This window comes from Lysinibacillus sp. NPDC093210, assembly GCF_044753985.1.
GTDB lineage: Bacteria > Bacillota > Bacilli > Bacillales_A > Planococcaceae > Lysinibacillus.
In genome coordinates this window covers 596,062-653,732 of the sequence record NZ_JBIVOE010000002.1, presented here as the reverse complement: position 1 = coordinate 653,732, position 57,671 = coordinate 596,062, and the positions used below count along the sequence as shown (strand labels likewise).

Here is a 57,671-nt window from a genome sequence, read left to right as displayed (position 1 = left end):
CCCTTCAAAAGATATGACAATGATTGGTGTAACAGGGACGAATGGTAAAACATCTGTAACAGGTATTATTCAAAATATCATGCATGGTATGGGCGAGAAATCTGCATTATCAGGAACAATTGGTTTTAATTTAAATGGTATTTTATATGAATCTGCAAATACCACAAGTGATGCATTATCGACGCAACAAATGATTTTCCGTGCAAAAATGGAAGGCTGTCGTTTAATGACAATGGAGGTTTCTTCTCATGGATTAGCTCTTGGTCGTTTAGCTGGTGTTGATTATGATGTTGCAATTTTTACGAATCTTACTCATGATCATCTTGATTTCCATGGTACGATGGAGGAATATGGGAATGCGAAAGGCTTATTATTCTCTCAACTTGGACAAGACTTAGAAAAAAATAAACTAGTTGTGCTCAATGCAGATGATGCTTGGTCAGAACGCTATGCAGCAATGACACCATTCCCAGTATGGACTTATGGATTAAACAATGAGACAGCTGATTTCCGTGCCATTAACTGTGAGTATCATGATTACATGACTTCATTTGATGTAGTTATGTCTGAAGGCATATTTCCAGTAAAAATGCATTTACTTGGTGAGTTCAATATTTATAATGTTCTTGCTGCAATGGTTGCATTTTATGGCAGAGGCTATTCAATGGAAGCAATTATTGAACAGATAGAGCAATTACCACCAGTAAAAGGACGTATGGAAAAAGTATGCTCAGATTTGCCAGTGCAAATTTTTGTGGATTACGCGCATACACCAGATGCTATTGAAAAGGCGATTGCTGCAGCTACGCCATATAAAAAAGGTAAGCTTATTTTCTTAGTTGGCACAGGTGGTAATCGTGATAAATCTAAGCGCCCTGCAATGGCTGAAAAGGCATCTGCAGCAGATTATGTAATTTTAACGACAGATGACCCACGTTATGAGGATTACGATAGTATTACAGGCGATCTTGCTAAAGGTATGATGCATAAAAATTATGCATGTATTGGAGACCGCGCAGAAGCAGTCCGTCATGCAATAGAAGTAGCTGAACCAGGAGATATGATTATTTTTGCTGGTAAAGGACATGAAGATTATCAAATTATTGAAAATACGAAATATCCACATAGTGATGCAGAAATTGCTATAGAGGCAGGACAACTAAAATTTGTCTAAATTAATTTGTGTAACAACCTTTTAAATGATTACGGGGAACAGCTTGTGCAGGAAGATATTTTTTCTGACAAGCCCATCCTTGCAAGTCAGCGTAGTGAAGGCTTCTACACTCGCACAAAATTTAACGTAGTGTATATGATTTAATGAATAAAATATTTTTTATTGACAGTCTGAACCCTTTTAGTAGTGACTAAAGGGTTTTCTTTTTGGTGAATTCATGTAAAAAGGTTGTACGAAGGGCTAGACTTCTTTTATTATTAGTAGGTATGAAAAAAGGAGAATGAAGAGATGACTTCAAATTTAGAAAAAGATATATTAGCACGCCGTACGTTCGCTATTATCAGCCACCCAGATGCTGGGAAAACGACGATTACGGAAAAGCTTTTACTTTTTGGCGGAGCGATTCGTGACGCAGGTACAGTAAAAGGTAAGAAATCAGGGAAATTTGCAACATCTGACTGGATGGAAATTGAAAAACAACGTGGTATTTCGGTAACATCTTCTGTTATGCAGTTTGATTATAGTGGTTCGCGCGTAAATATTTTAGATACACCAGGACACCAAGATTTCTCTGAGGATACGTATCGTACATTAATGGCAGTAGATAGTGCTGTCATGGTTGTAGATGCTGCTAAAGGGATTGAGGCACAAACATTAAAACTATTTAAAGTTTGTAAAATGCGCGGTATTCCAATTTTTACATTTATCAATAAATTAGACCGTCAAGGGAAAGAGCCACTTGAGCTAATTGAAGAGCTTGAAGAAGTGCTTGGTATTCAAGCATACCCAATGAATTGGCCAATCGGTATGGGGAAAGAATTCCTTGGTATTTATGACCGTTATAACAAACGTATTGAGCAATTCCGTACTGAAGAAGGAGAACGTTTCCTACCAATCGATGACAATGGTGAGTTAGCAGTTGACAATCCGATGAAAGTCACTTCATATTACTCACAAGCGATGGATGACATTATGCTACTTAATGAGGCAGGTAATGCCTATTCAGAAGAAAAAATCCGCCGCGGTGAATTAACACCTGTGTTCTTCGGTTCGGCTTTAACAAACTTTGGGGTACAAACATTCCTTGAAACTTATTTAAAATTTGCTCCAACACCTCAACCTCGTATTACAGAAGATGAGCAGTTCATTGACCCTGTTGAGCATCCAGAGTTTTCGGGCTTTATTTTCAAAATTCAAGCTAATATGAACCCAGCACACCGTGACCGTATTGCCTTTGTACGTATCGTATCTGGTAAATTCGAGCGCGGTATGAATATGACGCTATCTCGTACAGGTAAATCTTTTAAAGTGACACAGTCTACACAGTTTCTAGCTGACGACCGTGAAACGGTTGATGTAGCAGTGGCTGGAGATATTATTGGATTATATGATACAGGAACATATCAAATTGGTGACACTGTCGTAGGTGGCAAGAAAACGTTCCAATTTGAAAAATTACCGCAGTTCACACCTGAGCTATTTGTTCGCGTGACAGCGAAAAACGTAATGAAATCGAAGCAATTCCATAAAGGGATTTTACAATTAGTGCAAGAGGGTGCCATTCAATACTACAAAACGCTTCATACAGAAGAAGTTATTTTAGGTGCAGTTGGTCAATTACAATTTGAAGTATTTGAGCACCGCATGAAAAATGAATACAATGTTGAAGTAAGAATGGAACCAATTGGTTCAAAAATGGCACGTTGGATTGAAAATGAAGACGATGTAAAAGAATCGATGTCTTCAAGTCGTTCAATGCTTGTAAAAGACCGCTTTGACAATCTTGTTTTCCTATTTGAAAATGAATTTGCTATGCGTTGGTTCTCAGATAAAAACGAAAATATTAAATTATATAGCCTTCTATAAAAAGAAACACGAATCGACATTTCATCGATTCGTGTTTTTTTACAAGGAAAATAAGAGATTGATGTAGAATATATACAATATAAGGAAATGACTATAGTTTATCTTGGGAAATAATGAATATTTCAATGAAGCGGAAGGCGGCGACTCCTTCGGGAAAAGCAAGCGAACCGAGACCCTGGACTAAGCGTAGCGAGGGAAGCGGCTCGGTGCTTGCCCGCGGAAAGTGTCCGCCTGTAGCGTAATGATGCGAATAATTTTATTTTTTAGGATGAAATTGTTTCAATATAATGTATTAATTTATAAAAAATCCTCCTTTTCGGCTATCATAGGAAAGAAGAGAAAGAAAAGGAGTATATACAATGAACATTAGCAACTTTTCGATAAAAAGGCCTGTTTTTACACTTGTTTCGATGCTACTAATAATTATTTTAGGTGGCGTATCATTGTTAAAAATACCAATCACTTTAATTCCCGAATTAAATCCACCCATTGGTGTCGTTGTTACCTCCTACCCGGGTGCGAGCTCAACGGAAGTAAATGAAAAGGTAACGAAACCTTTAGAGGCGACATTGGCCACCTTGCCAGGCATAAAAAAACTTCAATCCACCTCTCAGGAAGGTTCAAATTTAATTGTGCTAGAGTTTAATTGGACAACGGATATTGACGAGGTTCAACTCGATATTTTACAGCGAATCGATATGACACCACTACCGAATGATGCACAAAAGCCAAGTTTTTTAAAATTTGACCCGTCACAGTTTCCAATCATTCAGCTCTCTTTACGTGCAGAAAATGATCAGGTGGACGTGCGTATATTGGCGGAATCATTGGAAAAAGAGCTTCGTCGTACTGAAGGAGTTGCAAGTGTAAATGTATCCGGCAAGCTGGTAGAAGAAGTACAAGTAACATTGGATGAATCAAAATTAATTGCAAAAGGCTTAACCCAAGCTGATATTATCCAAATCATTCAAACGAATAATGTGTCATTGCCTGGAGAACCTGTATTAACTGCTGATGGCAAAATGTTGACGACACGTATTGTTAGTACATTAACAAAACCAGAAGATATTGCGGATTTAATTGTCTCCGTCAATCCGATAGATGGTGAAACACTAACGGTAGGAGATGTAGCGACCGTCGAGCGTGCGGAGCAAAAATCTTTAACAGAAACGCGTGCTAATGACCATCCAGCTGTATTAATGTCCGTTTTGCAAGAGTCTGGGGCAAATACTGCTGAAGTCTCAAAAGCGTTCCAACAATCCTTACAAGACTTACTAGCACAGGAACAATATAAAGGTGTAGTAGCAGACATATTAGTAGATCAAGGTAATTATGTGAATTTAGCGATAAGTAACATAGGTTCTTCATTACTATTAGGTGGCTTATTTGCAATGCTTGTGCTATTTGTCTTTTTACGAGGTGTGAAAAGCCCAATTATCATCGGTATTGCTATCCCTTATTCTGTCATCGTCACATTTGTCTTAATGTATTTTGCTCATTTCACTCTCAATATTATGACATTAGGTGCGCTGGCATTAGGCATTGGGATGCTCGTTGATAATGCAATCGTAGTAATTGAAAATGTGGAACGACATTTAGGGCTTGGTAAGAAACCAATAGAAGCAGCAATGCAAGGCACCAAGGAAGTGGCGCTAGCAATAACAGCATCTACATTGACAACAATTGCTGTGTTCATTCCAGTAATGTTTATAGAAGGTTTAATCGGGCAAATCTTTACGGAATTTGCACTTACGATTTCCTTCAGTTTAATTGCCTCCCTATTAGTAGCATTAACAGTTGTACCAATGTTGGCAAGTCGTCTGTTAAAAATAAAAGACCAAAATATAAATGAAATTCGAAAAGCATCGTCCTTTTATAAGCACTATAATGCCTCCGTTGTTTGGGTATTAAAGCATCGTTTATTGGTCATTTTGTCGGCTGTTATCCTCTTTAGCTTATCAGTGTTTGGTTTATCGAGAATGGGTACGGAATTTTTACCTGCAACAGATGAAGGTTTTGCGTCTATTAGTGTAGATCTTGACAGAGGGGCTACAGTAACAAAAACGGAACAAGTTGTCGCAGCAATAGAGGAGCGTTTAAAAGAAGAGCAAGATGTTGACGTCTATGTTAGCCTAATTGGCGGTACGCAGCAGTCGCAATCACGTGGACAAACAAGTGCAAATCGAGCGGAAGTCTATGTGAAGCTAGTACCACTTGCAGATCGTAAACGCTCAATTTTTGAATTTGTAGAAGAGGTAGAAAAGGATTTAAACAATGAGCTAGGCGAGCAAGCTGAAATTACATTTAATGTTTCTACATCGTCAGGTTCATCTCCAAATACATTGACATTCCGATTAACCGATTCAAATGAACAACGTTTACAAGAGTCAGTTGAAAAAGTACAGCAAGAGCTAAAGCGCATTAACGTTGTCACGAATGTAATGACAGATTTAGATAATACAGTTCAAGAAATTCAAATTGAGGTAGATCGAGAAAAAGCAAAGGATTACGGCTTTTTACCGGCACAAATAGCCCAAACGGTTAATCAAATGACAAAGGGACAGCTGACGACACAAATGATTGCTGATGATGGAGCTGTATTATCGGTGTATACAGGCTTTGGACAGGCATTTAATGAAAGTGTGGAGTCTTTAAAGGCAATGGAGATTCGTTCTCCTGCAGGACTATTTGTTAAGCTTGATGAAATCGCTGACGTATCAATACAAGAAGGGCCAGTATCCATTAGACGTTCTGATCAGGCTGCTGCAGTTGCATTTTTCATTGATTATACAGCGAAGGAGTCACTAGGTGGTATTTCAAAGGAGGTCGATAAGGCTCTTGAAAAAGCTAATTTACCTTCTGAAACGCAAGTTGTTTTTAGTGGGGATCGAGAGCTTTATGATAGTGCAATTGATGACATGCTTTTAGCCGTTGCTTTAGCTGTAGTGCTTGTCTATATTGTAATGGCAGCGCAGTTTGAGTCATTTAAATATCCTTTCGTTATTATGTTTACGGTACCACTTATGATTATTGGTGTTACGATTGCAATGTTTGCTACAAAAACACTACTTGGTGTGACATCTGTTATTGGTATTTTGGTACTCGTTGGCATTGTTGTGAATAACGGTATTGTACTTGTCGATTATATTAATCAGCAAAAGGTGCATGGCATGAAGTCATATGATGCGATTTTACTTGCTACACAAGATCGACTACGTCCAATCTTAATGACAGCATTAACAACAATATTAGGTTTGCTACCACTTGCACTTGGTATTGGTGAAGGTACCGAGATGAACCAGCCTATGGGCATTGTTGTAATTGGTGGGCTTATTACTTCGACTTTGCTGACATTATATATAGTGCCAGCTGTTTATAGCTTAATGGATAAAGAAACTAGAAAATTGCCTTAAGTACAAGGGGGAAATGAGATATGGGTGTTCATTTTTTTACGGGTTTTCCAGGATTCATTTCAAGTCAATTAATACGAGAGCTATTTAAAAAAAATAAAACGCAAAAGGTTATCGCAATTGTGCTAGCAGGGGAAATACCAAAAGCAAATGTTGAAAAAGGCAAAATAGAATTGGACTACCCTCACTGTACGATACAGATTGTCGAAGGGGACATTACACTACCTAATTTAGGGATGACAAATCAAGTAGTACAGGAATTACTGCCTCAAATTGAAGTGTTTTGGCATTTAGCAGCTATTTATGATTTAGCGGTTCCTAGAGATATCGCTTGGAAGGTCAACGTACATGGAACAGCGATGGTAAATGATTTTGTACGTACACTTCCAAATTTAAAGCGGTATATGTATTTTAGTACAGCATATGTTGCTGGGCTACGTGAAGGAGTTTTACGTGAAAATGATTTAATCCGACCTCCTGCTTTTAAAAACTATTATGAGGAAACAAAATATGAGGCAGAGCATCGTGTAGAAGATTTAAAGTCGGAGATTCCTATTACGATTATTAGACCAGGAATTGTGCGTGGACATTCAGAGACTGGTGAAACGATTAAATTTGATGGACCATATTTCTTTTTAAATATGGTGAATAAATTAAAACGTTTACCGGTTATACCTTATATAGGGCTGTCGAGCTCAGCTATTAATGTTGTGCCGGTTGATTATATTATAAATGCCGCAACTTATATAGTGGATGAGAAGAGTGCAGAAGGCAAAACGCTACATTTAACAGATCCGAACCCACATCCTGTACAAGAGGTATATCGCACAATGGTAAAATTATTAACGGATCATTATCCTAAAGGACGTTTTCCTTTGTCGTTAGCAAAAAAATCGTTAAAAGTACCTTTCATTCGAAAATTTCTAGGTGTTGAGCAAGAATCTTTAGATTATTTAACTTGGAATGCTGTCTTTGATACAGCAGAAGCGGTTGCTATTTTACAAAAAGGAAATATTACATGTCCTGATTTTATACAAACAATGCCGAAAATGGTGGATTTTTATCTAGCACATAAAGACGATAAAAACTATCATATTCAAATTAAATAATGATGGATTTCTTTGTCAGCTTTAAATGATAGTGCTATAATAAACGAACAAAAGAAATATCCTTAGACATTTTGTTAAAGGGGAGTAGCTAGCAGATGCGAGCGATGCATCTGATTTCACATTCGTCAAGACATGGTATTTACCATCGGGTGTGATAGCAAATGTTGTTACTTTGAAAAAGGTGCAATGCCGATACCTGTAATGAGAGAAGTGACAAATACAAATTTGCTTAGCAAGACCTTTGCCTTCTTTCAGGCAGGGGTCTTTTCTTTTGCATTTGACTAGTAAATGATCGCAATTTTGGGTATACAGAGTTTAAAGGAGGAACAGAGGATGGAAGCAATATTATTACAATATGGCTGGGTACTGATTGTACTAGTTGTATTAGAAGGATTACTAGCAGCAGACAACGCAGTTGTAATGGCTGTTATGGTTAAACACTTACCGCCTGATCTACAAAAAAAGGCACTATTTTACGGATTATTTGGAGCATTAATATTCCGATTCTCTGCGCTCTTTGTTATTACAGTATTAGTTAATTACTGGCAAATTCAGGCGGTTGGAGCAGCCTACCTATTGTTTATGTCAGCCAAAAATATTTATGACTTGAGAAAAGGTAAAGATGAGGAAGACGAAAATGATGAGACTGCTGTGAAAAAGGGATCTGGCTTTTGGATGACTGTCTTAAAAGTAGAGGTTGCTGATATAGCATTTGCGATTGATTCAATGCTTGCTGCCGTTGCTATTGCTGTGACGCTTCCACACTTAGGTAATTTTGATATTGGTGGCATTAATGGTGGACAATTTATTATTATGCTATTAGGTGGCTTTATTGGTGTTATAATGATGCGTTTTGCCGCGCAATGGTTTGTGAAAGTTTTAAACGACTATCCTTCACTTGAAACTGCTGCATTTTTAATTGTTGGCTGGGTTGGGGTAAAACTTGTTGTTTTAACATTAGCTCATGAAAAAGTGGGTATATTACCTAAAGAATTCCCTCATTCAACAGGATGGGAATTAACATTCTGGATTGTGTTAATTGGTATTGCATTTGTCGGTTATTTAGTAGGGGTACGTAATAAAAAACAAACAAAATAACTGCTTGTAACTTTTATAAATGCATAAAGAAACTATTTTTAAATCCGCGTTGCTTTCTGCGGGCAAGGCACGAGCGTATCGCTCGCAACACTAACTGAGTCATGTGCGCTTGCTTTTTCCTGCGAAAGTGTATGCGGATTTTTGCTTTATATCGATTAAATAGCTCGAGGTGGATAGTTTTATCCTGTTTAAAACAGCCTCTTTCTTTTTTTATAGATTTTTTCTATACTAATATCTATCTTGGCATCATGAGTGGAAGGAGTTGATGAGGTGCCTTGGAAAAAATCATCTAATAAATTAATCACACCGTTTCAGGCACTAGTGTCTTATTATTTCATAGCAATAGCAATTTCCTTCCTATTGTTACGACTTCCCGGCGTTCATCAAGCGGGTGTGAAAGTGTCTTTATTAGATAGCTTATTTACTGCGGTAAGTGCTGTAAGTGTAACTGGCTTAACAACGTTTAATATTTCAGAGACCTACACAACATTTGGACTCGTCATGGTACTTGTTATTTTACAGCTCGGCGCGATTGGTATTATGTCACTGGGTACTTTTGTTTGGTTGCTTGTAGGGAAAAAAATTGGGATGCGTGAACGTCAGCTAATTATGATCGATCATAATCAGTATAATTTATCTGGCGTTGTCCAATTAATTCGAGAAATATTGAAAATCTTAATCGGCATAGAATTAGCAGGAGCAATTATTTTAACTGCGCATTTTACGAATTATTTCGATACATTTGAACAAGCTCTTATTCACGGTGTCTTTGCTTCTATATCAGCTACTACTAACGGGGGCTTTGATATTACTGGGATGAGTTTATTGCCATTTCATAATGATTATTTTGTTCAATTAATAACAATGGTGTTGATTGTGCTAGGAGCAATTGGCTTCCCGGTGCTAGTCGAGGTAAAAACATTTTTACTTAATCGGCATGCTAATTTTCGTTTTAGCTTATTTACAAAAATAACGACAACTACTTATGCAATTTTATTTGTTGTAGGGGCGCTCGTTATTTTACTGCTTGAGTCTTTCCATTCATTTAAAGGGATGCCTTGGCATGAAGCAATCTTTTCCGCAATGTTCCATTCCATATCTACACGTTCAGCGGGACTTACAACATATGATGTAACATCCTTCAGTGAGGCGACAGATATTTTTATGAGCTTTTTAATGTTCATTGGTTCTTCTCCAAGCTCAGTTGGGGGCGGGATACGGACGACGACCTTCGCTATTGCGATATTATTTTTAATTACGTTTGCAAGGGGTAGAGAAGATATTCAAATCTTCGGACGTGAAATCCATTTAATTGATGTCTTCCGTGCGTTTGTCGTTATTTTAGTCGCTTGTTTTATGGTGCTAATGGCTACAATCATTTTACTTATTACAGAGCCACATGCGACACTAATACAAATTATTTTTGAAATTACATCTGCGTTCGGAACATGTGGAATGTCTTTAGGGATTACCTCAGATTTATCAGTTGTAGGTAAAATCATCATTATCATATTAATGTTCATAGGACGAGTTGGTTTAATTTCCTTCCTGTATTCACTTGGTGGAGGTGGAAGAGGTAAAAAATCCAAATTCCATTATCCGAAAGAACGAGTTATTATTGGATAAACATTTAGAAGCATTGATATAGAGGGTTTTAAGGGGGCAAATTATTAATTTGCCCCCTTTGAACTTGTAGTCAAAAATTTTAATTGCATAGGCATGGTGAGTCCTTTCTTGATATTCCATGTACATCTAGATTTCCGTTACTGGCCGTACGGGAGCTTAAGTCTAGATTGGAGCGGAAAGCGCCGCCTGTAGTGGAAGTCAACAGCAATGATCTAATCTATAATCTATCCGACAGTCTGGGGCAAATCATTAAAATTTTTCTAAACCACTGGATAAAAATTCAGTAGCAACATTACTAAAAAAAAGTTTAGTTGGGTTAGTGTGCGGGTACATCTTATTAAGAGTGGAGAAAGAGAAATGACCACCTTGTACTAGAACTGAGGGTCATCTAATACAGCTTTTTGAAAAGGATAAAAGCAGCGGTGAACCCAGTTACGAAAAAGAAACAAAAGGAGAACTTACTATGACACTTACAAGCACAGCTAAACAAGAATTAAAGGACTTATTAAAAGAGACACACAAACGAGGTATTATGAAAATAGATCATAGTGATCGAGTAAGCAGTATGACAGATAGTGAAGCATTAGGTTTGCTGATTTCGGTAGTAAAACGTACTTTGTAATATTAAACAGAGCAAAATAACTCCATGGCACTTTGGTTTCTTCTTTTATAGTATTCAAATTGCTATGTTCTAAAATGAGAAGATTGAGTACTTTCACTGCAATAAAAGTGATTCTATTTTATGACTTTCTTCTATTATATTGTATTTAATATTTAATATATAAGGAGATGCTGGAAATTTTTTACGTAGAAGACCATTGAAGTATGTTAATTTGCTTAATGAAAAATATAAAGAATAAGAAACTATAATTCGATTTATTAGCTAAGAATTGATAGGCTATTTTAGGATGTCTAACTGTTTTTTGTGCAATTTAAAAGAATAAATAGAGGTTTAGAAATCGTTCAGAATAAGCATTTATTAGTCAGGCAGCAAATTTGTTGAATATATATCTAAAAATTTAGAAAATTTAATAAAATATTTCCTGATTAAAATTGCTGCATTATAGGTAATAAGTACTTATTACCAATAACTATATTTTAAGTGATTTGTACTAATTATTTTAATGTGATTGTGAATCCATTACTAGCATCAAAAGTTAGTGGCAGTCGGTAGAAATTGTAATTAATTCGTAATGCGAAGAATAGTGGATTAGTTGAAAAATCGAATTATTTTAGTTTCAAAAATAAAAAAACGCTATTCATTGAATAATTTCAAGTGAATAGCGTTTTTTTATTAAACTGAATGGATTGTTGCAAAATACGGTTCTTGACCGTGTCGGAAGTAGGTTAAAAGATAGCCGTTTTTTTGTACAATTTTGCCATTTGAGAAATTTTGATAATCCAAGTTATGTGGGATGATAAGTGTATGCTTGAACAATTCTTTTTCAGTCAAATTCAAGTTGGCAAATTCTTCACCTGCAATGTTAGGATTTTCACGTAGAGCTGTATAAAGTGCTTTTTGTTGAACTTCAGTAGGGCGATCTTTCCACCATAATTTACGTGGTTGGAATTGTTGTGCCTTTAAATAATCAAGCTGCATTAAGCTTTGGATAATTGGTAAATTAGCACTTTCCACAGTTTCTAAAAACTCAAGTAAACGGCGGAACAAATCTTCTAGCTGATGACCAATACGTGACCAGCCCTTTGTCTCCCAGTAAGTTCCGAAGTTTTGGAAGAAATCAAATGGTGTATCAAATACTTCTGTTACTAAATATTCGATTGTATGGTCCATACGGTGTGCATTCCAATATTTTTCAAGTACATCTTCTGCATGTTTAATACGGACAATATCATCGAACGTTAAGACATTATTCGAAAAGATTTCATAAGGAGATAAATCCACATAGGTATAGCCAAACTTTTCAGCCTCCAAACGAAGGCCTGTACCACGCAATAGCTTTAAGAAGCCCAGCTGTAATTCCTCAGGACGCATAGCAAAAACATCATTGAATGTTTGTCGGAAGCTACTATAATCCTCTTCTGGCAGTCCAGCAATTAAATCTAAATGTTGATCTATTTTTCCACCATTTTTGACCATTGTTACTGTACGCGTTAATTTTTCAAAGTTTTGACGACGTTGTACAAGCGTATTTGTTAGATCGTTTGTAGACTGAACACCAATTTCAAAACGGAAAAGTCCTTTTGGGGCATTATCATTTAAAAATTGAATGACTTCGGGACGCATTATATCAGCAGTAATTTCAAACTGGAAGACTACGCCTGGCTTATGCTCATCTATTAAAAATTGGAACATTTCCATCGCATAGCTACGGCTAATATTAAATGTACGATCGACAAATTTAATAGTGCGCGCACCATTATTCATTAGATAACGAATATCTTCTTTTATACTTTCTCTATTGAAATAGCGTACGCCTACTTCAATAGAAGATAAGCAAAATTGACAGCTAAAAGGACAGCCTCGGCTTGTCTCAATATATTGAATTCGTTTGCTTAGATGTGGAAGGTCTTCTTCAAAACGGAATGGACTCGGTAATTCACGTAAGTCAATTTTAGGTGCTTGCGCGTGAATTCGAACTTTACCGTCCTCTAAGTAACAAATGCCTGGAACATCTTCTAAAGGTATTTCGCCATGCAAATGGCGTAGTAACTGCTTAAATGAAGTTTCCCCTTCGCCCATGACAATGAAATCAACTTCTTCAATTCGACGTAACCAATGATGGACATCGTATGATACTTCAGGTCCTCCCAGCAAAATTTTAACATTTGGACAAACCGTTTTTAACATTTTAATAACGTGTATTGTTTCTTCAATATTCCAAATATAGCAACTGAATCCTACGATATCGGGGTTTTTTTGAAATAAATCTGATACAATATTAAATGCAGGGTCTTTAATTGTGTATTCTGCAATTACTGGATTGTATTCAGGTAAAGCAGCACATTTTAAATAACGCAATGCTAAATTTGTGTGGATATACTTTGCGTTTAAAGTAGTTAAAATAGTATTCATGCATTAATCTTCCTTTCAACTTCTAATTGTAACAGTCAAGTAGCTGACAAACAATATAATCCTTTAGACCTATTTATTTTGTGAACGGTTCGTGAAATAATTTTAAATACTTAAATTTACTAAATTTTGTAATAATAGAATCGTACAGTCATAAAGTATAGTAAAGGCTCAAAATTCGAATGAGAGGTTTTTTACTCTTTTGAAAGGTTCGGTGAGAAAGTTGAAGCAAAATGATATAAATCAATGTTTTGGAAATCTTATGAAAAGTACTTCGTCACCAACACTTATTCTTAATAAATCAGGGAAAATTTTGAATTGTAATGAGGCAGCTATTAAACTTTTTAATCTTAATTCATCATTTAAAGGTTTTATAACAATGGACGAGCCATCCAATATTAAGTGGGCTAAGTTCGTTAAGGAACTACAATGTGAGTTAAGATCAGAAGAAATATTTAATATTCGTAAAAATAACAATGATCTAGAAATGATGTCCTTTAAATGTTTCTATGATCCAAACACAGAAGAAATAGTCGCACAGCTATCCACTATCAATAATGACAGAGCAATTGAATTGTATGTTAGTAAGGAACAGGAACGATCGCAATCCTTCAGTGCATATGATCATTTACCCTATGCTGTTATTGTGAGTGATGCGAGTGGGATTATTCTTGGTTTAAATAAATATGCAGAAATGTATTTGAAAATAGAAAAATCGCAGCTTCTTCATAAAGCTCATCAACATATATTTGATTCATTTACAATGAAGAATGGACAAATTACAACATATTTATCCAAATTGATGGGCGAAAAACATGCCATTATTCATGTCGTAGATGAAACACAAGTAAGTAGAACGTGCTATTACGAAATCTCAAGTGTTTTCGATGAGTATAATAATATTATCGTCACTGTTATTAATGACGAAACTGAGAAAAAGCAGTTGCAGCATAAAGTGGAGCATCAGGAAGCGTTGAATGTAGTTGGACAAATGGCGGCAAGTATTGCACATGAGATTCGAAATCCATTAACTTCTTTAAAAGGCTTTACAGAACTTTTAAAGCTGAATGCGGATGAGGAATCACGCATGTATTTATCTGTTATCGATAGTGAGTTACAACGGATGGAGCAAATCTTGTCCGAATTATTAGTATTGTCCAAGCCAACAAGTATGAAGGTAGAATTAATCGAATTAGATCATATTGTAAAACAAGTGATCGAATTTATGTTACCTGATGCTTTGATGAAAAAAATTATGATTCAATATATACCATCAGCTACTGAAGTGTATATTGGTGGCAATGAAAATCGTCTAAAGCAAGTATTTATGAACCTTATTAAAAATGCGATGGAAGCTATGCATAATGGTGGCACAATTACGGTTGAGATGAATGTTATTGACTGTACGATTGTAGAGTTAATGATTAAAGATGATGGCAGTGGAATGGATAGTAAAACAATCCAAAATTTATTCCAACCTTTTTACACGACGAAATCAACAGGGACAGGACTAGGCCTTGCTTTCGTGAAAAAAGTAATCGAAGAGCATGAAGGTGTAATAGGTGTTCAAAGTGAAGTGCAGAAGGGGACATGTTTCCATATGCAGTTTCCTGTTTACACATTCAATCAATTGGACCCGTTAGATGTTTCGGCGAAGGATTCTGCTTATTTAGTAACCTAAATACAGTAAAAATTATTTCAATAGTGCGCTATTATTGAATGCTTTTGACAATGCTTTTCAAAAGTCGCTATAATGACATGTATAAAGAGCGAATTGAGAGGACTAGGCTATGACGTCAGAAGAAGATTTAAAACAAACTTTAAAATTATATATAGTATTATCGCGTGCCCATAAAGCAATAAATGAGATGACAAGCCATTTTTTCCAAGAGAATGGTGTAAATCCTACTGAATTTGCAGTTTTAGAACTCCTTTATCATAAAGGGAGACAACCATTACAGCAAATTGGTAATAAAATATTACTTGCCAGTGGGTCTATTACGTATGTAATTGATAAGCTTGAAAAAAGAGGCTATCTTTTACGGGTTTCCTGTCCATCAGACCGTCGCGTTACCTATGCAGAAATTACCGCGGAAGGTGAAGCGTTTATGGGCGAATTATTTCCAAGGCATGAACAACATTTACATGAATTGATGAGTGCATTATCTGTCGAGGAAAAAGATCAAACGATAGGCTTATTAAAAAAATTAGGGCTATCAATTAAAGATTTGTCTTATTAAAAAGAGTTGTCTCAAATGGATTTTGAGGCGATTCTTTTTTCTATGCCCAAATATAGGATTTTAAAAAGGAACTTAACGATGTTTTTGGTAAAGAATCGAATATAATAGCTATTTTTGCCTGTTAGGGAGTTTATTTAAGGAGCTCACAATGCCTCCCTGTGTTTTTTGTTGATGAATAAAAGAAAGGCCTTAGAATGGATTCTAAGGCCTTTCAAACACTGGGTATTATTTTTTGGAAATAGTGGCTGCCATAGCAAGCATTGCAGCAGTTAAATCTTGTTCATCATTATCATGAATTGTTAATTTTGTAATGAGTCCATCTTTTTCAAATACTACGCCAACTACTTTTTCAGTATCAAAGTCTACAACATAGCCCTCAATATTTTTAATATCCTTAAATGCAGAAAGTTCTTCAGCAGATAATGCTACTGGTCCTCCGACTGCATTCATGTAGTCTTGCATAGATGTTTTTACTGCATCATAGCTTGTTTCAGAAGCATTTGTTGTTTCAATACGCATAAATACTTCATCATCAGCATTTGATACTAACATGTCTTTTCCTGGTTCTTCTTGAGAAAGAGTGAATTCAGGTAGTTGTTGGAATTTATAGCCCTGATCAACACTATCAGATTCAGTTGCTGTTTCCTTTTTGTCGACACCTTTTTGAACGTATTTCACTTCTTGTTCTGGTTTAGCTTGTGTGTCTGTATTTGCATCATTTGATGTAGGCGTTTCTTGCTTGTCATCGCCTGCAGTTTCATTCTCAGATGGTTGTTGTGAGTTCGCTGGTTCATTTTGTTCAGCATCTGATTGTTCTGTCTTATCAGAGGTATTACACCCCACGACAATAACAGCTGTTAGTAATAATGCAAGCATTGAAAATAATTTTTTTTGCATGAAAAGCCCTCCTTTTCTATATTAAACGCTAATAAAAGATAAAATGTTTCCAATTTTTTTTGTTATGATGTTAAAGGTAACACTAAAAACAATAGTAGAACAAAAACAACATGGGCCACAATAACTAAAGGCATACTCTTGCGCCATTCATAAATAAAGCCCCAAATTAGGCTTGTTACAAGAGCTGCAATTATACCAAGCTTAAAGCCACTAAATGCAATCGAGATGGCACATAAAATTGCTGTTACAACAACTGCTAAAACAGGGCGCATAAAACGCTTCAATTGTTGTTGTACGTAACCACGCCAAAATAGCTCTTCGCCAATGGCGACAATGAACACAAGTAAAATATAGTGCCAAATATTTTGTGGACCGTAAACAGTTAAAAACTTTTTCACTGTTACTACTAGCCGATCATTTATATATGGAGCGAGCCAATAACCAAAACGTATAATGCCATATGTGATTGTACCGTACCCTATGCCGAAAATTAGAAATTTCCAAGTAGGTAATTGATCTTCAATTGTACCTGAAAGAATAGCAATAGCTATACATACGAGCAGAGTAAATGCATAAAGGTACCAAAATACAGCTGGATTAGCAAATGTGAAAGCAAGCATGCCATAAACGAATAATAAAGAAAGGAGAAGTATTATTGTTTGTTTCGAATTTGTTAGCATAATTCGACCTCCATACTTTAATTTTACCAAAAAAATAGTCCCTTATCATCTATTAAGACAAAAAGGGACTATTCAGAATATTAAGCTTCACTTGCATATAAGATTTTGTAACGTTTATGGTTGACGACCGTTTTCTCTTCAATTTCAAGGGAATCAAAATTCTCCATATATGTTAGATCAACGATCACCGAATTTTCATTTACTTTTTCAACAATACCTTGCAAACCATTTTTAAACTCGATAATATTTCCAACTTCAGCTATTTTCACAGACAGTCAGCTCCTTCATCGACTAATAATATACAGTTTGCATGAAAAAAAGGAAAACGTAAAGCTTTTTTTGAATAATTCATAATTTAATACACAAAATAAGGAAAGAGAAGGGAATAGAAAAAATGGAACAATATGAAAATATGCTTAAACAATTACAGGAAGGAGAAATACAAAGTATCGAAATTACTAAAGACCAATTTTATGAGTTTCGTGAAGTATTAGTGAAACACCCCTTATTTAAACATTTTAGAGGTGAAGCAAAGCAAAACGGGATTATAATATACACTTATTTGGAAATTCCTAGAAGTTAATTTTGTCGAACATTGTCGTAACTTAATGCTGTAAGAAATGAAATATAAATGTATAATAATGGTATGATTATTTGTATGTTGGAGGGTTGTATGAATGGTCAATCTACTCTTGAAACAAATGGAACAAACTCGTGAGATGATGATTCGCTCTGGTGTTGAAAACGGGTTACAGAATGCAAAAACCATTCAACTGAGTCGCAGATTAGATCAGTTAATGAATACTTATTATAGACAGACAACATTAGAAGAAGAAGATCAGGATGATTTGTTTCAGTATTCAGAGTAAAACTTTTTAGATTAGATGTTTAAAAATGCATTTACTGGGGAATAGTTAATATGAACACAGCAACATTCTCATTTCCCCCTTTAGAGCAGTGATTCCCATCACCTGCTCTCTTTTTTTTTGCTTATTCGGTATATATGCCATACATAATAAAGTTAGTACAAGTTTTAAGAAGAATTTGAATTATTGAACTGATTCATCTACACTAAAAACACATCATAAGCTAAGCAAAAATTCCTTAAACCTCAACTCATCTAAAATGAGAGAAAGGAATAATTGATTAGTTTTACTAAGAGAGTTAATTTCATTCAATTGTGCGGAAGGCAGCTACTCCAGGGAAAAGAAGCTTAGCGAAGGAAGCAGATCGGTACTTGACAGAAAAGCGTCCGTCTATAGCGTATTGATGGAAACAAAATTAATTCAAGTAAAGGAGTTATTACATATGAGAAAAGAGCGTATTGCATTTATCGGTGCAGGTGTTATGGGTGCTAGCATTATCAAACACTTATTGCAAAATGGCCATGAGGTGACAGTTTATACTCGCACAAAAGAAAAAGCAGAGCCGTTAATGGCATTAGGGGCTAGTTGGGCTAGTTCGCCAGCTGAAGCTTTTAAAGATAAGGATATAGCGTTAACGATGGTTGGTTATCCAACTGATGTTGAGGAAGTTTATTTTGGTGAACAGGGGCTATTTAAAACTGCCCAGGCTGGCAATATTGTTATCGATATGACTACATCTGAGCCTACTTTAGCGAAGAAGATTTATACACATGCTCAAACACTAGGAGTAGAAGCATTGGATGCCCCTGTTTCTGGTGGAGATGTAGGAGCTCAGAATGGCACATTGTCGATTATGGTTGGTGGAAACGAACATGCCTTTAATCAAGTTGCACCAGTATTACAACAATTTGGAGCAAATATAGTTTACCAAGGTGAAGCAGGTGCAGGACAGCATGCGAAAATGTGTAATCAAATCGTTATTGCATCTGGGATGATTGGTGTATGTGAGTCGCTTGCATATGGCTTAAAGGCGGGGCTAGATTTAGCTACTGTTTTAAAATCTATTTCTTCAGGTGCTGCAGGATCGTGGTCTTTAAGTAATTTAGCTCCGCGTATGATGAAGGAAGATTTTGCCCCAGGTTTTTATATTAAACATTTTGTAAAGGATATGAAAATTGCTTTAGATGAATCAAAAAAAATGGGTATTTCTTTACCAGGGCTAGCATTAGCTCATGAAATGTATGAAAAGCTAATCGCAGAAGGCTACGGTGACAATGGTACACAGGCTCTTCTAAAGTATTATCAATAGATAGCATTATTGAATCCATAGAAGCAAAAGGAGAAAAGTGTTAGATTGACTGCCATCAATCTAACACTTTTTTGCATGCCGTTGAGTGCCTGGCACTACCCTCCGACGATAAACCTAGTGAAATCGCCACAAAAGGTCTGTGAATTGCCCGTAAACTATTGAAAATTGCCCTAAGTAGCAGATGATTCGCTACTCTTTACTAAAAAGTTGAGAATCTAAGGAGAAGCTAGATGCCCCTGCAAGAGCAAAGTAGAGTGCTATAGCACCTAATGCTAAATCAAGCTCATAACCAGCCAATCCATCTGCTCCGATAAAACCAATGCTAAGCTTTGCTGTAAAGATAGCAACAATCATTGTAATAGTCAGTAAAGCACCAAAAATTCTTGTTGCTAAGCCTAAAATAAGAGCAACTCCGCCAACTAATTCAATAACTGCAACGATATATGCCATAAAGCCTGGTATACCTAGACTTTCAAAGAAGTCAGCTGTGTAGCTGATTCCGCCTTGGAATTTTTGGAAACCGTGTACCGCAAAAATAATGCCGAGAACGACACGTAAAATTGTTGAACCAATATTTTGCATAATGTAATTACTCCTTTTCTTTAACTTACATTTCGTAACTTAGTTTATTTTTAAAAACAACTTTTGTCAAGTAACTAAGTGGATTTTAAGAACTGATTTTTAAAAAGTGATATAATCTTTATTAAGAACTAGTAATAAAGGAGGGAGTAAATTGAATCAAAAAAATATTTGTCCACGATTTGAAAAGGCACTTATGCTATTGAATCATCGTTGGAATACTTTGCTTATATATCAGCTACTTGACGGCCCACAACGATTTTCAACCATTAAAAATCAGTTGAATATTAGTAGTCGTGTGCTAACAGAGCGATTAAAGGAGTTAGAGACCGAAGAAATCGTTTTACGTACCGTCATTCCTTCTACACCAGTCGTTATTGAATATGAGCTTACAGAAAAAGGATATGCAATCACACCCGTGCTAAAAGCAATTGAACAATGGTCTAATAAATGGGTAACTATTACTGAGGAATAATTAAAAGATATTCAAGCGAGGGGCTTGAATATCTTTTTTATTTATTTGGAAAATGGTTGGTAATGGATTAACCAATTTATGGCCATTTAGCAGTTGGTTTTGTTATATTGTAAATAATATTAATTTTTATTAAACAAAAGGTATTTTTTAATACAGATAGGAATTAATTTAATATTATAAGAAGGAAAAGGAGGGATTTAATGAACGAGAGGCAAGTGGGAGAAACACAGCATCGCAGTCAGCTAGCACTCTATTTATCATTGCCAATACTATCTTGGGCGTTTTACGATTTTGCTAATACGATATTTTCTTCAAATATTAATACAGTTTTTTTCCCATTTTATATGGACGAAGTGTTAGGTACGAATGAAGTAATGCAACAAGTTGCTAGTACATTTATTTCGTATGCCAATGCATTAGCAAGCTTTTTTCTAGTAGTTTTTTCACCGCTTTTTGGGGTATGGATAGATCAAACCGGCTATAAAAAACGATTCATTGTCTGGTTTGCATCGATTTCTATTATATTTACCTTTATGATGGGTGTTTTTGCAAATTTCGAGACAACAACAAGTTATTCAGGTGTACCGCTCAGTTTATTTTTAGTCGTTGCAAGCTTTGTCATTGCGAAATTTTTCTTTAATTCGAGTCTCGTATTCTATGATTCGATGATGGGTGACCTAGGGACAAAAGAAGAAATGCCCCTTATTTCAGGTTATGGTGTAGCGATTGGTTACTTAGGTACTATTTTTGGGCTTCTTGTTTATTTATATGTAGGAAACAGTGATTTTCATCGTGCATTTATACCAACAGCGATTTTGTATTTATTATTTTCATTGCCATTATTTTTTATTAATAAGGATACTCCGATACCAAAAGAACAGCGGAAAACGACTAAGTTTTTTGAAGGTTACAAGGAAATTATTAGTACATTTAAGGATATGAAGCAATATAAAGCGATTTTTACTTTTATGATTGCGTATTTCTTTTTAAATGATGCAATTGCCACAACAATTGCAATGATGGCTGTTTACGCAACTACTATTGTAGGATTTTCTTCAGGTCAATTTATCATTCTATATTTAGTTTCCACCGTATCGACAATTATTGGCTCACTCGCATTCGGCTATATTACAAAAGCAATTGGTGCTAAGCGGGCTATTACCATTGTAGCGCTGTTAATGATTATCGCATTAACCTTTGCTGTTTTTGCGACAGAACAATGGATGTTTTGGATTGCTGGCAGTATGTTTGGTATTTCACTAGGCTCTATGTGGGTTACATCAAGAACATATATTATTGAGCTATCACCAGATGATAAGCGAGGGCAGTTCTTCGGACTATTTGCTTTTTCTGGTAAGGTCTCATCGATAATCGGACCAGCTGTATATGGAACGGTTACATTATGGATGAAAGATTACGGTACATTAGCAAGTCGTGTAGCATTATCAACATTAATTTTGATGACGGTTATTGGTCTATTGGTTCATCTAAAAGTTAATGATAAAAATGGAAATACCAGATAGGAGAATTGTATCGCCTATGATACAATTGAATTATTATTTGATGTTGAAATAGAAAGGAGCGGGGTTGCTTTGGAACATAAAGGCATATTATTAGAAAGTGGCACAAATGAGCTAGAAATCGTTGAATTTGAAGTAGCTAACAATAAATTCGGTATTAATGTTATTAAAGTCAAAGAAATTATTCAACCGATTCCAGTAACGTTTATTCCACACGCGCACCCGCATGTTGAGGGAATTATTCAATTAAGAGGCGAGGTACTACCAGTAGTAGATATGCTACGAGTACTAGGGATACAAAGTGCAGAGCGTAATCCACAACAAAAATATATTGTTGCTGAGTTTAATAAACAACGAGTTGTTTTTCATGTAGATAACGTAACACAAATCCACCGTATTTCATGGAATCAAATCGAAAAACCTTCAGATATGTATCAGGGGGGTACTTCGCAAGTTATCGGTGTTATTAAGCAAAATGAGCAAATGATTTTATTACTAGATTTCGAGAAAATTATGGTTGATATTAACCCTGATTCGGGTATTAGTGTAGAGTCAGTAAAAAAACTTGGTAAACGTGAACGCTCTGAAAAACGTATTTTAATTGCTGAGGATTCACCATTATTACGTAAGTTATTATTTGATACGATGAAGGAAGCCGGTTATGAGAATGTGGAGTTCTTTGAAAATGGCCGTGATGCTTATGAATACTTAGAAGCATTGGCGAAAAGTGGCAGTAATGTAACAGAGCATATTCAATTAGTAGTTACTGATATTGAGATGCCACAAATGGATGGTCACCATCTTACACGCAAAATTAAGGAGCATCCTGATTTACAAAAGCTACCGGTCATTATTTTTTCTAGTTTAATTACAGATGATCTTCGCCATAAAGGCGATCAAGTAGGGGCAGAGGACCAAATTAGTAAACCCGAAATTGCAGAGCTTATTTTACGTGTCGATCAACTTATTTTATAAAGCTAGCGAAAAGGAACTTCACAATACTAATAATTGGTATCCTGAAATGTTAATAAAAAATGAAAGTCGGATACCTTTTAGGTTCCGACTTTTTTTGTATAAATGACGGTGCTATTAACACAAAATAATTAGACTACCGATTGTTCTATAAAGGAAGTGATTATTTGGATGATTTGAAAACAGCTATCATTGATATTGGCTCGAATACAATTCGTTTAGTGCTGTATCAGTATGATAATGAAGAGGGGCTTAGAGAGCTAGGTAATATTAAAACGGTTGCACGTTTACGTACATATTTGCAACCATCAGGTGACATGTCAGAAGAAGGTATTCAAGTACTAACAGAAACATTATTAACATTTAAAGCAATGCTTGATGATTTTGAAATTGTAGATGTGAAAGCTGCTGCAACAGCTGCAATTCGTCAAGCAACGAATCGAGAACAAATTATAGCTTTAATGAAAGAGAGAACAGGCATACAGATAGAGCTTTTGTCTGAGGAGGAAGAGGCGTATTTCGGTTATGTAGCTGTAGCGCATTCGATTGGTACCCTTTCTGCCGTGACCATCGATATAGGTGGAGGAAGTACGGAAATAACATTATTTAAAAATAAAGAACTAATTGAATCCTATAGCTTTCCTTTCGGAACGGTGTCGCTAAAGCAACGTTTCGTAAAAGGTGACATTATGAATAGTAGTGAGAAGAAAGAATTGATTGCATTTGTGAAAGAGCAGTTTAAATCACTTCCTTGGATTCAACAAGTGGGATTACCGATTATTGCGATTGGAGGCAGTGCAAGAAATATTGCGCAAGTTCATCAGCAACGGCATCAATATCCTATTGCCAGTGTGCATGGCTACGAAATATCTAAAGGGGATTTGGATCAGCTCAGTTTGTTTTTAGGTAATTTAAGCTTCCAAGAATTAAAGCACTTAGATGGTTTATCGACAGACCGTGCTGATATTATTGTACCTGCTTTAGAAGTGTTTCGAGTGCTTATGGACATTGTCGGTAGTGAAGTGTTCCAGCTAACGAAAAAAGGCTTACGAGAAGGGCTTATTATCCACCGTATTTTGCAAAAAGATGCAAATGCCTTTGATAAATATAATGTTTTTGAGGGAAACGCTAGAAGGTTAGCTAGGCAGTACGGACGCTCTGAGGCAGAAGTTGATTATTTAATGCACCTAGCAGATCAATTATACCGTGAGTGTTGCCATTTAAAATTTTTACAATTTGACGAGACCGATTTGCAATTATTGAGGAAGGCAGCAAAGATATTTAATATCGGGGAATATATTGAGTTAAGCTCCGCTAGCCAACATACCTTTTATTTAGTTGCCAATCAATCAATTGATGGCTTAAACCATAAGGAAAGACTAAAACTTGCACTTTTAGCATCATATAAAAATAAAGATTATTTTCACCGATTTGCTGCTCCTTTTATAGAATGGATGAGTCGTGAAGAACATCGTAAAATACGTGATTTTGGTGCATTATTAAAATTCGTCTATGCGTTAAATGTATCGAAAAGAAATATCGTACATGCTATTGAACTGCAACCTAAGGACAATTTTGTCCAGCTAAACATCTACGTTAAAAAAAATGCGGCTGCCGAAAAATATCAAGCTAATCGGCATAAAAAACATCTAGAACGTGCTCTAAAGACACCAATTAAAGTAAATTTTATTGAAGAAGGGTGGAACCAAGATGACAACGGAAGTAACGAACAATCGCTTACATGAAGAAGATTTTTCAGAAGCACATAGCCGTTTACTCGAAGAAATTGCAAAGCCTCAATATTATAATAATCGTGAATTAAGCTGGTTGGCATTTAATGAGCGTGTTTTAGAAGAAGCAGAGGATGTCAATAATCCTCTGCTAGAACGTTTGAAATTTTTAGCGATATTTAGCTCCAATTTAGATGAATTTTTTATGGTGCGCGTAGCAGGACTTCAGGACCAAGTACGTGCGGGTTTTCATAAAGCTGAAAATAAATCAGGCTTAACACCGAAAGAGCAATTGGCAAAAATTGCTGAGCGTACGCAAGCTTTAGTACGTCGACAAACGGAAGTATATAGACATTTAATTTATGATTTATTGCCACAGCATAATGTACATATTGCGGACATGAAAGATTTAAATAGTACGCAAAAAGCATTTATAAATGAAATGTTTGCTGAGACAATCTTCCCTGTACTAACACCTGTAGCAGTAGATGCTTATCGACCATTTCCTACATTGCTCGGGAAAACTTTAAATTTACTTGTACTATTAGAACAAGATGAAACCGATTTTGAAAGCCGTGAAAGGGTTGCAATAGTACAAGTGCCATCTGTTTTGGATCGCTATATTAAAGTACCTTGTGCTGAGGGCGAAACTGTAATCGTACTACTGGAGGATGTTATTGTTGCTCATATTGAAAAGCTTTTCTATGGATACAGTGTTAAATCTGCACAGGCTTTCCGTCTAACACGTAATGCGGATTTAACGATTCACGAAGAAGGCGCACGCGATTTACTCGTTGAAATTGAAAAAGAACTAAAAAAACGCAAATGGGGAGTTGGTAGTCGTCTAGAAGTACGTGTGGGTGAAATGAATGAAGAAGTCCTTGCTTATTTACTGGAAGAATTTGAAATCGAGGAGACCGATGTTTTTCATATTGATGGCCCATTAGATTTAACATTTATGTTCTCGTTTGTGAAAGGTATTTCTGTAGGACGAGAACATTTAGAGTATGAAAGCTTTATCCCACAACCACCTTTAGATTTACAATCGGATGAAAATATTTTTGAAAAAGCGTTACTACAGGACATTTTTTTCCATCATCCATATGAGTCATTTGCACCGATTGTAGACTTTATTTCAGAGGCTGCTGTAAATCCAAATGTATTAGCAATAAAGCAAACATTGTATCGAGTGAGTGGCAATTCCCCAATCATACAAGCATTAAAACTAGCTGCTGAAAATGGCAAGCAAGTGACTGTTTTAGTAGAGCTAAAAGCCCGTTTTGATGAAGAAAATAATGTACATTGGGCGAAGCAACTGGAACAAGCAGGTTGTCTTGTTATATACGGTATGAATAATTTAAAAACGCACTCTAAAATAACGTTAGTGGTGAGTCGCAGAAATGGGAAAATTGAACGTTTTGTACATCTCGGAACAGGAAATTATAATGATGCAACTGCCAAAATTTATACGGATATGGGCATCATAACATCTGATAAGGAATTTGGTATTGATGCAACAAACTTCTTTAATTATTTAAGTGGCTATACGGAAAAACCTACTTTTAATCATTTAGTCGTCGCACCATTTGATATTCGTGATGAATTTATCCGCTTAATGGATGAAGAAATTAGCTGTCATAAGAAATACGGTAATGGGTTTATTCGAGCTAAAATGAATTCATTAACGGATAAGGACTTAATGATGAAACTTTATGAAGCCTCTATTGCTGGTGTAAAAGTAGAGCTTATTATTCGCGGAATTTGCTGCATACGGCCAGGTATACCAGGTATTAGCGACAATATCACCGTCACAAGTATCGTTGGTCGGTTCCTTGAACATTCACGTATTTATTGGTTCCATCATAATGGTGAAAACAAAGTTTACTTATCATCCGCAGATATGATGACAAGAAATATGATAAAACGAGTTGAAATTCTTTTCCCTGTCTATTCAATTGAAGCAAAAGCCCGTATTATGGATATTATGAACAAACAACTTGAGGATACAGCGAAGGCTCGTATTCAAGATTCCAATGGAAAATATCATTATAAAGAATTTGATCGAAGCGAAGACCCTATTAATAGTCAGGAAATTTTCTTAAAGGATGCTCTAAAGCCTACGCTAGATGAAGAATAAATAACGAGCGTACTAGACGACTTACAGTAAACACGCTACCTAGAGAGGGATATAATGAAAAAATATAGAGAAAATGTAGCGCAATTCGCAAACTATCGACAGCTGGCACTGCTTAATCCGTTTGATGCAGTTATATGCTTGAAAAAAGCCGATAATGGGGAATTTGAAATTGTTCACTATAACGATAATCTCCTATTATCAATAGTGTTACGCGATGTGAAAGCAACTAAAGCAGAACGATTTTTTACTAAGCAATGTTGGCAGCAATTATTGAAAATCGTACAACAAGAATTTAACATTGCACGTAAGATTGAGCTTTATTCAGAGACTGAGCAAATGCAAAAATCGTTTGCTGTCAGTGTACAGCAATTGGAAACATCACTTATAGCTGTTATTTTACGTGAGGAACAGAATGATACGAAGCCTTATTTGCAATTCGTTGAACAACATTTGTGTCCTGTGCTAACGACTGATTTACAAGGTCGTATTATTCATCAAAACGTTGCTGCTACGTCTGTATTGTCGAGGGAACATCACAGTCTAATAGGGCTTGATATTTTTTCATTATTGGAGTGCAACTATGTAAACGAAGTACAATTATTATTTGCTAAAACGATTGAAGGCGCTACATTGGATATGCCTAAATGTTTATTTAAGCGCAATTTACTAAGTAGCGAGCCATTTTATTTGCGTATACATCCAACTTATTTTAATGGAGAAATAATAGGGGTACATTTTTTTGTAAAAGACCCGAAATCGTTTAAAAGTGATCAAAATGCCTTTTATTATTTAGCATTAAAGGATGAATTGACAGGTATTTGGAATCGTAGAGCGTTTAAAGAGCATTGGCAACAGCATTTGAGCGATAAACAAAGTGAAAATCAGCAGGCAACAATTATTTTAGTAGATATAGATCGCTTTAAAAAATTTAATGAGTCCCTTGGTGAAAGTAAGGGTGATGAACTAATGCGGATGTTTAGTCATAGACTTCGTGAATTTTGTTACTCAACATGCTCACTTTATCGTTATAATAGCGACGAATTTATTTTTCTTTTAAAGGATGCAACAATCGAAAAAATAGAGCAATTAGCTAATTCTATATTAGAATCGTTGAAACAGCCTTTTATGATTGATGAGCAGGAGTATTTTATCAGTGTTTCAATTGGTATTTCCTTAAGTCCCGCTGACGGTAAGGATATAGAAACACTTGTGAGAAAGGCCGATCAAGCTTTATTTTCAGCTAAGGAGCATGGACGTTCCCATTACCGCTATTATCGTGATGATATGACTAATGTCTTTCCAAATGAGGCATTAATGGAGGCCCATTTACGTCGTGCCATTGAGTTTAATGAGCTAAGTATACATTTACAGCCACAGATGAATTTAAATGATAATAGCATTAATAGCTTTGAAGCGTTATTGCGATGGAATAATCGTAAATTTGGTTTTGTATCTCCAGCGCAATTTATACCTATTGCCGAGGCGACAGGCTTAATTGTTGAAATTGGTGATTGGATTATTAATGAGGTTTGTCGCTATCAAAAGGAATGGAATTCGAAGGGCTATCGACCCGTCAGAATTGCTATCAATATATCTCCAAAACAATTTAGAAAAGAAAACTTCGCGCGGAAGATTAAAGCAACATTGAAAAAATATAATGTCGCCCCGCAATTAATTGAAGTAGAAATTACAGAAAGCTCAATGACCAATGTCCATGAAACATATTCAATTTTAACGGAACTGAAGCAGCTAGGGGTTTATGTTTCGGTAGATGATTTTGGCACTGGCTATTCATCACTTAGCTATTTGAAACGCTATCCAATCGATATTATAAAAATTGACCAATCATTTATTGCCGATATCGAAAAAGATGATAAAAATGAGGCGATTATTAAAGCAATTATTTCGATGTCCCACAATTTAGGGCTCGAAGTAATTGCAGAAGGCATTGAAGAGCCATCACAAGTAGCATTCTTGAAACGTCATCGTTGTCAAAAAGGGCAGGGTTATTTATACAATAAGCCTTTGCCTGTAGAAACGATTGTTGCACAATATTTTGTCGGATAATTGATATCACATTGCCGTTAATTTCCGCTACGGGCGGGTGCTTTCCGCGGGCAAACCGTAAGCCGCAACCCTCGCAAACGCGCGGTTTGTTGCGTCTTACGGTTTGTGCTTTTCCCGTAGGAGTCGCCCACCCTCCGCTCCAATCAACTAATTAAAAAATAGTGAGCATGAACTAGATGCCTTCTGTCAATACACTGAGCACCTCGAGAATATCGAGGTGCTCTTTTTATAATTTTTGCTATTTTGTAGGATGTGCCTTCATGCCATTTAGAACAACTGCTGTGAAGTGTGCCATTTCTGAAACTAAATCAAATTCTTCGTTATGAATTAACCAATCATAAACATTCGCTCGCATGCAACGCTGGATAATTTGTTGCATTTGTATTGGTTGTAAATCGTTAACAAACTCTCCATGCTGAACTCCCTCGTCAATATAAGTATTGATAATTTGGAAGATTTTACGTTTAGGGCTGATTAAGTAGTGATTTTGTTCAACTTGATTGGTCATTGCGGCAGAATATACTGTTCGCAATAAATCTTTTCCAACAACATTTGTTAAGTACAACATTTGCTCCTTATAAAGGGCAAGAATTTTATCACTTGCCGCTAAAGTTTGATCAATATTTTTTTCGACTGTACTATAAAAACTATCAAGCTCCTCGAATTTTTCCAAAATAACGTCATATTTGGATGGGAAATGTGTATAGAATGTCCCTTTTGATACGTTACATGCTTTCGTAATTTGTTCAACAGAAACATGCTCATATCCATGTTTATTAAATAATTCTAATGAAGTTTTGAGTAGTTTTTCTCGAGTTTCTAATGCCTTTTTTTGGCGAGTAGTTAACGAATTCATGCCCTTCTGCCTCCGTAATTAAAATATCCTATAATAATAACCAAGAAATTTATTCAGAAAATATAAATTTTTTTGATTGACGCGCTATATTAAGTTTGTTTATGATTTAAGTGACCGAAGTCAGTGACTGCGGTCATCGAGAGTATCTCGTTATTAATGTTACGATAAAAACGTAAAGTTTGCTAGTGTATCAGCGCTTATTAATGCAATTCACAGGAAATGGGGGACTCAAATGAAAGAGAAATTAGGTTTTATTGGCCTAGGCAATATGGGTTTACCAATGTCAATTAACTTACTTCGCGCAGGTTATGAAGTGTACGGTTTTGACACGAATGCAAAAGCAATGGAGCAATTTATTGCAGAAGGTGGTATTGGTGTAAAGACTGCACAAGAACTTGTAAAGCAAAGTGATGTCATTATGACAAGCTTACCAACACCGCAAATAGTTGAACATATCTTTACATCAGAAGAAGGGATTTTACAAAATGCTAAGCAAGGAAGCCTGCTAATAGATTTTAGTACAGTAAATCCTGAACTAAATGATGTGCTACATAAGAAGGCGCAATCATTGGGTTTACGTTATCTTGGGGCTCCGGTAAGTGGTGGAGTTATTGGTGCAATAAATGCGACTTTAACAATTATGATAGGTGGAGAAGAAAAAGATTATCAAAGTGGAGCTAGAATTTTCGGAATAGTTGGAAAAAATATCTATCATCTTGGTACATCACCTAGTATCGGTACTCGTATTAAATTACTCAACAATTTAATGATTGGTTTTTATACGCAGGCGGTAGCTGAAACGATTGTCCTTGGAGAAAATATGGGGATATCGGCTAATACACTTTATGAAGTATTAAGTAATAGCTATGGTCAAAGTCGTATTTACGAACGTAATTATTTAGAATATATGAAAAATGAAAATTATGAGCCTGGTTTTTCTACGAATCTATTACTAAAAGATTTAAGGCTAGCTAAAAATATGGCTGATGAAGCAGGTGTGCCTCTTCGGATAGGCGAACAGCTAGTGGATCTTTACAATGATATATCAGCAGATGGCTATGGTGAAAACGATATGTCTGCAGCTTATTTAAGTCTGAAGGAAAAATGCATTATTAAACAACATTAAAGGAGGAAAAAAGTTATGACAACAGCACAGGAAGTGAAAACCTTAACGCACTTTATCGGTGGAGAAATGATTGAGGGGCAAAGTGGTCGGTACGGTTCGGTTTATAATCCTACAACAGGTGACATCATCGCAAAAGTTCCGCTAGCAACAGTAGAAGAGGCACGTGAGGCAATTAAAAAAGCACAGACAGCATTTCCTAAATGGCGTGATACATCAGTATCCAAACGTGCGGAGGTCGTATTAAAATTCCGTAATTTAGTGACAGATAATATGGAAGAATTATTACAAATTATTTGTACGGAAAGTGGTAAAACGATTGAAGATGCAAGAGGTGAAATTACACGAGGGCTAGAGTCCGTTGATTTAGCAATTGGTGCTCCGCATCTAGTAAAAGGAGAGTACTCTGTAAACGTTGGTGGTCAAATTAATGCCTATTCGGCCAAGTACCCTTTAGGGGTTGTAGCAGCAATCTCTCCATTTAATTTTCCAATTATGGTGCCGTTAGCGCAAACAAGTATGGCTATTGCTGTAGGGAACGCTGTTGTATTAAAAGCATCGGAGAGAGTACCAATGACAGCGTTATATGTGAGTGAGCTTTGGAAAAAGGCTGGGTTGCCAGATGGTATTTGGACAGTAGTAAATGGCGATAAAGATGCAGTAAATGAACTTTTAGAAAACCCAATTGTGCAAGCGATTTCATTTGTAGGTTCAACACCGGTTGCTAAATACATTTATGAAACGGGTTCAAAATATGGTAAACGTGTTACTGCTTTAGGCGGAGGTAAAAATAATATGGTCGTAATGCCGGATGCAGACCTTGAGCAAGTTGCAAATGCATTTATCGGTGCAGCATATGGAGCAGCATCACAGCGTTGTATGGCAATTTCTACAATAATGCCTGTTGGTAAAGAAACAGCAGATCGTTTAGTAGGGATATTAAAAGAAAAAATTTCGGCATTAAAAGTAGGCGCTTATACAGATAAGGATACAGACTTTGGTCCCGTTATTTCACAGCAATCAAAAGAAGCAATTCTTGCAGCAATTGATAAGGGAGAATCAGAAGGGGCAACTGTTGTTTGTGATGGTCGTGAGCTAGCTATTGTAAACGAATCAAAAGGATTCTTTGTAGGTCCTACATTATTAGATCATGTAAAGCCAGGTATGGACATTTATGAGCAAGAAGTATTTGGACCTGCACGCAATGTTGTACGTGTGGATTCGTTAGAAGAGGCAATCGAGCTTATTAACGAGCATGAGCTTGGAAATGGGGTCACGATCTTTACAAATGATGGGCTTGCAGCTCGGAAATTTACAACAGAGATTGATGTAGGAATGGTAGGTGTAAATGTACCAATTCCAATTCCTGTTGGTTACCATAACTTTGCTGGATTTAAAGGCTCACGTTTTGGTGAAGGTCATATGTTTGGACCGGATCAGGCACGTTTCTTTACAAAGACTAAAACAATCTCTGAACGCTGGATGACAAGTAATGCTTCATCGGCATCTACATTTGCATTCCCAAGTAATAACGATTAATAGATTTGAAAGAGCTGTCTCACTTGGGTTAATTTCATAAATATTGTTTTAGAGAAAATAACGAACATTTCAATGAAACGGAAGGTGGCGACTCCAGCGGGAAGAACAAGCGAACGAAAAACTCAAGACAATGGCATAGAGAGGGAATCAGTTCAGTGCTTACCCGCGGAAAGCTCCGCCTGTAACGTAAAAGTACGATTAATATGTGATGTAACATAGCACTTTCTATAAAAAGATAGGTGGGATGTGGATGTTAGCGTATATTGGACTTTTTGGGAGTTTAGCACTTTTAGTCTATTTAACAATGAGAGGTGTCAATTTACTTATTTCAGCACCATTAACTGCTTTAGTAGCGGCAGTAACGAATGGTCTAGCTTTCTTCCCACAAACTGCAAATGACGATCAAGCTAATTTCTTAACGAGTTATATGAATGGATTTACTGGCTTTGTTGGTTCTTGGTATTTGATGTTCATGGCAGGTGCAATCTTTGGGAAGGTAATGGAAGATACAGGTGCAGCAGATAGTGTTTCCAAATGGATTGTTGAAAAAATTGGCGTGAAATATGCAACTTTCGCTGTGGTTGCTGCAGCAGCAGTTTTAACGTACGGCGGTGTCTCGGTATTTATTGTTGCTTTCTCTGTTTATCCGATGGCTATTAGTTTATTTAAGCAAGCAAATTTCCCACGTCGATTTATTCCTGCGGCACTTGGTTTGGGATCTGTGACCTTTACAATGACATCAGCAGGGTCACCAGAGATTCAGAACTGGATTCCGATTGAATACTTACATACGACACCATATGCAGGATGGGAAGTTAGTATTGTTGTCGCAGTGTTTATGGCGGTGGGTGGAGCGCTATGGTTGAATTGGATGATTAAACGTGCATTGAAAAAGGGTGAAGTGTTTATTGAACGTTCAACGGATCCAGTAGTTGACGAAACGCGTAAGCTTCCTAGCCCTATTTTAAGCTTGGTGCCATTATTAGTAGTTTTACTGATATCGTTTATTTTCCATGACTCACTTGGCACATCGGCTTTAATCGTTGCGTTAACGAGCGGTTGTATTATGGCATATTTAGTAAGTTATAAGTATTCAAAATCTGTTAGTGCGACACTTGCAGCAGGGGCTATGGGTGCTGTCGTTGCTATTGCAAATACGGCTGCAGTAGTAGGCTTTGGGGGTGTTGTAAAAGCTACACCATCATTCGTAGCAACTGTAGATTTAATGACCGATATTCCTGGAAATCCATTGATTGGCGGTGCTCTTGCTATCGCTGTTATTGCAGGTTTAACAGGGTCAGCATCAGGCGGGCAAACGATTGCGATGCCATTACTTGCTCCTCACTATATTGACATGGGAGTAAATACGGAAGCATTACACCGAACAATCGCGATTGCATCTGGCTCACTTGATTCATTGCCACATGGCGGCTATGTTGTGACGACGATAAATTCTGTATGTAATGAGAAACATAAGGATGCCTATTTGCCTTTCGGTGCATTGACAGTAATTATACCAATTATCGGTACAATTATTGCGATTATATTATTCTCAATTGGAATGTAGGAGGGAAACGAAGTGATAGATGGCAAAACAGTATTTATTACTGGAGCTGCGCGTGGAATTGGTCTGTCAATTGCTCAAGCATTTGCTGAGCAAGGGGCGAATGTTGTTATTTCGGATATGAATGAGCAACGTTTAGCTGAAGCGGTAGAACAAAATCCACTATTAACGGCTTATACATGTGATGTTACGGATGAACAAGCAATTGGTGAAGCGATTGCTTTCACAGTTGAGAAATTTAACACAATTGATATTTTAATAAATAATGCAGGATTCCAACATGTTTCTTACATCGAGGATTTTCCGACTGAAATATTTGAACAAATGCAAAAAGTAATGCTTGTTGCACCATTTGTCACAATGAAATATGCATTACCTTATATGAAGAAAAATAAATTTGGACGCATTATTAATATGGCATCGATAAACGGCGTTATTGGTTTTGCCGGTAAAGCAGGATACAATGCAGCAAAACATGGGCTAATAGGATTAACAAAAGTCGCGGCACTTGAAGTGGCCAATGATGGTATTACTGTAAATGCCATTTGTCCAGGCTATGTGGATACAGAATTAGTCCGTAATCAGTTTACAGATTTAGCGAAGACACGAGGTATCCAAGTAGAAGAAGTACTGGAGCAAGTGTTATACCCTCTTGTCCCTCAAAAGCGCTTGCTAGACGTTTCGGAGATTACAGGGCTTGCACTTTATTTAGCTAGTGATGTAGCAAAAGGCTTAACAGGTCAGGCGATTGTATTAGATGGCGGTTATACTGCTCAATAATGGAGGAGAGATGCGTTATGATTCAAACAAAAACAACCTTCACTGTAAATTCTCCTGGGACGATTATTTATGGAAGAGATGCTTTCGAAGAGGTTGGTCTATATGCTAAAAAACTAGGTACGAAGGCACTAATCGTTAGCGATCCAATAATGGATAGCATAGGGTTTGTTAATCAGTGCAACTCAATATTGAAAGCAAATGGTGTAGAAGCGGTCTCGTATTTAGGCGTAACAACTGAGCCTGTAGATACGTATGTAGCAGAAGGACTCGCAATTTTACAATCTGAACAATGTGATATCATCATTTCTGTAGGTGGCGGAAGTTGCATTGATACAGCTAAAGCGATTGCTGTTGTAGCCACAAATGGAGGATATATTGGGGATTATATGAAAATGGCGAAAATCGCTGAGCAAGCGCCCATTCCACATATAGCAGTCCCGACTACAGCAGGCACAGGCTCAGAAGCAACAGATGCTACCGTTATTACCAACACGACTAATGATGTAAAAATGATGATAAAACAACCAGCTTTTATGCCACCAGTTGCAATTGTTGACCCAATGTTAACGATAACTTCTCCACCAGCCATCACAGCGGCGACTGGTATTGATGCGTTAAGCCACGCTATTGAAAGCTATTTATCACGTTTAGCACATCCATATTCAAATGTATTAGCGTTATCGGCGATGGATTTAATCATTAATAATATGTTAAAAGTTTATGAGCAGGGTGATGATATCGATGCTCGAGAGGCGATGTCTCTAGGCTCTATGCAAGCAGGACTATCGTTTTCCAATGCGTCAGTAGCGTTAGTGCATGGTATGTCACGTCCTATAGGTGCACTTTTCCATGTACCTCATGGAATTTCGAACGCAATGCTACTACCAGCGGTCTTAGAATTTACGAAGGATGCATGTGTAGAACGGTTAGCGGACATTGGCCAATTCTTTAACATAGATGGACAGTACGGTACACAAGAAGAACTAGCAACTTTAGCTATCGAATCAATAAAAGAACTATGTAAAAAGATGGGGATCGGTAATTTACGCCAATGGGGTATCGAGGAGGAAGCTTTTTATGCAGCAATTCCAAAAATGGCAACCGATGCAATTGCAAGTGGTAGCCCTGGAAATAACCCTAAAGTGCCCACACAGGACGAATTAATGGAGCTATACAAAATTGCCTATCATTATGAATTTTAAACAATTTAAGTCAGAGTGTCTTCCTTTATGCAATAGAGGAAGGCACTTTTCATTTGAAATTTCATGTTGAAAATAAAAAGGAGTTGATATTTCATAAAATTAGACGTCACATTAATGCTTGTGTCATTATAATGCAATGTTCCGTGCACTAATAAAAAAATGATATGTATCAATTATACATATGTATGATTGACATATATGTATTGAAAAAAATATAATTATCTTATGAACAATAAAAATAATAATACGCAATATCTTAAGGGTTTATTTGAAATAGCTATTTTAATGATGCTACAGAAAAAAAAGATGTATGGCTATGAATTGACTAAAGAATTGAAAGAGAGCAAATGTTTTTCTATTTCTGATGGCTCGATTTATCCAATATTAAAACGTTTGACGGCGAATGATTATGTTGATGTATTTTCAGAAGAATATGAAGGAAGAATTAGAAAGTATTACCTTATTACAGATTTAGGAAAGGCATTAGTAGAAAATAGACTGAAGGAGTTAGAATCAATATTAAAATATTTTGAAGAAATTAAGGGGATGGATTAGACGTGGATAATCAGAAGATAAATGAATATATACGACAACTGGAATTTGAGTTGGAGCCATTACCAAAAAAAGATAGAGATCATCATATCATGGAAGTAAAAGATCATTTATTGCAATCGGTAAATGATGGTAAATCAGTAGAACAGGTATTAAAAAGTTTTCTCCCAGCTAATGAATTAGCGAAAGAAATTATAGCTGAGTTTCAACACTTGTATAGTGCACCTTCTACTGAAAATAGACATCCTATTAAACAAAAGAACAGCAAGAAAATATGGATAACTGTAATGGCATTAATAGGTATAATCATTTTTTTTATATTTATAGCAATTATTGTATTTATGGGAAATTCATCAGATAAACCGGTAGAAACGAATGGAGTTGTTGATTATGAAGAAATAAACGATTAACAATTAAAAAGAAGTATTTAACAATTGTGCTGATGAATACGTCGTTTTTGATTACCCTTCAGTATTGCTTACAATATATTAGGCTCCATGTGTATATATCAATATTCCCTGTATATTTTTTTAATATGATAGATACATATAATGGTTATATATGTGTGTTGTTTTTTCTTTATAAATTACTCTTCGAAAGGAGAACATCATGAAAAAATTATTTCTAACATTTTTTGTAGCTCTAACGATATTTTTCGTAACAGATTCTAAAACAATCGCAGCTAATAATGGTGAAAATTATGATGATTACCCGGGCGTAAAGATAATAGTTGAAGAATTAAACGCTGATGGAAGTAGAGAAGCTATTGAGAATCTTGACAAAATCGCAGCGTTATCAAAAAAAGAATTATTTGTTCTTGATGACATTTTAAGAAACCCAGATAGGTTAGCTGAAGAATTAAGTAAACCTGAAAACTTGAATGTAGAATCAGTGAATATGGATTATTCTCAGAAAGTAGAATCATATGATAAGGACAATTTTAAAAACTATAATATACGGCCTTCTGCATTGGGGTATTCAGGACGAGTGACAGTCATAACATCTTTAAGAGCTTTAGGAATAGATCTCATAAAATATGAATTAACAGGTGAATTCACAGTAGATAGCACAAAAACTCGATTTATAAGCGCTGATCGCATGGATGGAGTTGTAATTCGTAAATGGTTACCGCAAGTAATAACTAAGAAAATTGGAACACCTACTAAGAGTGTTACAGATACATAATTTACTGGACAAGTTACTTTCAGTTATGACTTAGGTGTTGGTTCATGGGGAATTGCCCGTATAGGAGTAGTGCGTACAGGATTTAAAGCAAATACTAAAGAAGTAACTAATTCATGGGCTTACACTGAATAAATAGTTAAAAGGAACTATTACTTTGAAAATCATATTATATTGAAAGTGGTAGTTTCTTTTGTTAAATAATAGAATTTATAAATATACTTAAATAATTACTTATACTGTAGACAAACATAGTAAAACTTTGAGTTTGTCTACAGTATTTTTTAATTTAAAATACATAAATAATTGAGGAAAGTTAAATTCCGTTTCCTAACTTTAAAAGAATAAATTTTGATGACTAAAGACTTCAAGAGGAAACTTCTTGATGCCTTTGGTCGACAGTATGAAAAGATAGTGAATACACTTCTATAAAAAAAGAGTTTTATAGAATTTATATGACATTTTCGAGAAAATATAGTAAAATAAAATGAATGAGTATTCATTTTTGAGAAACGAAGGGGGAAGCAGAATGTTGCAGGGGAAAACAATTATTATTACAGGTGGTTCAAGTGGTATGGGGCTTTATATGGCAAAGCAATTCGTTTCAGAAGGCGCAAATGTAGTTATAGTTGGCCGTAATGAAGAGCGATTAGCAGATGCTAAAAAGTTTATATTAGAAGCAGGAAAAACAATTGAAACATTCCAAATGGATGTTCGTATACCAGAGCAGGCGGAGGCAATGGTCACGTTTGCTGTTGAAAAATTTGGTCAAGTTGATGGACTAGTGAATAATGCAGCTGGTAATTTTATCGTTCGTGCAGAGGATTTGACGCCAAATGGTTGGAAGTCAGTTGTTGATATTGTCTTAAATGGTACGTTCTTTTGCTCTTCTGCAATCGGTAAATATTGGATTAAAAATAAAATCAACGGTTCAATTATTAATATGGTGGCGACCTATGCTTGGAATGCAGGCGCTGGTGTAATACATTCATCTGCTGCAAAAGCAGGCGTATTATCAATGACAAGAACTTTAGCGGTCGAGTGGGGAAAACGTTATGGAATTCGTGTAAATGCCATTGCGCCTGGTCCAATTGAACGTACTGGTGGTGCGGCTAAACTATGGGAATCAGAGGCAGCTGCTGCTATGACAATTGATTCTGTACCACTTGGACGAATTGGTACACCAGAGGAAATAGCGGATCTTGCAACATTTATGATGTCTGATAAAGCGCGTTATATGAATGGTGAATGTGTCACATTGGATGGAGGACAGTGGCTCAATCAATCCCCTTTTTAACTTTGCTTCAGTAAAAGAATGAATGAGGTAGAATCCAGTTAAATGAACTTGTCAATGTCACAGCTTTTCAGTGAGGCTTTTGGGCAGTCTCGAAAAAAATTATTGCATAATGATGAGCAGTATTGATGCATACTAAGGGCAAAGAAAGGAGTTTTGTCTATGGGTATGTGGTTAATACCGGCTCTTATTGCGATTACAATCATTGCGGTTATATCCTTTGTGTCGACAATGCGAATTGCCAAGATGACTTCAGAGCGGAAATCGGAAAAAGACACGCCGATTTCAGGGACAGTCGAAGAATTTGCAACAATGCTGAATCCAATTGTTTGGGTGTATATTGTTTTTTTACTTTTTTTAGGGATTATGATTTTTTACTACTGGAGTAAGATAGGATATTAAACGGGTTTAAACGAAGTATCACAATTGCATTAGTCAATGTGATACTTCTTTTTTTAAAAATTACGTCTAAAGCTAAAGCGTTAAATATTATTTTCCCTTAAAATTACGAATTTATAAGGTGTTTTTTTATTAACTTTAATTTATGATATTTGGCTTCTAATTGGTGCTTAGCTCAAACCTTTTGAGTGACAGCACTTTTTTCTTCTTAACAGTAAATTTGGAAAGGATCTACATTTACTTTAAATAACGCTCCTTGATTCTGCTCCTAATAATTTTAGTAGCAATAATTGAGTTATGGACATATTACTTTTTTATTATTAGAATAGTTATAATGATAAGGAGTTTATAGTAATAAACAATAAAACTTCTTCAAAAATATGCACCATGTGGGCTCTCATAGAAAAATGAAGTGATTTCGTAAGTATAAGAACTATATACTGTAGAAGAAAAGGAGAATTATGTTAGAACTTATTTCAAGTAAATTAAAAGAAGCACGTAAAGATAAAGGAATTACACAAGCGGAGCTAGCAGATGGAATTTGTACGCAAGCGATGATAAGTAATTTTGAAAAAGGTGAAAGTGTACCATCTAGTGTAGTGTTATTTAAAATTGCTCAAAAATTAAAGTTAGATATTAACTACTTCTTCGGACAAAATTCATTGAAAACAGATCATGATGATAATGAGGAAACAAAAAAATTAATAAGAAAACTAATTAGAAATCGAGATTATCAAGCTATAAATTATATAGTAAAAACGGAAAAAGAAAAGGCGAATTTTAGCAGTAATGAAGATAAACAGTTTTTACTATGGCATGAGGGCATATGTGATTTTTATTTAAATAAAGATAGTGTTAACGCTATAGATATATTAAATACGGCTTTAAAATTAACTGGTAAAGAAAATTATACCGAGCAGACTATAAGTATTAATAATAGTATTGCGATTATTTATTTTGAAGTACAGCAGTTTGAAAATTCTTTAGAGATCTTCCAAAAATGTAAATCAGAATATGATTTAAGTAATTTAAAAGAGGGTGTTCTGAAGATTAGAATTTTATATGGTCTATCTAAAACTTTAGTTGCTTTAAAAAGAGAAGAAGAAGCTATTTTAGAATGTAAGAAGGCGATTAAAATATGCGTTACAGAAGAGTCACTGTATTTATTGGGAGAGCTTTATTTCCAAATAGGAAGGAATTTAGTTATTTTAGATAGAGTAAAGGAATCAGAACAATATTTTGAGAAAGCGCAACATATTTTCGAAATTGAGGGAAATTATGAATTCCTTGATGTAATAGATAAAGTAAAATTGGATTATTTTACTGAAAAACGATAACAATAAGGGATTCCTGATTGCATTGCCGCTGTCGGGAATTTTTTAATAAGTAAATCTTTTATTAAAATACTTATTGAAAAAATCAAAATATTTATGTATAATATTTCAAAAGGAGGGTAATATATGAAGAAAATAATAACGCAATTTTTAGTAGTATCTACTCTTTTCGTAACTTTTATTAGTGGACCAACAACAAAACCAGCAACAATGGTGGACAGTCCTAAAAATATTGAAGTAGTCAATATTATAGAAGTTCTGGATATTCCTGATCTACCAAGTCAACACTAATCCTATGATGAAAAAGAAGCTATTCCTCCTATGTGGGGAATAGCTTTTTTCTTTATTAAGTCGACTGAACAAAATTATTAAATGCATCTTCTTCTTCGACAAAAGGATTATGACTACTTTTGTCAAATATCGTTAAGCTAGAATTGTTAATTGCCCTGGCGATTTCTTCAGAAAAAACTAAAGGACATTGTGTATCAAACCTTCCGCAATAAATAAAAGAAGGTATCTCTATTTCTTTTAAGCTATCAGTAATATCATAGTTTTTTAGTTCAGTAGATATAAAATAATCTAATCTTTTGTTTACTGCCTTTCCACTATTAGGACGAGACATTATGTTATCGTAATCTTCTTTTTTGTAAATGGACATTTGATTCCATTCTTTATTTAACGCTCTTCTTTCTTCTAAAGTTTTAGAAGGATCTTTAAGAAGGTTTAAAATTTCTAATAACCTTGAATTATTAGGATTACTTTTACAATATATGCTATCTGGATGAGACATATATTTTGACGATGCGGACAAACCACCTACTATAATTTTTTGTAAAGAATTAGGATTTGCTATCGCATAAATTAAACCCAACATGCCTCCAGCAGAATGACCAGCAAAGCTCCACTGTGACAAGCCTAGTGAAATTCTAATTGCCTCCAAATCTTTAACACTATTCATAAAACTATAGTCATCAGTAGATGTTGAATCGCTAGAGTTTCCACAGCCCCTTAAATTAACTAAATAGACAGTATAGTGGTTAGTAAATGGAGCTGCGAATATATTGCCCTTACTATTAAACTCTGTATATTGATGCGTTATACAAATTGGTTCACCATTTCCCTTTTTAAAATACTCAAAGTTACCTCGAGGGGTTTCAATTATATATTGTGTCCACATAGGGTGCCTCCAGTTGTTTTTATTTAATTATAACACCGTTTTAATAAGTTTATTTATAAAGCTTTTATTAAAATAAATAATTTTATAATTTAATAAATAAACTTATTGTAAAAATATTAAAAATTAGTATAATTATTTACAAGGAGGTGTTAAATATGAAATTAACAATTAAAAGTGTAGATGTTCAATCATTAAACACAAAAACTAAAAAAGATTCACAACAATTACTACAAGCTGGTTGCTGTTGTGGAGGTGGAAGTGAAGCTCGTCCATTAAAAAAATAAGAGCCAATATTTTTGTACCATCTAGATATAAAAATTTTAAAAAAGTAGCGAATTTTTTAATTTGCTACTTTTTTGTAACTTTGAGGTGATAAATATGTATATTCAATCAAACGGGGAACTACAACGTTTATCTGAAAAGCTAATATTTATTAATGATCGAGTAGGTTATGAGATAGATGGAGAAGGTGTTACAAATTTTAATCAGCTATTTCCTTATTTAACAGGTACCATTCCTCTGAAAAAAATAAGCGAATTAATCCATATGGAAGAGCATGAATTATTAAATAATATAAGTGATTTAGAGAAAGTTGGAATTGTTTCGATTAATGATGCTCCATTGTTGAAAGTGAGCATAGTTTCTGGAAGTTTAAATAGTGAAAAGCTACAACGAATTTTTGACATTCCTACTTTAAATCAAATTATAACTTTTACTAATTTAGAAAATATCTCATTAGAAAATACAGACATTGTAATAGCACTTGATAATGATGGTAGTAGTTTTTTTTCACAGGTACATAAACATTTAAGAGCTATTGAAGTCCCATGGTTAAAATATTCCTTTAGCTATTCTAAAATTTTCATGGGACCGATTTTCTTTCCTGATGGAGGTCCTTGTTACAATTGCTTCCAAAAACGTCTTAGTAGAGCCGAGGAAGAGCCTATAAAAAATAAAAGTTTAGGCAATTTAGATGCTTTTTTAGCGCCTTTTATCGAAAAGGAATTATTAAAGTATTGTAGAGCTAAAACGCCAACACTATGCTTTAATACTGAAATCGTTTTTGACGCTGAGGAACTTGAAATTAAAAAATATCCTGTATACCAAATGCCAGACTGTGAGTTTTGTAGGGGTGAGGTTAGTTTATGAGTAATCAAATAATAATAGAGGATACTTTAAGAGCAAGCTTTATTTCAACATTAAACGAAATTTACCCTTTGCCAGGGTCACCTAGGTTATTTCGCTATTTAGCAGTAATTAATGGTGATAATCATCATTTAAGTAGTGGCTCTGGCTTTTCAATAAGTAGGGAGCATGCTAAGTCTGCTGCAATTGGAGAGAGTGTTGAGAGGTATTGTGCTAATCAGTTTAATATGGAAGATATTTATATCGGAAAATATGCAGATATCAGTCATCAAGCACTTAATCCTACATTCATTACTCGATATACAGATGACCAATATAAGAATAATACGATGTACAAAGAAGTCGACGTTAATGAACCGAGAGCATGGGTTGAGGCTAAGGATGTAGTAGATAATAAAAAAATATTAGTCCCATTTGAACTGATTTTTTTAACTACACCTCCTAGTAATTTGCCATTACGGGATTTAATTTCTACTGGATTAGCATGTGGCCAAAATTTAGAGAAAGCAATTTTAAGTGGTTTTAATGAATGTATTGAACGAGATGCGTTTGTAAAATTTTGGTTACTTGGTTGCGTACGAGGAGAAATTGATTTAAATACGGTTCACAGCGAATATGTAAAAAGACTATTGGAGCTGGCAGAGAATAGTAATCTACAATTGAGGGTGTATGATATTAGCACTGATTTAGAAGTTCCTACAATTTTAACTGTTGTAAAAGTTAAAGGGAATGCTGGATTTTACTTAGGGTGTGCTAGTTCACTCGAATACTTGCATGCTATTAGAAAGTCAATTGAAGAAGGGTTAGGAGGATTTTCGATTTATTATGAGTTGATAAATCACTATAAAGAGCCTATTCCTAAAAAGCTTGATCATACATCTACTTTAGATGATCATCCACTATATTATTTAGCAGGCAATAATGATGAAATTTTATTGAAACTACTTCCTAGTTCTCTACCTAAAATGGCTGTAGAAGACCGTCATGTGCAATTCAATGACGCAGTTGAAAGGATTAATCGTCTAGGTCATAAAATATATTATAGTGAAATTACAACTCAAGATGTTAAACAAATGGGATTATCTGTTGTAAGAGTGATAATACCCACTTTGTGTTTTCTCTCAATTAATGATCCACTACTCAATTGCCCAAGATTACAAGAAACGGCTTCTAAATTAGGGAGAAAAATAAATCCAGAACCACACCCATTTCCATAAGGAGGGCTTTATTTGAAAGATTCATATGTATACGAGTTTTATCATAATAATTCAAAAAACTATCTTTCGCAAATTTTAAATGCTCCGGGGAAAAGTTTTAACATAGATAGTGATGGCAAACAATATCCACTAAGTAATAAAAATTATGGTGATATGTCGAATGTTAACGGAACGATAACAAGTTCCTTTCGAAGTTATGAAAAAGTGGATTTAAAAATGGATGTACTTTTACAAATATTAAAAAAGAGTTATTTTTTAGAGAAAAAGGGGGAAGAAATTAGATCTTTAACCCCTTCAGCAGGTGGATTGTATCCAATTGAAATGTATGTGCTAACATCTACTAGCCATTATTTAAAAGGAACATATCATTATCTTAGATCAGAAGCAAAACTTAATTATATACGAGATCCAATAGAGTTTGATTCATTTCTACCAATTAATAATAGTTTTGTTTATAGCGCTCCATTCGTCATAGTAATGACGGCAAGAATGGAAGAAATAATTAATAAATACGGAGCGAGAGGGTATAGATACGCTCTTCTTGAAGCAGGTCACATAGGTCAAAATATTTCTAGGGCTATTATGGATAATCCAGATTTAGGATGTTGTGCTATTGGTGGTTTTTATGATGACAAATTACATAGTGCACTTAATCTACCATTAGATGAAGTGCCACTATATTTATATTGTATTGGTCAAAAGGGGGAGTTTACATGAGGGCATATAGAGAATATTTAAAAATATTGAGCATCGATGAATCAACGCTCTCACAATTATCACGTTTTGACTTGCTTTCACGAATTATCTTAAATCATCAGTTAGCCATACCATTCGATACAGTTAGAAAATTGCAAGATTATAACGCTAAAAAAAATTTAAAAGAGAATTATGCAGATGTTAATCAATATATCCAATCTGTTTCTCAAAATGGTTATGGAGGGACCTGCTTTCATCTCACGTGGGGTCTTTATAATCTGTTACATTCACTAAATTATGAAGTGAAAATAATTAAATTAGAGGAACTGCATTTTGCTTTAGTGGTCAGCTACGAAGAGGAAGAGTTTTACGTAGATGTTGGTTTTTGGGCGCCATTATTTAAGCCTTTCCCATTAAGAGAAAATTGGATAGTAACAAATCATGTGCATTCTGTTGAATGGAGGTGTATGCCTGAAAATAAAAGCGGCACCCTTCTGTGTGGTGGAGAACCCGCAAAAAGGTGGGACGGAAGTTTCCTAAGTGTAACTGATTTTTGGCGTGAATGGGAAAATTCTATGAATGAAGATAATACCTTTCTTCAAAATTTATATATTAATAAATGGAAAGATAAAGATACTTTTTTATTTCTAGTTAACAATAGCTATAAGGAATTTTATAAAGGGAAAAAAATTAAAGATGTCCAGTATGACTATACAAATACAGTTGAATTAAAAAACATACTTGTCAGTAATTTTAATGTGGATGGGGACGATTATATTCATTTATTGGACCAACATTATAAAAGCAAGATGAGGTGAGTAGCTATAGTTAATGTAATTAATTTAATTGATAAACCTATTAATCAGGTAAAAGAAAAACTTGTTATATTTAGCTCAGCTTTAGATATCGATCAATTAATACTAACTGGTTTTAGTCAAATGATGCCTGAAAAAAAGGAAAACCTATACCATGATATCGAACATGAAGTGGCGACTTATATAAAATCAGCTAGTAAAAAATTAATGGAAGTGCCTACGAATGTGTTTCTTCTGCCTTTAATTACGACGGATGTATTTTATTTAGAAAAAATGAACGGAATTCTAGCACATACAGATGGGACATCAAATATTTTTATCTATTTAAATGTTGATAAAAGGGTGGATTCAAAATATATTCAAAGTATTTCCTTCCATGAATACCAGCATGTTGTTCGCAATACAATCGTTAAAAAGAAAGATCCTAAAACTTTACTAGATGTCATGATAGATGAAGGCTGTTCTGAATTATTTGTAGAATATGCTCTTGGTAAAGACTATGTTGGGGAATGGGCAACGTCTTTAAGTAACAATGAAATAAATCTGTATATAGAACGTTTTAAGCATAAGCTTTCTTTAACGAAAGCGGATGAGATTCAAAAATTTATGTATGGTAACACATTGGAATACCCATTGTGGTTAGGTTATTCGATGGGATACTGCATTGTTAATAACTTTATGAAAAAAGAACCACAAACACAATTCGAACATTTAATACGACTTAATCCTTATCAAATTTATTATAACTCTACTAGTAGATAGGTGATTAACATTAAAATGAATACAATTTCGTATATATGGAGAAAGTATCCGGATTTTAAAAGATTACAAATGTCCTCAATTTTTACTGGTTTAGGATCTTGGATTTCGTTTATAGGGATGCTTGTGTTATTAGATAAAATAACACAAAATGGGATACAGTTAGGATTGTTATGGTCAATAAGTGGACTTGCACCTATTTTATTTAGCTTATTTACTGGGGTTTTTGTAGATAGGGTGAATATTAGGAAGTTAATAGTATTTGCTGATTTTTTAAATGCACTGTTATTTTTAGTTTATATATTTATTCCACAATTCGATATGAAAATATCTTGGGTTTTATTTTTTGTTATTCGATTCATCATTGGAATATCAAATTCGTTCTCTTCTATTGCCTCTCAAAAAGTAGTGAAAAATATCGTAAATGGAGAAGATTTAGTTGTTGCTAACTCTTTAAGCTATACAATTACAAGTGTTATAAGGCTTACAGGAGCCTCAATCGGGGGACTAGTGATTTCATTTTTTCCGCTAGAGATAGCATGGATTATCGCCTCATTACTATATTTAATATCAGCAGTTAATATTTATTTATGTAACTGGAAGCATAGTGAGAAAATAAAATCAGAAAAGAATTTTAAAGAAGAATTTATAACGGGTTTAAAAGTTGTTCAGCAAAATAAATTAGTGGGGATTGTATTAATTTCTGCGTTAACGATGGGAATAATTATTGGTACCTTTAATTTAATGCTTCAGCAATATGTAACGAATATATATGAAATGCAAAATTATGGAATTAGCATTTTGTATTGTGCTGAAGGTTTAATTGCAATTATTGTTGGGTATAAAATAGCTCAGAAAAAATTTATGCTTAGCAATAAAATTAAATATAGCTTTATTTATGGATTGATTGGATTTGGCTGGATACTATTCGGTTTTACTAATGGTATATTTCAAGGCATACTTGCGCTAATTATATTTTCAATCGGCGCAGCTATATTAGCACCATTTGAAAGATATATTATGCAAACACAGGTTCCAGAAGATTTACAGGGGAGAGTCTTTGGCTTGTGGAATACCGTTACATTGGCTGCAATACAAATTGGCGCGTTATTTACTGGAATCATTATAGAGGGCTTAGGTATCAGATTTGTCCCAATCATAAGTGGTGCCCTTGAATTACTAACAGGTATCGTATTTTTTATTATTTTGAGTGCCAGTCACGCAAACAATTCTGACAATTATAATAATGTATAAAATGTCCTTTCCATATGCGAATACATTGTATAAAGCTGAGGATGAAATTTGTATATGGAAAGAGTACTGAAACGAATCAAGGGACGATTTGTGCTCCATACTATACTTAGAGAAAAACTTAGTGAAAAGTAAATAGGAAATTTAATTTACAAAACTACATAAAGATATTTTAGCATTACATACATAAATAGATATTACATTGAAGATGCATTATCTATGTAAATGAGGAGAATATAATAATATTCCTCCTAATATGCTTAGAACAGAAGAAGGTGTTAATGGGAAATGCCCATAATATGCGTTGTTTATAAAAAACTCTTCTTGACCTTGTCGTGGTCATATTCGGAAACATTGTGATATGATAAAAGAGAAGGATCCTGTTCTGCAAAGCAAGGACAGAAAAGGAGAAGAATTTCATGATTTCAACTAACAGCAAAGACTTATTAGCAATGCCAATTAGTGATTTTATTATTTCATCCGAAAAGGTCGCGCATGTACAAATTGGTAACAGTGCTGAGCATGCACTCCTTGTTCTAACACGTACGGGGTATTCATCAATACCTGTATTAGATATGAAATATCGACTTCAAGGTTTACTGAGCATGAAAATGATTACCGAATCCATTCTAGGTCTCGAACATATTGAATATGAAAAATTACCAGATATTAAAGTTGATACAATAATGGAGAAAAATATAGCCGTATTAAAGATGACGGATACATTCCAACGCGCTTTAGATTTGGTTATTAACCATGCATTTTTATGTGTTATAGATGAAGATGGTACATTTACAGGGATTTTAACAAGACGCGTTATTTTAAAGCAGTTGAAAAAATATATCTATCAAAAAGAAAAGTAGTGTAAGAGGGAGCTCAGATGAAAATCATGAGGTCCCCCTTTACTTGTATTGGAGGTTTAGGTAATTGATGGCAACAGAAGCGGAAATTTTGAAAGTTTTAGCTGAGGAACGCAATATGCGTAAGGCAGCGGAGCGGTTGTTTTTATCGCAGCCTGCACTTTCACAACGGTTGCAATCGATTGAAAAAGATTGGGGTGCACAGCTTTTTATTCGTTCACAAAAAGGACTAACAGCAACACCTGCTGGGGAGCACGTCATTGCCTATGCAACAGACATGCTCGCTAAAAAAGAAGAAATCTTTGAAATGATTCAATCCTTAACGACAAAAGTTAATGGGACACTAAAAATTGCTTGTGCTTCTATTGTAGGGCAAAACTGGTTGCCCCAAATATTAAAGGACTTTGTGACAAAATATCCAGAAGCTAAAATATCACTTATGACTGGCTGGAGCTCAGAAATTGTAAAAGCTTTATATGAAGGAGAGGCCCATGTCGGAATTGTGCGTGGTCAGGTCGATTGGAAAGGAGAAAAGATTCATCTTTTCCGCGATACACTGTACTTAGTCGACCAAGAATTAAAAACGATTGAAGATGTGTTAACGACTGATCGCCCATTTATACAATTCAAAAGTGATTCGAACTATTATCAGGAAATACAGCAATGGTGGCAACAGCATTTTGCTTCAAATCCAAGAAGACAAATTTTAGTGGATCAAATTGAAATTTGTAAGCAGATGGCGTTAAATGGCATAGGTTATGCTATTTTACCGTCAATCACATTAAATGAGCATGATAATATTAATAAAATCGCACTAACAAACGATGAAAAAGAATTCGGTTTAACGCGAGATACATGGTTAATTGGCTATGAGTCTTCTTTCGAATTACGACAAGTTGAGGCATTTGTAGAAGTTGTGCAAGATCATGCGCGATGTCTGTTTGACTATACAAAGTAAAGAATCCAATGCTTAAAGGGCTAGGACAAAAAGTGTTAGATTGATTGCAGTCAATCTAACACTTTTTTGCTGTGCTTAATAGGAAGGAGAACTACGAAATACTTTCTTCTGCCAAAGAAAAAATTTAGCAGAGCACACTAGTTGATGGTAGCGAAGGCGGTGACTCCTGCGGGAACGCACAGAACGTAAGACGCAACAAGCCGCGCGTTAGCGAGGGTTGCGGCTTACGGTGTGTCCGCGGAAAGCATCCGCCAAAGCGGACATCAGCAATACCCTAAATCTTAAGAGTTTATGAATATTCATGAAGATATCATAAGAAATGGAACAAAATGCCCGATAAAACGTATAATTATGTAATCATCTAAAAGTAAGAAAAAGGGGTTGAGCTTTTGAAAAAAATAAATATTACAGTACTAATACTACTCTTAATGCTTGTTGTAGGTTATGCTCTGCCTGTCTCCGAGGCGAGCGCGGCACCTACTTTAGAGGTACAAGCTAAGGCAGGGATTTCAGGAAAGGCTAAATATCAATCAGTTACACCATTGCAAGTAACGGTCAAAAATAATGGTGCTGACTTTTCCGGAGATATGGCCATCAATGCCTTTAATTCTTATCAGGCTGCATCAGCACTAGTCGTTCCAATCGATATAGCAGCTGGTGAAGAAAAAACATTTACCTTATATTTAGACAGCGTAGCTGACTACGGATATTCCGATGCCGATTTATTTGCCTTTTATGAGGGCGATATTGAAAAAGGGAAAAAGGTTGCGTATAAAGGAACAAAACGTTTACAGGCTAATTTTTTAGAAGCAAATTCAACATTTATTTATACGCTAACAGATAAAAGTGACCGCTTATCGGCATATTTACGATTATCACAATTTGTACCATCAAATAGTGTTGAAATTTTTAATTTAAATCAACTTAAGGATTTTACATTACCTGAAGTTGCGCAAGGTTTTGAGATGGCAAATATCATTGCAGTAGATGAGGTAGCCATTGCTGATTTATCACCAAAACAACAGGAAGCATTATTAAAATGGGTACAAGATGGCGGGACATTATTACTTGGAGGCGCTGAGCAAATCAATGCAACAGCGGGTGTTTTTAAAGACTATTTACCACTTTCATTATCCCAACAAATGACAAATGTCTCAGCAGATAGCTTAACAAAATTATCTGGAGGCGGTATTTTCACACAAGCAATACCTGTATATACAGCAACAGAAAACGAAGGAAGTATCCCAGTATTAAAGGACAATAATATTATTCTAGCAGCTAAGAAACAGGTTGGTAGTGGAGAGATTATGCAAACAACGTTTTCATTAGGAGATCAGCCTTTAGCATCAATGGATGGCTATGCGGCATTAACGGCGAAAATGCTAGATATTCAAACAATGTCTCAACAATCAACGATGCAAGGTCAATCTACGATGGATCAGCTTTCTTATGAGCTAGGTAGTATTAATGAGTTATTCCCATCATTTGAAGTGTCTGTTAGTTATATGCTCATCGTCATCATTCTTTATATTTTAGTAATTGGTCCACTCCTTTACTTCGTTCTAAAGAAAATGGATAAACGAGAGCATGCTTGGTGGTTGGTTCCTGCTATTTCTGTTGTCCTATCGATTGCGCTATTTATTTTTGGTGCAAAAGATCGTATTGTACAGCCACAAGTACAACAATCAGCATTTTTTAAAGTAAATGAAGATAGTAGCGTAAATGGCTATTATGTTGAATCGATTTTAACAAATCGAAGTGGTAATTTTGTTGTGAATGCTGATAAGACTACGACTGCACTAGCATTCCGTAACAACTATAATCTCTCCGGTGCAACGGGTTCATTACATGAATCATCGTATATTAAGGAGCACGCAAATGGTTCGACATTAACATTACGTGATTTAAGCTATTGGTCTGTCCAATCTTTTGGAGGGAAAACTGCAGCTCAAAATATTGGCAAAATGGATGTTGATATTACATTGAAAGATGAAAAGCTTTCAGGGACAGTTAAAAATAACTTCCCGTTCGCTCTAAAGGATGTCACTGTAATATCAGGCACGAAAGAAGTGAAGCTAGGTGATATTGAACCAAATGCCACACTAACGGTGGATAAAGAAATGAAAACAACGATTCTTCAAAAGCCTTCAAACTTTAATAATTATAATTATGATAATCCAAAAACGAAGGAAGAGGTTGACCCACTACGTATTGATCGTATGAAATCTCAAGCACTTCTATTAGTAGAAAATGAAAAACAACCAGTCATTACAGCTTGGGCAGAACAAGCGATTGTTGGCGTAGAACTTGAAACAAGCGTCAAGATGTCGCCTATTTCTTATTTTGTACAGCCATTCGATGGAAAAGTTGAAATGTCCGGTCCATTTACGATGAAACGCAACAACTTTTCGTATAATTTGAGCCCACAATCATCAAATGCCTTTTTTGATAAAATAGATGAGCAGTTAAATACTTGGTACTTGTCAGATGGCTTATACGAATTATCGATAGAGATGCCAGACAATTTTATGAGCTTCGTTCAATCTTTAAATGAGCTCACAATTTCTAATAAAGATGTTAAGCGGATGCAGCTTTCGATTTGGAATAATACAACGAATGCCTATGAGCCATTAGTTGATACAAAGCAGGTATTTACAAATGATATTACCCAGTATTTCAATGAAAAGGGTGAACTGCTTTTGGAAATTAAATTTGGACCAGATCAAACTGGAGAGCAGACAAAATTACCTGAAATAGAGCTGAAAGGAGTGGCGAAGTAATGATTGAGATTCGTGATTTAACAAAAAAGTATGGCTCCTTCATAGCACTAGATCATTTAAATTTATCATTGGAGGAAGGGGTAGTGTTTGGTTTTGTAGGTGCCAATGGTGCTGGGAAATCGACAACATTTTCGATTTTAGCAACATTGCTTTCCCCAACTTCAGGCGATGCATTGATTAACGGAAAAAGTGTCATTAAGGAACCAAAAGAAGTTCGTAAACAAATTGGCTATATGCCAGACTTCTTCGGTGTATACGACCAACTAAAGGTAGATGAATATTTAGACTTTTATGGTGCGAGCTATGGCATTGGAACGCAGGACCGTAAAGTACTGATACCGCAATTACTAGAGCTCGTTAATTTAACAAATAAACGTTTTGAATATGTCGATTTACTATCGCGAGGAATGAAGCAGCGTCTATGTTTAGCAAGAGCCCTTATCCATGATCCAAAGGTATTAATCTTGGATGAACCTGCTTCAGGATTAGATCCACGTGCACGAGTAGAAATGCGTGATATTTTACGAAATTTAAAATCCATGGGGAAAACCATTTTAATTTCCTCGCATATTTTGCCAGAGCTAGCTGAAATGTGCGATGAAATAGGCGTTATTGATAATGGTAAACTGATTGCCCATGGTAATGTTGCTACTATTCAGGCTCAGTTACAAGGGGAAAAGCGCATTGTTATAAAGGTTTCGGATTGTTTAAACGAAGTACGTGCATTTTTGGAGGAAGATCCACTTGTTTCTTCAATAGATGTGATGGACAATCGATTGGAAATAGCCTTTAATTACCGTGGAACGGACCGTGAACAAATTATGTTGCTTAAAAAAGCGATGCTTGCGGATCTACCAATTTATGCATTGAGTGAAGAAGAAAAAGATTTAGAGGATGTCTTTATGGCGATTACGAAGGGAGCGGACAGTCAATGATGGAAAGGTTTTATAACCCTGTACTTGTAAAAGAATTGAAGTTACGCTTCCGTTCTTTTAAAAGCTTTTCAGGTTTAATGTTTTATCTAGCGGTGATTTGTATTTTTATCGCGGGCTTTTTACTGCTAACGACTGGATTTACTGGCAAAGGATTCTTTAGACCTGATACAAGCTTTATGATGTTTGCTGTACTGACAATTTTACAAATGGCACTCGTTCTTTTCATTACACCGAGTTTAACTGCAGGGGCAATTAGTAGTGAACGAGAAAAGCAAACGTTAAATATTTTACTAACAACTACACAAAGCTCAACACAAATTATCATTGGTAAATTATTGTCATCAGTGGCGTTTTTAGTATTAATGTTAATCGCCGGGCTACCGTTGTATAGTTTAGTATTTTTATTTGGTGGAGTATCACCTTCTCAACTTATTTCAATCTTTTTATTTTACTTATTAACAGTTGTGGCAATTGGCAGTATTGGTGTTATGTTTTCAACTATTACAAAGAAAACAATTGTGGCAATGATAGCTACGTACGGCTCAATCATTTTCTTAGGAGGAATTACGGCATTTTTCTTCTTCCTATCAATGGCATTCCATCAAATGGGGAATACGATTGCAACAAGTACTTCATTTATGACATACTTTTGGGCATCTATTAATCCAGGCGCTTTAATGCTTACACTTATTTCACCATCTATGGGAGACGCGTTAACAGAGCTTAGCGGAGTTGAGTTCCCACTATGGATTACCTATTTAGTAATTTATATTTTAATTATCGTGTTAAGTTTATCGATTGCGATTAAAAAATTACGCGCCAATATGAAGAGTAATCGATGAGGAGGAAACAGCATGGAACGTCGACAGCAATTACGAAAATTTATTCAGCGTGCAAAAAACTGTTTAACATTTGAGAGAAGTCTACCAATTGCACAGTACGGGTTGTTTTTAGCATTGCTTTCGAGTGCTTTGCTCGTCCTTGTATCAAGATTGTTTGTTTGGCCATATTATCGTCAGATTGCTCTTGCTACATTTATTATAGGCATACTTGCTACAGTCGTTTTAATATGGTGGCGACGTGTTAAAGAGAAGGAAGCATTGCATGCGTTGGATCATTACTTCTCTCATAATGAATTAGTAACAGCATTGTCATTTAAAGATGACAAAGATCCACTCGTACAATCTTTACTTACAAAGGCTGTCCAAAAGTCGGAAAAAGCATTTGCTGAATTTAAAGCTAGAAAGAAAAATTTGTTTCGAACTAAAGCTTTCGTGGGCTTTTTTGTGACAGCTGTCGTATTAGCAATACTTTATATGTTCCCAGCTGCAACGCAAATCGAGGCGATTGAAGTTGAAAAAGAAAAAGCGGTTATTGAGGACATAAAAAAAGAAGTTGCCAAGTTAGAGAAAAAAGCAGAGACAAAAGAAGTGAAAGAGCAGTTAAAAGAATTACAAAATACATTAAAAGAAACGCAAACAGCGGAAGAAGCGTTACGTGAAGTTGTGAAAAAGCAGAAGGAATTAGCTCTAAAAGAACAGCAATTAAAAGATAAGCAAACAGCGAGTAATGAAGGCGCTGCAGACAATAACAATGATGCTTTATCAAAAGAGGAAATCGCACAGTTGAAAGAGCTTGCTCAGACGCAGCAGCAGCTTACACAAAGTGCAAATACAACGCAAACTGCGATGAGCAATTTAGGGAAACCAGCAAGCAATACATTACAAAATGCTATTGCCAGTGCTAATAGTACAAATAAAAACCAGCAGAGCAATTCAAACTCGAATCAACATTCTTCAGGTAACGCACAGCCGAGCGGTCAAAAAGGGCAATCGGGACAGCAAGGACAAAATAATTCCCAAAGTGGTACCCAGCAAGCAACAGGTAATGGGCAATCACAAGGCAATCAGCAAGGACAGGGACAAGGTCAGGGACAGGGACAAGGACAAGGACAGGGACAAGGACAAGGGCAAGGACAAGGACAGGGTCAAGGTCAAGGGCAAGGGCAAGGAAATGGTGCGGGGCGCGGTCAAGGCAGCCGTAATTTATTAACTACACCTAGAATTGGTGGATCTAACGAAACGACTGTCGATGGCGGGCAATTAGGCGACGGTTCGCATGTATCTGAGCAACAAGGAAATGGGCCGATTACAAAGGGTTCTATCAAGCCGTATGAAGAAGTAATTGGCTCATATAAAGATAGCTATTTAGAAAGCTCTGAGCGTTTACAATTACCGAAGGATTTACAACAAGTCGTGCAATCATATTTCACGACTATTGAGCAGCAGTAGGAGGAGAAAACATGGCATTTACAGAACAACAGTATGTCGAAATGGGTACGAAATTACAACAAGTAAAAGATGAAATTCATCGCTTTATTGTTGGACAAGAAGAAGCAATTGATTACACGTTATATGCAGTCCTTGCAGACGGCCATGCGCTGTTAGAGGGGCTTCCAGGTTTAGGGAAAACGATGCTCATTCGTACAATTTCTGAAGTGCTCGATTTATCTTTTTCTCGTATTCAATTTACACCGGACTTAATGCCCGCTGATATTACAGGAACAAGCATGATTGAGCGAACAGCAGACGGCAGACAGCAATTTACATTCCAGCCAGGACCAATTTTTAGTCAAATGGTATTGGCAGACGAAATTAACCGTGCAACACCGAAAACGCAAAGTGCCTTGCTTGAAGCAATGGGGGAAAAAACAGTTACGATTTTAGGTGATACGAAGAAAATGGCAAAACCATTTTTCGTTTTAGCTACACAAAACCCTATTGAAATGGAAGGTACATATCCGTTGCCAGAGGCGCAAATGGACCGTTTCCTTTGTAAAATTCTCGTTCCTTATCCCGCGAAAAGTGAGCTTATGGAAATTATGAAGCGGACAACAGGTGCGCAAGAAGTAAGCTTACAAAAAGTTTTGGATACAGATGGACTAATATTGGCACAACAAATGGTTAAGGAAGTGATGATTGCTGATGAGATGCTTGAGTTTGCAGCAGATCTTGTAGTGGCAACACATCCAGAAAGAGAAGAAGCTATAGATGAAGTAAAACACTATGTACAATATGGCAGTGGTCCAAGGGGCTTACAAAGCTTAATTAAATTAGCGAAAGCTAGAGCACTAATGAGTGGACGCTTTCATGTATCTGTAGGGGATATTAAGTCAGTGGCGAAGCCCGTATTCCGTCACCGAATGCTGCTGAATTATGAAGGGGAGGCTTCAGGTAAGACAGCAGATGATGTGATCGATGTGATTTTAGAAAAAGTACAGCAAGGCGTAAGTCGATGACAAAAAACATATTGCCCGAAGATTGGTTAGCGAAAATTAGTCGTTTCCAAGTGGCGACTGCCTCCAAATTGCGTGGCCAGCATAAAGGCTCGCATCGTTCGCAGCGCTTCGGGGCATCCCTCGATTTCTCTGATTTCCGCGAATATCATTTAGGTGATGACGTGCGACAAGTAGATTGGAACGTTTTTGCAAGAACCGATAAATATTTTATTAAACGTTTTTTAGACGAGCAAGAAATGCGCGTGCATATTTTATTAGATGCAACAAAGTCAATGGGCGATTCGGCTAAATGGACGTTCGCAAGGCAAATCGTTGCTTCACTTGGATTAATGGTACTTGGAAGAGATGACCGTTTATCGTTTGCTTATGTGCAGGATGACGTGAAGCCACCGTTTCGTCGTAAAGGTGCTATGTATCGTCGTGCATTTTTGCAAGTTGTAACAGATATTGAAGAAGCAACTTATACAGCAGGCTTTGCACAGGGAGCATTAAAGGCTTTACCAAAGGATAGTACAGTGCTATTCATCGTGACGGATGGGCTTGAACCTATTGAGGAATGGGAGCAGTTATTGAGAAGATTACCCCGTTTTGCAGGTGATGTCCGCATTTTACAAATCGTTACGGAGGAGGAGCTATCCCCTCATTATGCAGGAGATGTGCGTTTACTCGACCGTGAAACAGGACGTGATGTAAATGTCACAATGTCATCAAAAGTACTAAATACGTATGAGGCAAGACGTCGCCAGCACGAAGAGGAATTTGAAGCGATTTGTCGTCGCTTTGGTGTACGTAAACTGCAGCTTAAGGTGGAGGACGGGTTGCAACATGCAATCTTTCAGCAATTATTAAAAGCACATTGGATTAGGTGAGGTGAGCCGTTTTGGGCTTTAGTCAAATTATGTTTAGCTGGACGGCCATCATCCCGGTCATTGTCCTGCTCTATTATTTCTTTCGAAAAAAATATACCGATCAAACGGTGTCCTCAACACTTTTTTGGTCTGAAATTATGCAAGAAACTCGGGTTTCTCCATATTTAAAGCATTTACAAAAAAATGCGTTGCTCTATTTGCAATTACTAGCATTGCTCCTATTAGTGTTAGCACTGATGAATCCGTATGTGAAGAAAAGTACTATTGCGGGTGCGCAGACGATTTTTATCGTTGATACG

Annotated in this window: 53 protein-coding genes (2 of these 53 only partly in view); 46 read left to right on the top strand and 7 right to left on the bottom strand. The window is 35.7% G+C overall.

The window, feature by feature from the left end; translation table 11 throughout:
* From ACIP9C_RS08655 to ACIP9C_RS08625, 7 genes are all read left to right on the top strand, one after another.
* Positions 1–1,174 carry the 3' portion of a UDP-N-acetylmuramoyl-L-alanyl-D-glutamate--2,6-diaminopimelate ligase gene (locus ACIP9C_RS08655; RefSeq protein WP_401009695.1) on the top strand. 293 nt of this gene lie to the left of the window's left edge, so only the last 1,174 of its 1,467 coding nucleotides appear in the window; its start codon lies beyond the left edge, outside the window; its stop codon occupies positions 1,172–1,174.
* 288 nt (positions 1,175–1,462) lie between these two features.
* A complete protein-coding gene (locus ACIP9C_RS08650) occupies positions 1,463–3,040 on the top strand; it encodes a peptide chain release factor 3 (RefSeq protein WP_401009694.1) in 1,578 nt (525 codons plus the stop codon).
* A 359-nt stretch (positions 3,041–3,399) separates the two neighbouring features.
* The gene (locus ACIP9C_RS08645) at positions 3,400–6,453 is read left to right on the top strand and encodes an efflux RND transporter permease subunit (RefSeq protein WP_401009692.1); all 3,054 of its coding nucleotides are present in this window, start codon (positions 3,400–3,402) and stop codon (positions 6,451–6,453) included.
* Between the two features lie 20 nt (positions 6,454–6,473).
* Positions 6,474–7,559: an SDR family oxidoreductase gene (locus tag ACIP9C_RS08640; RefSeq protein WP_401009690.1), complete on the top strand. Its 1,086-nt coding sequence runs from the start codon at positions 6,474–6,476 to the stop codon at positions 7,557–7,559.
* 333 nt (positions 7,560–7,892) lie between these two features.
* On the top strand, positions 7,893–8,657 hold the full coding sequence (locus ACIP9C_RS08635; RefSeq protein WP_401009688.1) for a TerC family protein: 765 nt from the start codon (positions 7,893–7,895) through the stop codon (positions 8,655–8,657).
* Positions 8,658–8,927: 270 nt separating this feature from the next.
* Positions 8,928–10,283, top strand: coding sequence for a TrkH family potassium uptake protein (locus ACIP9C_RS08630; protein WP_401009686.1), 1,356 nt, complete (start codon positions 8,928–8,930; stop codon positions 10,281–10,283).
* A 463-nt stretch (positions 10,284–10,746) separates the two neighbouring features.
* Complete coding sequence (locus tag ACIP9C_RS08625; protein ID WP_401009685.1) at positions 10,747–10,905, top strand: hypothetical protein; 159 nt, start codon at positions 10,747–10,749, stop codon at positions 10,903–10,905.
* 672 nt (positions 10,906–11,577) lie between these two features.
* On the opposite strand, the gene ACIP9C_RS08620 is transcribed toward ACIP9C_RS08625, so the two are convergent.
* On the bottom strand, positions 11,578–13,317 hold the full coding sequence (locus ACIP9C_RS08620; RefSeq protein WP_401009683.1) for a B12-binding domain-containing radical SAM protein: 1,740 nt from the start codon (positions 13,315–13,317) through the stop codon (positions 11,578–11,580).
* Positions 13,318–13,576: 259 nt separating this feature from the next.
* Between ACIP9C_RS08620 and ACIP9C_RS08615 the strand changes: the two genes are divergently transcribed.
* Together ACIP9C_RS08615 and ACIP9C_RS08610 are read left to right on the top strand one after the other, a co-directional pair.
* Complete coding sequence (locus tag ACIP9C_RS08615) at positions 13,577–14,995, top strand: PAS domain-containing sensor histidine kinase (protein ID WP_401009682.1); 1,419 nt, start codon at positions 13,577–13,579, stop codon at positions 14,993–14,995.
* Between the two features lie 109 nt (positions 14,996–15,104).
* Complete coding sequence (locus ACIP9C_RS08610) at positions 15,105–15,554, top strand: MarR family winged helix-turn-helix transcriptional regulator (RefSeq protein WP_401009680.1); 450 nt, start codon at positions 15,105–15,107, stop codon at positions 15,552–15,554.
* Between the two features lie 225 nt (positions 15,555–15,779).
* On the opposite strand, the gene ACIP9C_RS08605 is transcribed toward ACIP9C_RS08610, so the two are convergent.
* The 3 genes from ACIP9C_RS08605 to ACIP9C_RS08595 form a co-directional block, all read right to left on the bottom strand.
* A complete protein-coding gene (locus ACIP9C_RS08605; RefSeq protein ID WP_401009678.1) occupies positions 15,780–16,451 on the bottom strand; it encodes a hypothetical protein in 672 nt (223 codons plus the stop codon).
* 62 nt (positions 16,452–16,513) lie between these two features.
* Complete coding sequence (locus tag ACIP9C_RS08600) at positions 16,514–17,131, bottom strand: CPBP family intramembrane glutamic endopeptidase (RefSeq protein WP_401009677.1); 618 nt, start codon at positions 17,129–17,131, stop codon at positions 16,514–16,516.
* 80 nt (positions 17,132–17,211) lie between these two features.
* Complete coding sequence (locus ACIP9C_RS08595; protein WP_024362262.1) at positions 17,212–17,400, bottom strand: YkvS family protein; 189 nt, start codon at positions 17,398–17,400, stop codon at positions 17,212–17,214.
* Positions 17,401–17,525: 125 nt separating this feature from the next.
* Here ACIP9C_RS08595 and ACIP9C_RS08590 point away from each other — a divergent pair, with 125 nt between their 5' ends.
* From ACIP9C_RS08590 to ACIP9C_RS08580, 3 genes are all read left to right on the top strand, one after another.
* Positions 17,526–17,714 carry a hypothetical protein gene (locus ACIP9C_RS08590; protein WP_401009676.1) on the top strand — a complete coding sequence of 63 codons (189 nt, stop codon included), beginning with the start codon at positions 17,526–17,528 and terminating at the stop codon, positions 17,712–17,714.
* A gap of 94 nt (positions 17,715–17,808) precedes the next feature.
* Positions 17,809–18,000 carry an aspartyl-phosphate phosphatase Spo0E family protein gene (locus ACIP9C_RS08585; RefSeq protein WP_024362260.1) on the top strand — a complete coding sequence of 64 codons (192 nt, stop codon included), beginning with the start codon at positions 17,809–17,811 and terminating at the stop codon, positions 17,998–18,000.
* Positions 18,001–18,439: 439 nt separating this feature from the next.
* Entirely contained in the window at positions 18,440–19,306 is an 867-nt protein-coding gene (locus ACIP9C_RS08580; protein WP_401009674.1) for an NAD(P)-dependent oxidoreductase, read from the top strand.
* Positions 19,307–19,495: 189 nt separating this feature from the next.
* Here the strand turns inward: ACIP9C_RS08580 and ACIP9C_RS08575 are convergent, their stop codons facing one another.
* Positions 19,496–19,888, bottom strand: coding sequence for a DoxX family protein (locus tag ACIP9C_RS08575; RefSeq protein WP_401009672.1), 393 nt, complete (start codon positions 19,886–19,888; stop codon positions 19,496–19,498).
* 151 nt (positions 19,889–20,039) lie between these two features.
* Between ACIP9C_RS08575 and ACIP9C_RS08570 the strand changes: the two genes are divergently transcribed.
* The 6 genes from ACIP9C_RS08570 to ACIP9C_RS08545 all read left to right on the top strand — a co-directional run bounded on the left by ACIP9C_RS08570 (position 20,040) and on the right by ACIP9C_RS08545 (position 28,786).
* Positions 20,040–20,360 carry a winged helix-turn-helix transcriptional regulator gene (locus tag ACIP9C_RS08570; protein ID WP_401009670.1) on the top strand — a complete coding sequence of 107 codons (321 nt, stop codon included), beginning with the start codon at positions 20,040–20,042 and terminating at the stop codon, positions 20,358–20,360.
* A 200-nt stretch (positions 20,361–20,560) separates the two neighbouring features.
* Positions 20,561–21,883 (top strand): MFS transporter, encoded by a 1,323-nt coding sequence (locus ACIP9C_RS08565; protein WP_401009668.1) that lies wholly within the window; start codon positions 20,561–20,563, stop codon positions 21,881–21,883.
* Between the two features lie 69 nt (positions 21,884–21,952).
* Positions 21,953–22,855: a chemotaxis protein gene (locus tag ACIP9C_RS08560; protein WP_340826160.1), complete on the top strand. Its 903-nt coding sequence runs from the start codon at positions 21,953–21,955 to the stop codon at positions 22,853–22,855.
* A 164-nt stretch (positions 22,856–23,019) separates the two neighbouring features.
* The gene (locus ACIP9C_RS08555) at positions 23,020–24,597 is read left to right on the top strand and encodes a Ppx/GppA phosphatase family protein (RefSeq protein WP_401009665.1); all 1,578 of its coding nucleotides are present in this window, start codon (positions 23,020–23,022) and stop codon (positions 24,595–24,597) included.
* Positions 24,563–26,719, top strand: coding sequence for an RNA degradosome polyphosphate kinase (locus tag ACIP9C_RS08550; protein ID WP_401009663.1), 2,157 nt, complete (start codon positions 24,563–24,565; stop codon positions 26,717–26,719). Before ACIP9C_RS08555 ends, ACIP9C_RS08550 begins: the two co-directional genes overlap by 35 nt.
* A gap of 54 nt (positions 26,720–26,773) precedes the next feature.
* Positions 26,774–28,786: an EAL domain-containing protein gene (locus ACIP9C_RS08545; protein ID WP_401009661.1), complete on the top strand. Its 2,013-nt coding sequence runs from the start codon at positions 26,774–26,776 to the stop codon at positions 28,784–28,786.
* Between the two features lie 238 nt (positions 28,787–29,024).
* Here ACIP9C_RS08545 and ACIP9C_RS08540 read toward each other — a convergent pair whose 3' ends face one another.
* Complete coding sequence (locus ACIP9C_RS08540) at positions 29,025–29,642, bottom strand: TetR/AcrR family transcriptional regulator (protein WP_401009659.1); 618 nt, start codon at positions 29,640–29,642, stop codon at positions 29,025–29,027.
* Between the two features lie 232 nt (positions 29,643–29,874).
* On the opposite strand from ACIP9C_RS08540, the gene ACIP9C_RS08535 reads away from it, so the two are divergent.
* The 12 genes from ACIP9C_RS08535 (at position 29,875) to ACIP9C_RS08480 (ending at position 40,902) form a co-directional block, all read left to right on the top strand.
* Positions 29,875–30,768: an NAD(P)-dependent oxidoreductase gene (locus ACIP9C_RS08535; protein WP_401009658.1), complete on the top strand. Its 894-nt coding sequence runs from the start codon at positions 29,875–29,877 to the stop codon at positions 30,766–30,768.
* Between the two features lie 15 nt (positions 30,769–30,783).
* Positions 30,784–32,304: a CoA-acylating methylmalonate-semialdehyde dehydrogenase gene (locus ACIP9C_RS08530; RefSeq protein ID WP_401009657.1), complete on the top strand. Its 1,521-nt coding sequence runs from the start codon at positions 30,784–30,786 to the stop codon at positions 32,302–32,304.
* 250 nt (positions 32,305–32,554) lie between these two features.
* Positions 32,555–33,871, top strand: coding sequence for a GntP family permease (locus ACIP9C_RS08525; protein ID WP_401009656.1), 1,317 nt, complete (start codon positions 32,555–32,557; stop codon positions 33,869–33,871).
* A 15-nt stretch (positions 33,872–33,886) separates the two neighbouring features.
* Positions 33,887–34,648, top strand: coding sequence for a 3-hydroxybutyrate dehydrogenase (locus tag ACIP9C_RS08520; protein WP_401009881.1), 762 nt, complete (start codon positions 33,887–33,889; stop codon positions 34,646–34,648).
* Positions 34,649–34,665: 17 nt separating this feature from the next.
* On the top strand, positions 34,666–35,850 hold the full coding sequence (locus ACIP9C_RS08515) for an iron-containing alcohol dehydrogenase (RefSeq protein WP_401009655.1): 1,185 nt from the start codon (positions 34,666–34,668) through the stop codon (positions 35,848–35,850).
* Positions 35,851–36,075: 225 nt separating this feature from the next.
* Positions 36,076–36,405, top strand: coding sequence for a PadR family transcriptional regulator (locus ACIP9C_RS08510; RefSeq protein ID WP_401009654.1), 330 nt, complete (start codon positions 36,076–36,078; stop codon positions 36,403–36,405).
* Between the two features lie 2 nt (positions 36,406–36,407).
* Entirely contained in the window at positions 36,408–36,812 is a 405-nt protein-coding gene (locus ACIP9C_RS08505) for a DUF1700 domain-containing protein (RefSeq protein ID WP_401009653.1), read from the top strand.
* 199 nt (positions 36,813–37,011) lie between these two features.
* Positions 37,012–37,587 (top strand): hypothetical protein, encoded by a 576-nt coding sequence (locus tag ACIP9C_RS08500; RefSeq protein ID WP_401009652.1) that lies wholly within the window; start codon positions 37,012–37,014, stop codon positions 37,585–37,587.
* Between the two features lie 526 nt (positions 37,588–38,113).
* On the top strand, positions 38,114–38,881 hold the full coding sequence (fadH, locus tag ACIP9C_RS08495) for a 2,4-dienoyl-CoA reductase (protein WP_401009651.1): 768 nt from the start codon (positions 38,114–38,116) through the stop codon (positions 38,879–38,881).
* A 159-nt stretch (positions 38,882–39,040) separates the two neighbouring features.
* Positions 39,041–39,280 (top strand): short-chain dehydrogenase, encoded by a 240-nt coding sequence (locus ACIP9C_RS08490; RefSeq protein WP_401009650.1) that lies wholly within the window; start codon positions 39,041–39,043, stop codon positions 39,278–39,280.
* Positions 39,281–39,738: 458 nt separating this feature from the next.
* Positions 39,739–40,614 carry a helix-turn-helix domain-containing protein gene (locus tag ACIP9C_RS08485; protein WP_401009649.1) on the top strand — a complete coding sequence of 292 codons (876 nt, stop codon included), beginning with the start codon at positions 39,739–39,741 and terminating at the stop codon, positions 40,612–40,614.
* A 123-nt stretch (positions 40,615–40,737) separates the two neighbouring features.
* A complete protein-coding gene (locus ACIP9C_RS08480; RefSeq protein WP_401009648.1) occupies positions 40,738–40,902 on the top strand; it encodes a hypothetical protein in 165 nt (54 codons plus the stop codon).
* Positions 40,903–40,957: 55 nt separating this feature from the next.
* Here the strand turns inward: ACIP9C_RS08480 and ACIP9C_RS08475 are convergent, their stop codons facing one another.
* The gene (locus ACIP9C_RS08475) at positions 40,958–41,788 is read right to left on the bottom strand and encodes an alpha/beta fold hydrolase (RefSeq protein ID WP_401009647.1); all 831 of its coding nucleotides are present in this window, start codon (positions 41,786–41,788) and stop codon (positions 40,958–40,960) included.
* 155 nt (positions 41,789–41,943) lie between these two features.
* On the opposite strand from ACIP9C_RS08475, the gene ACIP9C_RS08470 reads away from it, so the two are divergent.
* The 16 genes from ACIP9C_RS08470 to ACIP9C_RS08395 all read left to right on the top strand — a co-directional run.
* Complete coding sequence (locus ACIP9C_RS08470; protein WP_340826140.1) at positions 41,944–42,072, top strand: hypothetical protein; 129 nt, start codon at positions 41,944–41,946, stop codon at positions 42,070–42,072.
* 94 nt (positions 42,073–42,166) lie between these two features.
* Positions 42,167–42,937, top strand: coding sequence for a hypothetical protein (locus tag ACIP9C_RS08465; protein WP_401009646.1), 771 nt, complete (start codon positions 42,167–42,169; stop codon positions 42,935–42,937).
* A complete protein-coding gene (locus ACIP9C_RS08460; protein ID WP_401009645.1) occupies positions 42,934–44,151 on the top strand; it encodes a YcaO-like family protein in 1,218 nt (405 codons plus the stop codon). Before ACIP9C_RS08465 ends, ACIP9C_RS08460 begins: the two co-directional genes overlap by 4 nt.
* A gap of 12 nt (positions 44,152–44,163) precedes the next feature.
* A complete protein-coding gene (locus ACIP9C_RS08455; RefSeq protein ID WP_401009644.1) occupies positions 44,164–44,868 on the top strand; it encodes a SagB/ThcOx family dehydrogenase in 705 nt (234 codons plus the stop codon).
* A complete protein-coding gene (locus ACIP9C_RS08450; RefSeq protein WP_401009643.1) occupies positions 44,865–45,665 on the top strand; it encodes an arylamine N-acetyltransferase in 801 nt (266 codons plus the stop codon). The genes ACIP9C_RS08455 and ACIP9C_RS08450 overlap by 4 nt, the downstream gene beginning before the upstream one ends.
* Positions 45,666–45,785: 120 nt before the next feature.
* Positions 45,786–46,424, top strand: a complete 639-nt coding sequence (locus ACIP9C_RS08445) for a DUF2268 domain-containing putative Zn-dependent protease (RefSeq protein ID WP_401009642.1) — start codon at positions 45,786–45,788, stop codon at positions 46,422–46,424.
* A gap of 15 nt (positions 46,425–46,439) precedes the next feature.
* Positions 46,440–47,675, top strand: coding sequence for an MFS transporter (locus ACIP9C_RS08440; RefSeq protein ID WP_401009641.1), 1,236 nt, complete (start codon positions 46,440–46,442; stop codon positions 47,673–47,675).
* Between the two features lie 416 nt (positions 47,676–48,091).
* A complete protein-coding gene (gene cbpB, locus ACIP9C_RS08435; RefSeq protein WP_340826130.1) occupies positions 48,092–48,535 on the top strand; it encodes a cyclic-di-AMP-binding protein CbpB in 444 nt (147 codons plus the stop codon).
* Between the two features lie 67 nt (positions 48,536–48,602).
* Positions 48,603–49,490, top strand: coding sequence for a transcriptional regulator CcpC (locus ACIP9C_RS08430; RefSeq protein ID WP_401009880.1), 888 nt, complete (start codon positions 48,603–48,605; stop codon positions 49,488–49,490).
* 389 nt (positions 49,491–49,879) lie between these two features.
* Positions 49,880–52,270, top strand: a complete 2,391-nt coding sequence (locus tag ACIP9C_RS08425; protein ID WP_401009640.1) for a hypothetical protein — start codon at positions 49,880–49,882, stop codon at positions 52,268–52,270.
* The gene (locus tag ACIP9C_RS08420; protein WP_401009639.1) at positions 52,270–53,205 is read left to right on the top strand and encodes an ABC transporter ATP-binding protein; all 936 of its coding nucleotides are present in this window, start codon (positions 52,270–52,272) and stop codon (positions 53,203–53,205) included. The genes ACIP9C_RS08425 and ACIP9C_RS08420 overlap by 1 nt, the downstream gene beginning before the upstream one ends.
* The gene (locus tag ACIP9C_RS08415) at positions 53,202–54,047 is read left to right on the top strand and encodes an ABC transporter permease (protein WP_401009638.1); all 846 of its coding nucleotides are present in this window, start codon (positions 53,202–53,204) and stop codon (positions 54,045–54,047) included. Before ACIP9C_RS08420 ends, ACIP9C_RS08415 begins: the two co-directional genes overlap by 4 nt.
* Before the next feature lie 12 nt (positions 54,048–54,059).
* Complete coding sequence (locus tag ACIP9C_RS08410) at positions 54,060–55,496, top strand: hypothetical protein (protein ID WP_401009637.1); 1,437 nt, start codon at positions 54,060–54,062, stop codon at positions 55,494–55,496.
* 11 nt (positions 55,497–55,507) lie between these two features.
* Positions 55,508–56,503, top strand: coding sequence for an AAA family ATPase (locus ACIP9C_RS08405; RefSeq protein ID WP_401009636.1), 996 nt, complete (start codon positions 55,508–55,510; stop codon positions 56,501–56,503).
* Complete coding sequence (locus tag ACIP9C_RS08400; protein ID WP_401009635.1) at positions 56,500–57,372, top strand: DUF58 domain-containing protein; 873 nt, start codon at positions 56,500–56,502, stop codon at positions 57,370–57,372. Before ACIP9C_RS08405 ends, ACIP9C_RS08400 begins: the two co-directional genes overlap by 4 nt.
* Positions 57,373–57,383: 11 nt before the next feature.
* Positions 57,384–57,671, top strand: partial view of a vWA domain-containing protein gene (locus ACIP9C_RS08395; protein WP_401009634.1) — the 5' end (the start) only. The gene runs 1,458 nt beyond the window's last position; 288 of the gene's 1,746 nt are visible here — the first part of the coding sequence; its start codon is at positions 57,384–57,386; its stop codon lies off the right edge, out of view.

Coding starts and splice junctions, on each gene's coding strand:
- ACIP9C_RS08460 (WP_401009645.1), top strand. CDS start 42,934: ATGAGTAATCAAATAATAATAGAGGATACTTTAAGAGCAAGCTTTATT.
- ACIP9C_RS08430 (WP_401009880.1), top strand. CDS start 48,603: ATGGCAACAGAAGCGGAAATTTTGAAAGTTTTAGCTGAGGAACGCAAT.
- ACIP9C_RS08535 (WP_401009658.1), top strand. CDS start 29,875: ATGAAAGAGAAATTAGGTTTTATTGGCCTAGGCAATATGGGTTTACCA.
- ACIP9C_RS08490 (WP_401009650.1), top strand. CDS start 39,041: ATGGGTATGTGGTTAATACCGGCTCTTATTGCGATTACAATCATTGCG.
- ACIP9C_RS08510 (WP_401009654.1), top strand. CDS start 36,076: ATGAACAATAAAAATAATAATACGCAATATCTTAAGGGTTTATTTGAA.
- ACIP9C_RS08530 (WP_401009657.1), top strand. CDS start 30,784: ATGACAACAGCACAGGAAGTGAAAACCTTAACGCACTTTATCGGTGGA.
- ACIP9C_RS08485 (WP_401009649.1), top strand. CDS start 39,739: ATGTTAGAACTTATTTCAAGTAAATTAAAAGAAGCACGTAAAGATAAA.
- ACIP9C_RS08575 (WP_401009672.1), bottom strand. CDS start 19,888: ATGCAAAATATTGGTTCAACAATTTTACGTGTCGTTCTCGGCATTATT.
- ACIP9C_RS08640 (WP_401009690.1), top strand. CDS start 6,474: ATGGGTGTTCATTTTTTTACGGGTTTTCCAGGATTCATTTCAAGTCAA.
- ACIP9C_RS08615 (WP_401009682.1), top strand. CDS start 13,577: ATGAAAAGTACTTCGTCACCAACACTTATTCTTAATAAATCAGGGAAA.
- ACIP9C_RS08480 (WP_401009648.1), top strand. CDS start 40,738: ATGAAGAAAATAATAACGCAATTTTTAGTAGTATCTACTCTTTTCGTA.
- ACIP9C_RS08600 (WP_401009677.1), bottom strand. CDS start 17,131: ATGCTAACAAATTCGAAACAAACAATAATACTTCTCCTTTCTTTATTA.
- ACIP9C_RS08400 (WP_401009635.1), top strand. CDS start 56,500: ATGACAAAAAACATATTGCCCGAAGATTGGTTAGCGAAAATTAGTCGT.
- ACIP9C_RS08590 (WP_401009676.1), top strand. CDS start 17,526: ATGGAACAATATGAAAATATGCTTAAACAATTACAGGAAGGAGAAATA.
- ACIP9C_RS08470 (WP_340826140.1), top strand. CDS start 41,944: ATGAAATTAACAATTAAAAGTGTAGATGTTCAATCATTAAACACAAAA.
- ACIP9C_RS08440 (WP_401009641.1), top strand. CDS start 46,440: ATGAATACAATTTCGTATATATGGAGAAAGTATCCGGATTTTAAAAGA.
- ACIP9C_RS08405 (WP_401009636.1), top strand. CDS start 55,508: ATGGCATTTACAGAACAACAGTATGTCGAAATGGGTACGAAATTACAA.
- ACIP9C_RS08645 (WP_401009692.1), top strand. CDS start 3,400: ATGAACATTAGCAACTTTTCGATAAAAAGGCCTGTTTTTACACTTGTT.
- ACIP9C_RS08635 (WP_401009688.1), top strand. CDS start 7,893: ATGGAAGCAATATTATTACAATATGGCTGGGTACTGATTGTACTAGTT.
- ACIP9C_RS08465 (WP_401009646.1), top strand. CDS start 42,167: ATGTATATTCAATCAAACGGGGAACTACAACGTTTATCTGAAAAGCTA.
- cbpB (WP_340826130.1), top strand. CDS start 48,092: ATGATTTCAACTAACAGCAAAGACTTATTAGCAATGCCAATTAGTGAT.
- ACIP9C_RS08445 (WP_401009642.1), top strand. CDS start 45,786: ATGATGCCTGAAAAAAAGGAAAACCTATACCATGATATCGAACATGAA.
- ACIP9C_RS08500 (WP_401009652.1), top strand. CDS start 37,012: ATGAAAAAATTATTTCTAACATTTTTTGTAGCTCTAACGATATTTTTC.
- ACIP9C_RS08415 (WP_401009638.1), top strand. CDS start 53,202: ATGATGGAAAGGTTTTATAACCCTGTACTTGTAAAAGAATTGAAGTTA.
- ACIP9C_RS08620 (WP_401009683.1), bottom strand. CDS start 13,317: ATGAATACTATTTTAACTACTTTAAACGCAAAGTATATCCACACAAAT.
- ACIP9C_RS08585 (WP_024362260.1), top strand. CDS start 17,809: ATGGTCAATCTACTCTTGAAACAAATGGAACAAACTCGTGAGATGATG.
- ACIP9C_RS08410 (WP_401009637.1), top strand. CDS start 54,060: ATGGAACGTCGACAGCAATTACGAAAATTTATTCAGCGTGCAAAAAAC.
- ACIP9C_RS08420 (WP_401009639.1), top strand. CDS start 52,270: ATGATTGAGATTCGTGATTTAACAAAAAAGTATGGCTCCTTCATAGCA.
- ACIP9C_RS08515 (WP_401009655.1), top strand. CDS start 34,666: ATGATTCAAACAAAAACAACCTTCACTGTAAATTCTCCTGGGACGATT.
- ACIP9C_RS08625 (WP_401009685.1), top strand. CDS start 10,747: ATGACACTTACAAGCACAGCTAAACAAGAATTAAAGGACTTATTAAAA.
- ACIP9C_RS08450 (WP_401009643.1), top strand. CDS start 44,865: ATGAGGGCATATAGAGAATATTTAAAAATATTGAGCATCGATGAATCA.
- ACIP9C_RS08650 (WP_401009694.1), top strand. CDS start 1,463: ATGACTTCAAATTTAGAAAAAGATATATTAGCACGCCGTACGTTCGCT.
- ACIP9C_RS08605 (WP_401009678.1), bottom strand. CDS start 16,451: ATGCAAAAAAAATTATTTTCAATGCTTGCATTATTACTAACAGCTGTT.
- ACIP9C_RS08545 (WP_401009661.1), top strand. CDS start 26,774: ATGAAAAAATATAGAGAAAATGTAGCGCAATTCGCAAACTATCGACAG.
- ACIP9C_RS08475 (WP_401009647.1), bottom strand. CDS start 41,788: ATGTGGACACAATATATAATTGAAACCCCTCGAGGTAACTTTGAGTAT.
- ACIP9C_RS08580 (WP_401009674.1), top strand. CDS start 18,440: ATGAGAAAAGAGCGTATTGCATTTATCGGTGCAGGTGTTATGGGTGCT.
- fadH (WP_401009651.1), top strand. CDS start 38,114: ATGTTGCAGGGGAAAACAATTATTATTACAGGTGGTTCAAGTGGTATG.
- ACIP9C_RS08565 (WP_401009668.1), top strand. CDS start 20,561: ATGAACGAGAGGCAAGTGGGAGAAACACAGCATCGCAGTCAGCTAGCA.
- ACIP9C_RS08525 (WP_401009656.1), top strand. CDS start 32,555: ATGTTAGCGTATATTGGACTTTTTGGGAGTTTAGCACTTTTAGTCTAT.
- ACIP9C_RS08540 (WP_401009659.1), bottom strand. CDS start 29,642: ATGAATTCGTTAACTACTCGCCAAAAAAAGGCATTAGAAACTCGAGAA.
- ACIP9C_RS08550 (WP_401009663.1), top strand. CDS start 24,563: ATGACAACGGAAGTAACGAACAATCGCTTACATGAAGAAGATTTTTCA.
- ACIP9C_RS08610 (WP_401009680.1), top strand. CDS start 15,105: ATGACGTCAGAAGAAGATTTAAAACAAACTTTAAAATTATATATAGTA.